At 71.7% G+C, this 57,671-nt stretch carries 47 protein-coding genes, 1 tRNA gene and 1 riboswitch (1 of these 49 running past the window's edge); of the genes, 28 read left to right on the forward strand and 20 right to left on the reverse strand.

Annotation, left to right across the window (positions count from 1 at the left end):
* Together ACWD11_RS30060 and ACWD11_RS30065 are read left to right on the forward strand one after the other, a co-directional pair.
* Positions 1-2,253 (forward strand): SUKH-4 family immunity protein (locus ACWD11_RS30060; protein ID WP_451286751.1); only part of this gene is annotated, 2,253 nt, incomplete at its 5' end.
* A gap of 207 nt (positions 2,254-2,460) precedes the next feature.
* The gene (locus ACWD11_RS30065; RefSeq protein ID WP_451286753.1) at positions 2,461-3,348 is read left to right on the forward strand and encodes a cellulose-binding protein; all 888 of its coding nucleotides are present in this window, start codon (positions 2,461-2,463) and stop codon (positions 3,346-3,348) included.
* A 38-nt stretch (positions 3,349-3,386) separates the two neighbouring features.
* Here the strand turns inward: ACWD11_RS30065 and ACWD11_RS30070 are convergent, their stop codons facing one another.
* The 4 genes from ACWD11_RS30070 to ACWD11_RS30085 all read right to left on the reverse strand — a co-directional run bounded on the left by ACWD11_RS30070 (position 3,387) and on the right by ACWD11_RS30085 (position 7,589).
* On the reverse strand, positions 3,387-5,000 hold the full coding sequence (locus ACWD11_RS30070; RefSeq protein ID WP_451117754.1) for a sodium/solute symporter: 1,614 nt from the start codon (positions 4,998-5,000) through the stop codon (positions 3,387-3,389).
* Positions 4,997-5,398, reverse strand: a complete 402-nt coding sequence (locus tag ACWD11_RS30075; protein ID WP_451286755.1) for a DUF485 domain-containing protein — start codon at positions 5,396-5,398, stop codon at positions 4,997-4,999. Before ACWD11_RS30075 ends, ACWD11_RS30070 begins: the two co-directional genes overlap by 4 nt.
* A 177-nt stretch (positions 5,399-5,575) precedes the next feature.
* Entirely contained in the window at positions 5,576-6,091 is a 516-nt protein-coding gene (locus tag ACWD11_RS30080; protein ID WP_451286757.1) for a GNAT family N-acetyltransferase, read from the reverse strand.
* 19 nt (positions 6,092-6,110) lie between these two features.
* Complete coding sequence (locus ACWD11_RS30085) at positions 6,111-7,589, reverse strand: MFS transporter (protein ID WP_451286759.1); 1,479 nt, start codon at positions 7,587-7,589, stop codon at positions 6,111-6,113.
* Between the two features lie 411 nt (positions 7,590-8,000).
* Between ACWD11_RS30085 and ACWD11_RS30090 the strand changes: the two genes are divergently transcribed.
* From ACWD11_RS30090 to mfd, 3 genes are all read left to right on the forward strand, one after another.
* Positions 8,001-8,789, forward strand: a complete 789-nt coding sequence (locus ACWD11_RS30090) for an ABC transporter ATP-binding protein (protein ID WP_389418334.1) — start codon at positions 8,001-8,003, stop codon at positions 8,787-8,789.
* Entirely contained in the window at positions 8,786-11,365 is a 2,580-nt protein-coding gene (locus ACWD11_RS30095) for an ABC transporter permease (RefSeq protein ID WP_451286761.1), read from the forward strand. The genes ACWD11_RS30090 and ACWD11_RS30095 overlap by 4 nt, the downstream gene beginning before the upstream one ends.
* Positions 11,366-11,578: 213 nt before the next feature.
* The gene (mfd, locus tag ACWD11_RS30100) at positions 11,579-15,112 is read left to right on the forward strand and encodes a transcription-repair coupling factor (RefSeq protein WP_451286763.1); all 3,534 of its coding nucleotides are present in this window, start codon (positions 11,579-11,581) and stop codon (positions 15,110-15,112) included.
* 119 nt (positions 15,113-15,231) lie between these two features.
* Here the strand turns inward: mfd and ACWD11_RS30105 are convergent, their stop codons facing one another.
* Positions 15,232-15,417, reverse strand: coding sequence for an Rv0909 family putative TA system antitoxin (locus tag ACWD11_RS30105; RefSeq protein ID WP_383309817.1), 186 nt, complete (start codon positions 15,415-15,417; stop codon positions 15,232-15,234).
* 141 nt (positions 15,418-15,558) lie between these two features.
* On the opposite strand from ACWD11_RS30105, the gene ACWD11_RS30110 reads away from it, so the two are divergent.
* Positions 15,559-16,323 carry an HNH endonuclease family protein gene (locus ACWD11_RS30110; RefSeq protein WP_389418337.1) on the forward strand — a complete coding sequence of 255 codons (765 nt, stop codon included), beginning with the start codon at positions 15,559-15,561 and terminating at the stop codon, positions 16,321-16,323.
* A 67-nt stretch (positions 16,324-16,390) separates the two neighbouring features.
* Here the strand turns inward: ACWD11_RS30110 and ACWD11_RS30115 are convergent, their stop codons facing one another.
* Together ACWD11_RS30115 and ACWD11_RS30120 are read right to left on the reverse strand one after the other, a co-directional pair.
* A complete protein-coding gene (locus ACWD11_RS30115) occupies positions 16,391-17,167 on the reverse strand; it encodes a hypothetical protein (protein ID WP_389418338.1) in 777 nt (258 codons plus the stop codon).
* Positions 17,168-17,279: 112 nt separating this feature from the next.
* Complete coding sequence (locus ACWD11_RS30120; RefSeq protein WP_389418339.1) at positions 17,280-17,978, reverse strand: hypothetical protein; 699 nt, start codon at positions 17,976-17,978, stop codon at positions 17,280-17,282.
* A gap of 220 nt (positions 17,979-18,198) precedes the next feature.
* Here ACWD11_RS30120 and ACWD11_RS30125 point away from each other — a divergent pair, with 220 nt between their 5' ends.
* The 14 genes from ACWD11_RS30125 to ACWD11_RS30190 all read left to right on the forward strand — a co-directional run bounded on the left by ACWD11_RS30125 (position 18,199) and on the right by ACWD11_RS30190 (position 36,213).
* Entirely contained in the window at positions 18,199-20,409 is a 2,211-nt protein-coding gene (locus ACWD11_RS30125; protein WP_451286766.1) for an N-6 DNA methylase, read from the forward strand.
* Positions 20,410-20,552: 143 nt separating this feature from the next.
* Positions 20,553-21,221, forward strand: coding sequence for a hypothetical protein (locus tag ACWD11_RS30130; protein WP_389418341.1), 669 nt, complete (start codon positions 20,553-20,555; stop codon positions 21,219-21,221).
* Between the two features lie 38 nt (positions 21,222-21,259).
* Positions 21,260-22,753, forward strand: coding sequence for a serine/threonine-protein kinase (locus ACWD11_RS30135; RefSeq protein WP_389418434.1), 1,494 nt, complete (start codon positions 21,260-21,262; stop codon positions 22,751-22,753).
* 146 nt (positions 22,754-22,899) lie between these two features.
* A complete protein-coding gene (locus ACWD11_RS30140; RefSeq protein ID WP_451286767.1) occupies positions 22,900-23,553 on the forward strand; it encodes a SurA N-terminal domain-containing protein in 654 nt (217 codons plus the stop codon).
* 152 nt (positions 23,554-23,705) lie between these two features.
* Positions 23,706-24,692 carry a nucleoside triphosphate pyrophosphohydrolase gene (locus ACWD11_RS30145; protein WP_451286768.1) on the forward strand — a complete coding sequence of 329 codons (987 nt, stop codon included), beginning with the start codon at positions 23,706-23,708 and terminating at the stop codon, positions 24,690-24,692.
* Between the two features lie 51 nt (positions 24,693-24,743).
* On the forward strand, positions 24,744-25,007 hold the full coding sequence (locus tag ACWD11_RS30150; RefSeq protein WP_451286770.1) for a hypothetical protein: 264 nt from the start codon (positions 24,744-24,746) through the stop codon (positions 25,005-25,007).
* 2,199 nt (positions 25,008-27,206) lie between these two features.
* Positions 27,207-28,478 (forward strand): cytochrome P450 family protein, encoded by a 1,272-nt coding sequence (locus ACWD11_RS30155; protein WP_389418435.1) that lies wholly within the window; start codon positions 27,207-27,209, stop codon positions 28,476-28,478.
* A 181-nt stretch (positions 28,479-28,659) separates the two neighbouring features.
* Positions 28,660-29,658, forward strand: a complete 999-nt coding sequence (locus ACWD11_RS30160; protein WP_451286772.1) for a transglycosylase family protein — start codon at positions 28,660-28,662, stop codon at positions 29,656-29,658.
* A 176-nt stretch (positions 29,659-29,834) separates the two neighbouring features.
* Positions 29,835-30,013: riboswitch (cyclic di-AMP (ydaO/yuaA leader) on the forward strand.
* Between the two features lie 3 nt (positions 30,014-30,016).
* A complete protein-coding gene (locus ACWD11_RS30165; protein ID WP_451286774.1) occupies positions 30,017-30,715 on the forward strand; it encodes a transglycosylase family protein in 699 nt (232 codons plus the stop codon).
* Between the two features lie 300 nt (positions 30,716-31,015).
* Positions 31,016-32,296, forward strand: a complete 1,281-nt coding sequence (eno, locus tag ACWD11_RS30170) for a phosphopyruvate hydratase (protein WP_389418349.1) — start codon at positions 31,016-31,018, stop codon at positions 32,294-32,296.
* Between the two features lie 95 nt (positions 32,297-32,391).
* Positions 32,392-32,868, forward strand: coding sequence for an FtsB family cell division protein (locus tag ACWD11_RS30175; RefSeq protein WP_389418350.1), 477 nt, complete (start codon positions 32,392-32,394; stop codon positions 32,866-32,868).
* Positions 32,869-32,891: 23 nt separating this feature from the next.
* A complete protein-coding gene (locus tag ACWD11_RS30180) occupies positions 32,892-33,422 on the forward strand; it encodes a DUF501 domain-containing protein (RefSeq protein ID WP_250079801.1) in 531 nt (176 codons plus the stop codon).
* Positions 33,419-34,360 (forward strand): Ppx/GppA phosphatase family protein, encoded by a 942-nt coding sequence (locus ACWD11_RS30185; protein ID WP_451286777.1) that lies wholly within the window; start codon positions 33,419-33,421, stop codon positions 34,358-34,360. The genes ACWD11_RS30180 and ACWD11_RS30185 overlap by 4 nt, the downstream gene beginning before the upstream one ends.
* A gap of 443 nt (positions 34,361-34,803) precedes the next feature.
* The gene (locus ACWD11_RS30190) at positions 34,804-36,213 is read left to right on the forward strand and encodes an NAD(P)/FAD-dependent oxidoreductase (protein ID WP_451286779.1); all 1,410 of its coding nucleotides are present in this window, start codon (positions 34,804-34,806) and stop codon (positions 36,211-36,213) included.
* Positions 36,214-36,294: 81 nt separating this feature from the next.
* On the opposite strand, the gene ACWD11_RS30195 is transcribed toward ACWD11_RS30190, so the two are convergent.
* Positions 36,295-38,823: an ABC transporter permease gene (locus ACWD11_RS30195; RefSeq protein ID WP_451286781.1), complete on the reverse strand. Its 2,529-nt coding sequence runs from the start codon at positions 38,821-38,823 to the stop codon at positions 36,295-36,297.
* On the reverse strand, positions 38,823-39,593 hold the full coding sequence (locus ACWD11_RS30200; RefSeq protein ID WP_389418354.1) for an ABC transporter ATP-binding protein: 771 nt from the start codon (positions 39,591-39,593) through the stop codon (positions 38,823-38,825). Before ACWD11_RS30200 ends, ACWD11_RS30195 begins: the two co-directional genes overlap by 1 nt.
* Positions 39,594-39,985: 392 nt before the next feature.
* Between ACWD11_RS30200 and ACWD11_RS30205 the strand changes: the two genes are divergently transcribed.
* The 3 genes from ACWD11_RS30205 to ACWD11_RS30215 all read left to right on the forward strand — a co-directional run bounded on the left by ACWD11_RS30205 (position 39,986) and on the right by ACWD11_RS30215 (position 42,525).
* Positions 39,986-40,068: transfer RNA gene (locus tag ACWD11_RS30205), tRNA-Leu, on the forward strand.
* A 168-nt stretch (positions 40,069-40,236) separates the two neighbouring features.
* A complete protein-coding gene (locus ACWD11_RS30210) occupies positions 40,237-41,412 on the forward strand; it encodes a 4-hydroxybenzoate 3-monooxygenase (RefSeq protein WP_451286783.1) in 1,176 nt (391 codons plus the stop codon).
* Between the two features lie 201 nt (positions 41,413-41,613).
* A complete protein-coding gene (locus ACWD11_RS30215) occupies positions 41,614-42,525 on the forward strand; it encodes a Bax inhibitor-1/YccA family protein (RefSeq protein ID WP_389418356.1) in 912 nt (303 codons plus the stop codon).
* A gap of 72 nt (positions 42,526-42,597) precedes the next feature.
* Here the strand turns inward: ACWD11_RS30215 and ACWD11_RS30220 are convergent, their stop codons facing one another.
* The gene (locus ACWD11_RS30220; RefSeq protein WP_389418357.1) at positions 42,598-42,828 is read right to left on the reverse strand and encodes a DUF4287 domain-containing protein; all 231 of its coding nucleotides are present in this window, start codon (positions 42,826-42,828) and stop codon (positions 42,598-42,600) included.
* Between the two features lie 102 nt (positions 42,829-42,930).
* Here ACWD11_RS30220 and ACWD11_RS30225 point away from each other — a divergent pair, with 102 nt between their 5' ends.
* Entirely contained in the window at positions 42,931-43,242 is a 312-nt protein-coding gene (locus tag ACWD11_RS30225; protein WP_389418358.1) for a hypothetical protein, read from the forward strand.
* 78 nt (positions 43,243-43,320) lie between these two features.
* Here ACWD11_RS30225 and ACWD11_RS30230 read toward each other — a convergent pair whose 3' ends face one another.
* From ACWD11_RS30230 to ACWD11_RS30245, 4 genes are all read right to left on the reverse strand, one after another.
* A complete protein-coding gene (locus ACWD11_RS30230; protein ID WP_451286786.1) occupies positions 43,321-44,103 on the reverse strand; it encodes a hypothetical protein in 783 nt (260 codons plus the stop codon).
* Positions 44,104-44,378: 275 nt separating this feature from the next.
* Entirely contained in the window at positions 44,379-45,599 is a 1,221-nt protein-coding gene (locus tag ACWD11_RS30235; RefSeq protein ID WP_389418360.1) for an acetyl-CoA C-acetyltransferase, read from the reverse strand.
* A 110-nt stretch (positions 45,600-45,709) separates the two neighbouring features.
* Positions 45,710-46,873 (reverse strand): acyltransferase family protein, encoded by a 1,164-nt coding sequence (locus tag ACWD11_RS30240; protein ID WP_451286788.1) that lies wholly within the window; start codon positions 46,871-46,873, stop codon positions 45,710-45,712.
* Positions 46,874-47,026: 153 nt separating this feature from the next.
* Positions 47,027-48,055, reverse strand: coding sequence for an SGNH/GDSL hydrolase family protein (locus tag ACWD11_RS30245; protein WP_389418362.1), 1,029 nt, complete (start codon positions 48,053-48,055; stop codon positions 47,027-47,029).
* 157 nt (positions 48,056-48,212) lie between these two features.
* Here ACWD11_RS30245 and ACWD11_RS30250 point away from each other — a divergent pair, with 157 nt between their 5' ends.
* Complete coding sequence (locus ACWD11_RS30250) at positions 48,213-49,601, forward strand: cystathionine beta-synthase (protein WP_389418363.1); 1,389 nt, start codon at positions 48,213-48,215, stop codon at positions 49,599-49,601.
* 319 nt (positions 49,602-49,920) lie between these two features.
* Here the strand turns inward: ACWD11_RS30250 and ACWD11_RS30255 are convergent, their stop codons facing one another.
* Positions 49,921-50,349, reverse strand: a complete 429-nt coding sequence (locus tag ACWD11_RS30255) for a hypothetical protein (protein WP_389418364.1) — start codon at positions 50,347-50,349, stop codon at positions 49,921-49,923.
* 165 nt (positions 50,350-50,514) lie between these two features.
* Here ACWD11_RS30255 and ACWD11_RS30260 point away from each other — a divergent pair, with 165 nt between their 5' ends.
* Both ACWD11_RS30260 and ACWD11_RS30265 read left to right on the forward strand, forming a co-directional pair.
* Positions 50,515-51,369 carry a MurR/RpiR family transcriptional regulator gene (locus tag ACWD11_RS30260; RefSeq protein WP_389418365.1) on the forward strand — a complete coding sequence of 285 codons (855 nt, stop codon included), beginning with the start codon at positions 50,515-50,517 and terminating at the stop codon, positions 51,367-51,369.
* Positions 51,370-51,461: 92 nt separating this feature from the next.
* A complete protein-coding gene (locus tag ACWD11_RS30265) occupies positions 51,462-52,043 on the forward strand; it encodes a hypothetical protein (RefSeq protein WP_451286791.1) in 582 nt (193 codons plus the stop codon).
* A gap of 14 nt (positions 52,044-52,057) precedes the next feature.
* On the opposite strand, the gene ACWD11_RS30270 is transcribed toward ACWD11_RS30265, so the two are convergent.
* The 5 genes from ACWD11_RS30270 to ACWD11_RS30290 all read right to left on the reverse strand — a co-directional run bounded on the left by ACWD11_RS30270 (position 52,058) and on the right by ACWD11_RS30290 (position 56,380).
* Entirely contained in the window at positions 52,058-52,432 is a 375-nt protein-coding gene (locus tag ACWD11_RS30270) for a beta/alpha barrel domain-containing protein (protein WP_389418367.1), read from the reverse strand.
* A 14-nt stretch (positions 52,433-52,446) separates the two neighbouring features.
* Complete coding sequence (locus ACWD11_RS30275; protein WP_389418368.1) at positions 52,447-52,926, reverse strand: roadblock/LC7 domain-containing protein; 480 nt, start codon at positions 52,924-52,926, stop codon at positions 52,447-52,449.
* Between the two features lie 19 nt (positions 52,927-52,945).
* Entirely contained in the window at positions 52,946-54,442 is a 1,497-nt protein-coding gene (locus ACWD11_RS30280) for a hypothetical protein (RefSeq protein WP_451286793.1), read from the reverse strand.
* Positions 54,439-54,831 carry a hypothetical protein gene (locus tag ACWD11_RS30285; RefSeq protein ID WP_451286795.1) on the reverse strand — a complete coding sequence of 131 codons (393 nt, stop codon included), beginning with the start codon at positions 54,829-54,831 and terminating at the stop codon, positions 54,439-54,441. The genes ACWD11_RS30280 and ACWD11_RS30285 overlap by 4 nt, the downstream gene beginning before the upstream one ends.
* Positions 54,832-55,000: 169 nt before the next feature.
* A complete protein-coding gene (locus tag ACWD11_RS30290) occupies positions 55,001-56,380 on the reverse strand; it encodes a diaminopimelate decarboxylase (RefSeq protein ID WP_451286851.1) in 1,380 nt (459 codons plus the stop codon).
* A 208-nt stretch (positions 56,381-56,588) separates the two neighbouring features.
* Between ACWD11_RS30290 and hutU the strand changes: the two genes are divergently transcribed.
* Positions 56,589-57,671 carry the 5' portion of a urocanate hydratase gene (hutU, locus tag ACWD11_RS30295; RefSeq protein WP_451286797.1) on the forward strand. The gene runs 582 nt beyond the window's last position, so only the first 1,083 of its 1,665 coding nucleotides appear in the window; the start codon lies at positions 56,589-56,591; its stop codon lies beyond the right edge, outside the window.

A 57,671-nucleotide genomic window follows, 5' to 3' on the forward strand; every position in this document is an offset into this window, starting at 1 on the left:
GCTGGTGGTGGGGTTTTGCCGGAGACGCAGGCCGGGGCGCCGGGGGCGGGTTCGGCTTGGCCGGATGCCGGGGTGGCCGATGCGCCGGGCGGGTCTGGTGCGGGCGCCGGGGCCGGGTCCGGTGCCGGGGCTGGTGCTGGTGGTGGGGTTTTGCCGGAGACGCAGGCCGGGGCGCCCGGAGCGGGGTCGGCCTGGCCCGATGCCGGGGTGGCCGGGGCGACTCCCTGGGCCGGTACGGACACCAACGCGGACGCCGGTGAGGACCGTTCCGTACCGCTGCCCGCGACCGTGTTCGCGCAACAGCTGAACGAGGTGGACGACCGCACGCCGCCGCCGGCCGTGCCGGACGCGAAGACGGCGTTGATGTCGGGGGGCAGCCAGCTGCCGCGCACCGCGCTGGCGCCGGCGCTCGACGACTCGGCCGCGCCCGGCGGTACGCCCGCTCCGGGCGCCCCCGCGCCGGGTGCCACGCCTCCGCCTCCCGCGGGCGCGCCTTCCTCCGGTTACCGGCAGGGCGGCCCGGGTGCCGCCCCCGACGCCGGGCCGGGCCGGCCGCTCGCGCCGAACGCCGGGGACATCGCCGACGCCGCGACGAGCAAGGCGGCGCCTCCGCAGCGTCGTGCGGCGACTCCGCCGCCTCCGCCGAGCGCCCCCGGAGTGCCGGGCGCGCGCCCCGGCGCCACGCCGCCGCCCGCGCCGTCCGGCCCTGGTGCGCCGGGGACGCCCGCGGGCGGGTACGTACCGACGCAGCTCGTGTCCGCGCTCGGACCCGAGGGCCCCGGCGGCCCGGCCGGTCCGGGCGTGCCGCACCCTCCCGGCGCTCCGGGTGCGCCCGGCGGGACGCCTCCGGGCGGTGTGCACCATGCTGCCACGATGCTGGCCGGCCCGAGCCAGATGGGCGGGGGCGCCGGCGTGCCGCAGCCTCCTGGCCCGCCCGGTGCGCCGAACGCCCCGGGGATGCCGAACCCGCCCGGAGCCCCGGGCGCCCCGCAGCCTCCGGGAGCCCCCGGCATGCCCGGCGCCCGCCGCGGTGCCGTGCACCACGCGGAGACCGTGCTGTCCGCGCCCCCCGTGGGCGGCCCCGGCGCGCCTCCGCCGCCGCACGCCCCTGGCGCTCCGGGCGCCCCCGGCATGGCACCGGGCGCCGTACATCCGCCGATGCCGCCCGGCGCGATGCCCCCCGGTGCGATGCCGCCGCCCGGTCAGCCGATGCCCGTGCCGATGCCCATGCCGGGTCAGCAGCCCCCGGCGTACGGCTACCCGCAGCAGCCCACCGGTCAGCCGACCGTGGGCCCGGGGTACCAGGCCGTGCTGCGCTACCGCGCGCAGGACGGTTCCGAGCAGCAGCTGATCCGGCGTTCGGCGCCGGGCACGCCGCACCCGGAGTGGCAGATCTTCCACGAGCTGCGCGCCATGAACGTGCCGCCGGACCAGGTGCTGGAGCTGCACACCGAGCTGGAGTCGTGCGAGCTGCCGGGCGCGTACTGCGCGCGGATGATCCGGGAGCAGTGGCCGCAGGCGCGGATCGCGAGCATCGCGCCGTACGGCAGGGATCACGCGAGCCGGCAGCAGGGGATGCGGCAGTTGCTGGCGCACCAGGGCGAGCTGCACCAGGTGGCGGACGGCCCCGCGCGGCCCGCGCCGGTGCGGGCGCCGCTGCCGCCGGTGCCGCCCGCGCCGCCGGTGCCGCCGGAGGCGATCGGGCAGGAGCTGGCCGCGGCGTTCGGGCCGGGGGTGTTCCGGTTCGAGCAGGCCGCCGTGTCCCGGCAGGGCGTGCCGCCGATCGTGGCGCACAGCCTGGTCGCGGCGGGGCTGCCGATGGACATGGGCCCCTTCTTCTGGGCCCAGGCCCAGCCGGGGCGGCCGGTGCCGACGCTGGCGGAGCTGGCGGTCGAGCGCGGCGTGCAGCCGGCCTCGGACGCGGGCTCGTACCTGGTGATGGGCAGCGACTTCGGCCGGGCGATCTGTGTCCAGTACGGGACGGCGAACATCGTCGCGGTGCCGGTGGAGGCTGGTCCGGGCGGGGCGCCCGTGCCGCCGCAGTTCGTGAACACCGGGCTGCCCGAGTTCCAGCGCTGTCTGGCGCTGCTGGGCCGGATGTGGCGGCTGCGGTTCGGGCTGAACCAGGAGCAGGCGGGCCGCTGGACCGTCGACTTCCAGGCGCAGCTGGCCGCGCTGGACCCGGCGGCGCTCGGTTCGCCGGAGAGCTGGTGGTCGGTCCTGCTGGAGCAGATGTGGGACGGCCTGCTGTGACGCACCGCCGCTGAGCGGCACGCACGCGTGGACGCCGGGCCCGGTCAGGACGACCGGGCCCGGCGTCTTCGTACCCCCGGACGGTGCATGACCCGGACGGCGCGTGACCCATGACCGGAGTGTCGCGTTATGTACCTTTCTTTCCCATACATGAAGATGGCCGCGAAATCATGATTGTGCGTCCGTCTGATGGAGAGGGGTTCCAGCATGAGCGGCACACCGGTCCCGCCCCACGGCTTCGTGGCCGTACGGGGGCGTGGGTACCGTCCCGAACAGGTCGACGCGTTCGCCGCCGCCCTCTCCCAGGACCGGGACGCCGCGTGGGAGCGCGCCGCCCGGCTGACCGTGCTCGCCAAGGAGATGCAGGCCGAGGCGGTACGGATGCGGGAGACCGTGGCCCGGCTCGCGCCCCAGACGTACGACGCCCTCGGGGAGCGCGCGCGGCGCCTCTTCGAACTGGGTGTGGAGGAGGCCGCGGCGGTGCGGGAGAACGCTCGGCAGGAGGCGCGGCGCCTCGCGGAAGAGGCGCGGGCGCACGCGGACAGCGTGCAGGGGGCGGCGCAGGAGCACGCCGACTCGGTGCGCGCCGAGGCGGAGGAGCGCGCGCGTCAGCGTCTGCTCGCGGCGCGCGCCGAGGCGGACGAGATCCGGATCACGGCCCGGCGCGAGGTCAAGGACTGCCGCGGGGAAGCGACGGCCGCCCTGCGCGAGGTGCGGCAGCGCACCACCGGCCTGCTCACCGAGCAGGCCAGGGAGTACGCCGAACGGCTGGCCGCGTTCGAGCGCGAGGCCGAGGAGCGGGCGGCCGCCGCCGAGGCCCGGCATGCCGAGCGGGTGGCCCGCGCGGAGGCCGCGCTCTCCGACGCGAAGCAGGCGCTCGCCGATGCCGAGGCGGCGGGGCGCCGGAGCCAGGAGGAGGCGCGGGCGCGGGCGGCCGAGATGATCGCGGAAGCACGGGTACGGGAGGAGCGCATCGCGAGCGAAACCGAGCGCGTGCTGCGCGAACACGGCGAACGCTGGGACGACGTACGCGCCCACATGGACCACGTACGCACCAGCCTCACCACCCTGACAGGCCGAGCCGCGGCGGAGTAACCACCCCCGGCGGCGCCCACCCTCGCGGCCCGGGTTCGTCAGTTCTGGTGGCGGGTGGCGCCTGCCAGGATCCAGCCCTCCACCGCCTCGTACTGGTGCCGTTGCTCCTCGGCCTTTCGGCGGCCCGAGGCCAGCGTGCCCAGCCAGCCGAACAGGAAGCCCGCGGGGATGGAGACGAGGCCGGTCGTGGTGAACGGGAACCAGTTGAAGTCGGCCTCCGGGAAGGCGGAGAAGGGTGATCCGGAGACCAGGTTGGTGCCCGGCATCATCAGCAGCACCACCAGGGAACCGCCGATGAGCGTGGCGAGCAGGCCGGTGCGGGTGTACCGGCGCCAGAAGAGGCTGTAGACCAGCGCGGGCGCGATGGCCGAGGCGCCGAGGCAGAACGACAGCGTCACCAGCGGCTGCAGACTGCGGTGCTGCACCATCGTGGCCAACAGGATCGCCGGCGCCCCCACCGCCAGCGCGGACAGCCGCGCCAGCGTCATCTCGCGGCGCCCCGACAACTCCCGCAGCCGGGTGGCGAACACGTCGTGGGCGAGGGTGTTGGCGCAGGCGAGGATCATCCCGGCGACCGAGGCGAGCACCGTCAGGAAGATCGCCGTGGTGACCGTGGTGAACAGGAAGGTCTCCGCCGTGGAGACCTCGGCCCCGAACGCGGCCTGGGAACCGAGCAGATAGGCGGTGTTGCCCTGCGGATCGGCCCCGGCGATCCCCGCCCGCCCGATCAGCGCGGTCGCGCCGAAGCCTACGACGGTGATGACCAGCACGAACAGCACGACCGTGGAGACCGCCCAGGACATCGAACGGCGGACCTGCCGGGCGCTGTCGGCGGTGTACATCCGCATGGTGACGTGCGGCAGACAGGCACCGCCGAGGACGACGGCCAGCTGGGAGCTGACCATGTCGAGGCCCGGATGCGGCCCGCCCGAGAACTGCAGCCCGGAGCTGAGGAAGGCGGATCCCACCCCGCTCCCCTCGGCGGCGGCGTCGAAGAGGGCGGCCGGGTTCCAGTCGAACTTGCTCAGCACCAGGACGGCGACCACGGCGCCGGAGCCCAGCAGCATCACCATCTTCAGGATCTGGATGAGCGCGGTGCCCTTCATCCCGCCGATCGCCGCGTAACTGATCATCAGCGCACCGAGACCGATGATGCAGCCCGTCTTCATCGAGTCACCGGAGAAGCCGAGGATGAACGCCATCAGCTGCCCGGTGCCGGCGAGTTGGACCACCATCAGCGGCACCAGCGCGGCGATCGTCACCACGCACGCCGTGATCCGCACGCTGCGCCCGGGCATCCGGCGGGCGAGCGCGTCCCCCATGGTGAACCGGCCCGCGTTGCGCAGCGGTTCGGCCAGCAGGAACATCAGCAGCATCAGCGACAGCGCCGTGCTGAGGGCGAGGACGATGCCGTCGTAGCCGTACAGGGCGATGACGCCGGTGGTGCCGAGCACGGTCGCGGCGGATATGTAGTCGCCGCCTATGGCCAGGCCGTTGCGCATCGCGGACAGGGAGCCGTAGCCGGTGTAGAACTCGTCGAGGTCGTCCCGGTCGGGGCCGGTCATCACGCACAGCAGCAGCGTGATGGTGGCGACGGCGGAGAACGCCACCAGGGACATCGCCTGTGCGTCACCGCTGAACTGGGTGGTCATCGCCGCGCCGCCTCCTCGCGCCGGGCGTCCACCGCGGCCTGCTTGCGGATGCGCTCCGCGAGCGGGTCGACGTGACGGCGCGCGGTGTGCTCGTACAGCGCGATCGCCAGCCAGGTGACGGGGAGCTGGACCAGGGCGAGCAGCAGTCCGGTGGGCAGACCGTCGGTGAAGGTGCTCGTCATGAAGGCCGGCGCGGTCGCCGACAGGATCAGGAACAGGACGAAGTAGCCGAGCGCGGTGAGGGTGGCGGTGCGCCGCTGCCAGCGGTAGGCGTTGCGCAGGATGCGCAGGTCGCTGTGGTGGCCGAGCGCGGGGTGGCGCGGGGCGCGGTGCCGTGGGGGTTCGGCATACGGCTGGGGAGGCCGGTGCGGGGACGGCGGATACGAGTCGGGGGACATCCCGTACTCCTTGCGTGGCGGCTCGGGTCCGGTACGGACCGCAGGGAGGTGGGGGGCGGTCGAGCGGGTGACGCACGTTACTCGCTGGTAGCAAGATCCGCGAGGCTTTCGGCAAACTGAGTGGTCGGTATGCGCTTGCTTGCGCTTCGCCGCCTCTGACCTCAGGTGTTACCCCCGTTAACTCCGACTTTTCGAGAGCGCCGACTGCCGCAGCGCGCGGTGATAGGCGATGCCGGGCCGCTCGTCGATCACGAGTTCGCCGGTGGGGGAGAAGGCGTTGCGCTCCAGCACCGCCCGGGACGCCAGGTTGTCGAGCGTCGTGACCGCGGTGAGCTCCGTGAGCCCGTACGCGGTGGCGGCCAGCTCGCACACGGCCCGGACCGCCGCCGTCGCCACCCCCCTGCCCGCGGCCCGCTCCCCGACGCGATAGCCGAGTTCGCCGCCACCGTGCTCGACGTCCATCAGGTTGATCCGGCCGATCAGCCGGTTCTCGTCGTCGAACAGGACATGGAAGTGGCTGATGCCGAGGGCCTGTTCGGTCAGCAGGGCCTGGTGGCGGGCGGCGAAACCTGCGGGTTCGAAGTAGGCGTCACCGCGGTCGGGGATCGTGCGCACGAAGTACGCGCGGTTCTCCCGCTCGAAGGCCAGCACCGCGTCCGCGTGATCGGCCCGCAGCCGCTCCAGCCTCACCATGCGGCCAGGGTAGGCCCGTTCAGTCCCCGATCACCGGGAATTTCCGCGGCGCCAGGAACAGCAGCACCAGGAACGCCAGCGCCGCGGCACAGGCTGCCCCCAGATACACGGCGTGCACCGCGTCCGCGACCGCGTGCCGCGTCGCCTCCGCCGCCGCCCCCGAGCCGACGGCGCCGGTGACCGGGTCCAGGTCGCTCGCGCCGCCGAGGCGGGCCGCGAGGACACCGTTGGCGATGGCGCCGAAGGCCGCCGCGCCCAGCGTCTGCCCGGTCTGCCGGCAGAACAGCACGGACGCCGTGGTGGTGCCCCGCTCCGACCAGCCCACCGTCGACTGGACGCCCACGATCAGCGGCAGCTGGAAGAGCCCGAGCGCGCCCCCGAGCAGCAGCATCAGCAGCGTCGGCTGCCAGGCCTGGCCCGGATACGGCAGTAACGGGAAGGCGAACAGGACCAGGGCCGCGGCCGCCATGCCGAGCAGCGCGGTGTCCCGGAAGCCGATCCTGCGGTACACGTGCTGGCTGAGGGCGGCCGACACCGGCCAGCTCAACGTCCATACGGACAGCACGAATCCGGCGGCCATGGGGCCGAGTCCGAGCACCGACTGGGCGTAGGTGGGCAGGAAGACGGTCGGGGCGACCATCAGCAGGCCCAGCGCGCCGAGCGCGAGGTTGACCGCGGCGATCGTACGGCGGCGCCAGACCCAGCCCGGGATGATCGGCTCCGCGGCCCGGCGCTCGACCAGGACGACGACCCCCACGAGCACGCCTCCCGTCGCCAGCAGGGCGATCGAGGGCGCCGACAGCCAGGGCCAAGCCACCCCGCCCTGCACCAGCGCGGTCAGCAGGACGCCGCCGCACGCGAACACCGCGACCGCGCCCGCCCAGTCGACACGCGCGCGCGTGGCGGGCGTTTTCCGCTCCGGCTCGTGCAGATGACGCACGATCAGCCACAACGCCACCGCCCCGACGGGCAGGTTGACCAGGAAGATCCACCGCCAGTCCGCGTACGCCGCCAGCAGGCCGCCCACACCCGGTCCGGCCACCGCGGACACCGCCCACACCGTGGACAGCTTGGACTGGATCCGGGGGCGCTCCTTGAGCGGGTACAGATCCGCGGCGAGCGTCTGGACCGTCCCCTGCAGCGCGCCGCCGCCGAGGCCCTGCAGGATCCGGAACGCGATCAGCGCCCCCATGTTCCAGGCCACCGCGCACAGCAGCGAGCCGAGCAGGAACACGGCGGCGCCCGCCACCAGCACCGGCTTGCGGCCGAAGGTGTCGGAGAGCTTGCCGTAGACGGGCAGGCTCACCGTCACGGCCAGCAGATAGCCGGAGAAGAGCCAGGAGAAGTAGGAGAAGCCGCCGAGGTCGCCGACGATCTGGGGGACGGCGGTGGAGACGATGGTGGAGTCCAGCGCGGCCAGCGCCATGGCCAGCATCAGGGCGGCCACCACGGCACCGCGCCGCTCGGTCCCGGTGCGCTGTGCGCAGTCTCGGGTCACAGGTCTCGTGTCGCCGCCCACAGGATACCTTCCCCTTGCACCTATCTGCCGCCCGACAGCATCCCACTTGAACCTCACGTCGCGGCAGGGATGAGGCTGAAGGAGGAGGCGACCCCGAGAACACCTCCGCCCAAAGGTGCACTGCCCCTAGGGGTACCTCCCCACCAGGGCTCGGGGAGGGTTCGTCCCGGCGGAGGACGAACGGGCTCCGGCCGGTCCTTAACCTGGCTTTATGCCGCTGGGGGGCGGCTGACCGGCCTCGCGGGGGTGGGGTTTTCCCCCGTACAAGACTGCGCTGGGCACCAGCGCGCCACGACCCCTCCCGGGACCAGACTCATCGTCGTACCGCTCAGCACCGCTTCGCATGACGCATCGCATGACGCACTTGTTGACCGACATAGGAGATTTGCCATGACATCGGCCGTAACCATTCCCAGGCACGGGGGCACTGGAGGGCGTACGGCCGTTGCCGCCCGGGCGCGCCAGGTCGTGAAGGCCTACGGGTCCGGGGAGACCCGGGTCGTGGCCCTGGACCATGTGGACGTGGACATCGCGCGGGGACAGTTCACCGCGATCATGGGCCCCTCGGGGTCCGGCAAGTCCACCCTGATGCACTGCCTCGCCGGTCTCGACACCGTGACCAGTGGTCAGATCTACCTGGACGAGACCGAGATCACCGGGCTGAAGGACAAGAAGCTCACTCAGCTGCGCCGGGACCGGATCGGCTTCATCTTCCAGGCGTACAACCTGCTGCCCACGCTGAACGCGCTCGAGAACATCACGCTGCCGATGGACATCGCCGGGCGCAAGCCCGACAAGCAGTGGCTCGACCGCGTGGTGGACACCGTGGGACTGTCCGACCGGCTCAAGCACCGGCCCACCCAGCTCTCCGGCGGCCAGCAGCAACGCGTCGCCGTGGCCCGGGCACTGGCCGCCCGCCCCGAGATCATCTTCGGTGACGAGCCGACCGGAAACCTCGACTCCCGCGCGGGCGCCGAGGTCCTGGGCTTCCTGCGCCGCTCGGTCGACGAACTCGGGCAGACCATCGTGATGGTCACGCACGACCCGGTCGCCGCCTCCTACGCGGACCGGGTGCTCTACCTCGCCGACGGCCGCATCGTCGACGAGATGTTCAAGCCGACCGCCGAGGCCGTCCTGGACCGCATGAAGGACTTCGACGCCCGGGGGCGTACGTCATGACCGTGCTGAAGACCTCGATGCGCAACTTCTTCGCGCACAAGGGCCGGATGGCCCTGTCGGCCGTGGCGGTCATGCTGTCGGTGGCCTTCGTCTGCGGAACCCTGGTGTTCACCGACACCATGAACACCACCTTCGACAAGCTGTTCGCCGCCACCTCCTCCGATGTGACGGTCAGCTCGAAGGACGCCTCGGACACCGGTGAGACCACCGCCGACAACGGCAAGCCGCCGGTCATGCCGGCCACCGTGGTGGAGCGGGTGCGCGGCGCCGAGGGCGTGAAGTCGGCGGAGGGCACCGTCTTCACCACCTCGGTGACCGTCGTCGACGGCGACAAGGACAGCCTCTCGCCCTCCAGCGGCGCCCCGACCATCGTCGGCAGCTGGAACGGCAACGACGCCCGCACCATGAAGATCACCTCCGGTACGGCGCCGAAGGGCCCCGACCAGGTCATGGTGGACGCGGACACCATCGACAAGCACGACCTGAAGCTCGGTGACGAGATCGGCGTGATCAGCGCCGTCGGCACGCACACCGCGAAGATCTCCGGCATCGCCGACTTCGAGGTCACCAACCCCGGCGCGGCGATCTTCTACCTGGACACCGCCACCGCGCAGCGGACGCTCGCCGGTGAGCCGGACGTCTACACCAACGTCAACGTCACGGCCGTGAGCGGGGTCAGCGACGCGCAGCTGAAGAGGAACGTGCTCGCCGCGACCGGCGGCGACTACAAGGTGCAGACGGCCAAGGAGACCGCCGACGCCAACCAGAAGGACGTCGAGGGCTTCATGAACGTCATGAAGTACGCGATGCTCGGCTTCGCCGGGATCGCCTTCCTCGTCGGCATCTTCCTGATCATCAACACCTTCTCGATGCTGGTCGCCCAGCGCACCCGGGAGATCGGCCTGATGCGGGCCATCGGCTCCAGCCGCAAGCAGGTCAACCGGTCCGTGCTGGTGGAGGCGCTGCTGCTGGGCACATTCGGCTCGCTGCTGGGCGTCGGCGCGGGCGTCGGGCTCGCGATCGGCCTGATGAAGCTCATGGGCTCCATGGGCATGGAGCTGTCCACCTCCGACCTGACGATCGTGTGGACCACCCCGGCCGTCGGCCTGGTCCTCGGCGTGGTCGTCACCGTCCTCGCCGCCTACCTGCCGGCCCGCCGTGCGGGCAAGGTCTCCCCGATGGCCGCCCTGCGGGACGCGGGCGCGCCGGCGGACGCCAAGGCGGGCCGGGTGCGGGCCGTCCTCGGCACGCTGCTCACCGCGGCCGGCTGCTACGGCCTCTACCTGGCCACCGCCGCCGACAAGGCCAAGGAGGGCTCGCTCTGGCTCGGCCTCGGCATCGTCCTGTCCCTGATCGGCTTCGTCGTCATCGGCCCGCTCCTGGCGAGCGGGGTGGTACGGGTCCTGGGCGCCCTCATCCTGCGGATGTTCGGCCCCGTCGGCCGCATGGCCGAGCGCAACGCCCTGCGCAACCCGCGCCGTACGGGAGCCACCGGCGCCGCCCTGATGATCGGCCTCGCGCTGGTCGCCTGCCTCTCGGTCGTCGGCTCCTCGATGGTCGCCTCGGCGACGGACCAGCTCGACAAGACCGTCGGCACGGACTTCATCATCCAGTCCGACAGCGGCCAGCTGGTCACCCCCGAGGCCGTGAAGGCGGCCAAGGCGACCCCGGGCCTCGAGCACGTCACCCAGTACAAGATCGCCGAGGCGGACTACACCACCCCCGACGGCAAGACGCTCAAGGACACCGACATCACCGCGGCCGACCCGACGTACGCCGAGGACCTGCGCACCAAGACGGTCGCCGGCAACCTCGCCGACGCGTACAAGCCCGACTCGATGTCCGTCCACGAGAAGTTCGCCGAGGCGCACGACATCGAGCTCGGCTCGAAGATCAAGGTCGCCTTCAAGGACGGCGCCACGGCCGAGCTGACGGTCCGGGCGATCACCAGCAGTGACGTGGTCATCGACGCCGGCTCCAAGTACATCTCGATCGCCACGCTCGCCAAGTACGTCCCGGCCGACAAGATGCCGCTCGACCAGCTGGTCTTCGCCTCGGCGAAGGACGGGCAGCAGGACGCCGCGTACAAGTCGCTGAAGGCGGCACTGCACGACTACCCGCAGTACACCGTGCGCGACCAGACCGACTACAAGGAAGCCCTGAAGGACCAGATCGGCCAGCTGCTGAACATGATCTACGGCCTGCTGGCCCTCGCGATCATCGTCGCGATCCTCGGAGTGGTGAACACCCTGGCCCTGTCGGTGGTGGAGCGGACCCGGGAGATCGGCCTGATGCGCGCCATCGGCCTCTCCCGCCGCCAGCTGCGCCGCATGATCCGCATGGAGTCGGTGGTCATCGCCCTCTTCGGCGCCCTGCTCGGCCTCGGCCTCGGCATGGGCTGGGGCGCGACGGCCCAGCAGCTGCTGGAGCTGGAGGGCCTGAAGATCCTGGAGATCCCCTGGGTCACCATCGGCGGCGTCTTCATCGGCTCGGCCTTCGTGGGCCTGTTCGCCGCCCTGATCCCGGCCTTCCGGGCGGGCCGGATGAACGTCCTGAACGCGATCGCGACCGAGTAGCGGGCGGGTCGGACAGCCACCGCACACGGGGGTTGCGGGGGAACCGGTGCCGGGAAGCCTTGGGGGGCTTCCCGGCACCGGGCATATGGGCAACCCGCTTGTCCGCAGCCCCGGCGCCTGTCAGTGCGGCGACGTACGCTGGAGACCCCCGGCCCGTACGACGAGTCGGGCCCTTTCGCGTTGCCCCACCCCTCGGACGGAAGCTCCCTCCACATGAGCCTGCACGGTCTGCTCGACGCCGTCGTCAAGGACACCGCCCTCGCGGAAGCGATCACCGCGGCCACCGACGGCACCCGCATGCACGTCGACCTCGTCGGCCCCCCGGCGGCCCGCCCCTTCGCGATCGCCGCGCTGGCCCGCGACGCCGGCCGCCCCGTGCTCGCGGTGACGGCGACGGGCCGGGAGGCCGAGGACCTGGCGGCCGCCCTGCGCTCCCTCCTCCCCCCGGAGGGCGTCGTGGAGTACCCCTCCTGGGAGACGCTGCCGCACGAGCGGCTCAGCCCCCGCAGCGACACCGTCGGCCGCCGCCTCGCCGTCCTGCGGCGCCTGACCCACCCCCGCCCCGACGACCCCGAGACCGGTCCGGTCTCCGTCGTCGTCGCGCCGGTCCGCTCGGTACTCCAGCCGCAGGTCAAGGGCCTCGGCGACCTGGAACCGGTGGCCCTGCGCACCGGCCAGACCGCGGACCTGAACGACATCGTCGAGGCCCTCGCCGACGCCGCCTACTCCCGGGTCGAGCTGGTCGAGAAGCGCGGCGAGTTCGCCGTACGGGGCGGCATCCTCGATGTGTTCCCGCCCACCGAGGAACACCCCCTGCGCATCGAGTTCTGGGGCGACGACGTCGAGGAGATCCGCTACTTCAAGGTCGCCGACCAGCGCTCCCTGGAGGTCGCCGAGCACGGCCTGTGGGCGCCGCCCTGCCGCGAGCTGCTGCTCACCGAGGACGTCCGCGCACGCGCGCGTGCCCTCGCCGAACAGCACCCGGAGCTCGGCGAGCTGCTCGGCAAGATCGCCGAGGGGATCGCCGTAGAGGGAATGGAGTCCCTGGCTCCGGTCCTGGTGGACGACATGGAGCTGTTGCTGGACGTGCTGCCCAAGGGCGCGATGGCCCTGGTGTGCGATCCGGAGCGGGTACGCACGCGTGCCGCCGACCTCGTGGCGACCTCGCAGGAGTTCCTCCAGGCGTCCTGGGCGGCCACGGCGGGCGGTGGCGAGGCACCCATCGACGTCGGCGCGGCCTCCTTGTGGTCCATCGCGGACGTCCGCGACCACGCGCGCGAGCTGGACATGATGTGGTGGTCGGTGTCGCCGTTCGCCGCGGACGACGCCCTCGAAGAGGCCGACACCCTCAAGCTCGGCATGCACGCGCCCGAGACCTACCGCGGCGACACCGCCAAGGCGCTCGCCGACACCAAGGGCTGGCTCGCCGACGGCTGGCGCGCCGTCTACGTCACCGAGGCCCACGGCCCCGCGGCCCGCACGGTCGAGGTGCTCGGCGGCGAGGGCATCGCCGCCCGCCTGGACGCCGACCTGACCGCGCTGAGCCCGTCCGTCGTGCACGTGGCGTGCGGCTCGATCGACTACGGCTTCGTCGACCCGGCGCTGAAGCTCGCCGTCCTCACCGAGACCGACCTGTCCGGCCAGAAGGCGGCCGGCAAGGACGGCGCGCGCATGCCCGCCCGCCGCCGCAAGACCATCGACCCGCTGACCCTGGAGGCCGGCGACTACATCGTCCACGAGCAGCACGGCGTCGGCCGCTACATCGAGATGGTCCAGCGGACCGTGCAGGGCGCCACGCGCGAGTACCTCGTCGTGGAGTACGCCCCCGCCAAGCGCGGCCAGCCCGGCGACCGGCTCTACATCCCCACCGACCAGCTGGAGCAGATCACGAAGTACGTCGGCGGCGAGGCGCCCACGCTGCACCGCCTGGGCGGCGCCGACTGGACGAAGACCAAGGCGCGCGCCAAGAAGGCCGTCAAGGAGATCGCGGCCGACCTGATCAAGCTGTACAGCGCGCGCATGGCGGCCCCCGGCCACGCCTTCGGGTCCGACACGCCCTGGCAGCGCGAGCTGGAGGACGCCTTCCCCTACGCCGAGACTCCCGACCAGCTGACCACCATCGCCGAGGTCAAGGAGGACATGGAGAAGTCGATCCCCATGGACCGCCTGGTCTGCGGCGACGTCGGCTACGGCAAGACGGAGATCGCGGTCCGGGCCGCCTTCAAGGCCGTCCAGGACGGCAAGCAGGTGGCGGTGCTGGTGCCGACGACGCTGCTGGTGCAGCAGCACTTCGGGACGTTCTCCGAGCGGTACTCGCAGTTCCCGGTCAATGTGCGCGCACTCAGCCGCTTCCAGACGGACACCGAGGCGAAGGCGGTCCTGGAAGGGCTGAAGGACGGCTCCGTGGACGTCGTCATCGGCACCCACCGGCTGTTCTCGTCGGAGACGAAGTTCAAGGACCTCGGCCTGGTCATCGTCGACGAGGAGCAGCGCTTCGGCGTCGAGCACAAGGAGCAGCTGAAGAAGCTGCGCGCGAACGTGGACGTCCTGACCATGTCCGCGACACCGATCCCCAGAACCCTGGAAATGGCCGTGACGGGCATCCGCGAGATGTCCACGATCACCACCCCGCCGGAGGAGCGGCACCCGGTGCTGACCTTCGTCGGGCCGTACGAGGAGAAGCAGATCGGCGCCGCGATCCGCCGTGAACTCCTGCGCGAGGGCCAGGTCTTCTACATCCACAACCGGGTGGAGTCGATCGACCGCGCGGCGGCCCGCCTCCGGGACATCGTCCCCGAGGCGCGCATCGCGATCGCCCACGGCCAGATGTCGGAGACGGCCCTGGAACAGGTGGTGGTGGACTTCTGGGAGAAGAAGTTCGACGTGCTCGTGTCGACGACGATCGTCGAGTCGGGCATCGACATCTCCAACGCCAACACCCTGATCGTCGAGCGCGGCGACAACTTCGGCCTCTCCCAGCTGCACCAGCTGCGCGGCCGGGTCGGCCGCGGCCGGGAGCGCGGGTACGCCTACTTCCTGTACCCGCCGGAGAAGCCGCTGACGGAGACGGCCCACGAGCGGCTGGCGACGATCGCCCAGCACACGGAGATGGGCGCGGGCATGTACGTGGCGATGAAGGACCTGGAGATCCGCGGCGCGGGCAACCTGCTCGGCGGCGAGCAGTCCGGGCACATCGCGGGCGTCGGCTTCGACCTGTACGTCCGGATGGTCGGCGAGGCGGTGGCGGACTACCGCGCCTCCCTCGAAGGCGGCGTGGAGGAGGAACCGCCGCTGGAGGTCAAGATCGAGCTCCCGGTCGACGCGCACGTCCCGCACGACTACGCCCCCGGCGAGCGCCTGCGCCTGCAGGCCTACCGCGCGATCGCCTCCGCCAACACGGAGGAGGACGTCAAGGCCGTACGCGAGGAACTCGTCGACCGCTACGGCAAGTTGCCCGAGCCGGTGGAGAACCTGCTGCTGGTGGCGGGCCTGCGCATGCTCGCCCGCGCGTGCGGCGTCGGCGAGATCGTCCTCCAGGGCACCAACATCCGTTTCGCGCCGGTGGAGTTGCGGGAGTCGCAGGAACTGCGGCTGAAGCGCCTCTACCCGGGCAGCGTGATCAAGCCGGCGGCGCACCAGGTGCTGGTGCCGCGCCCGAAGACGGCGAAGGTGGGCGGGAAGCCGCTGGTCGGGCGGGAACTGCTGGGATGGGTCGGGGAGTTCCTGGCGACGATCCTGGGGTCGTAGCGGTGCCCGTGGTGCGGTCGTAGCCGTGCTGGTGGGTGCGGTCGCCGACGGGAGTCGGAAAGGCGAAGCCGTCCGCGGGGTGGTGGGTCTCCACGGACGGCTTCTCTTTCGGGCCGGCCTTACGGCTGGTCGGGCCTGTCGCGGTCCATGCCGAGCGCGCCCTCGCCTCTGCGCTGCGCGTCGTCGACGTGGCTCTCGTACTTGTTGCCCGTCTTGTCGTTGACCTTCTTCTCCGCGGTGTCGGACATGCCCTTGGCTTTGTCCTGCGCGCCGCGGTTGCCCTTGAATCTGTCGAGGATGCCCATCCAGAGCTCCTTCCGAGGTGACTCAGAACCGACGATACGCCGGTGATGCGACGGATGCGCATTTTCGGCCCATATGGTCTGGACCTCTCGGCGGCTACGGTGGGAACAGGTAATCGGCATGCAGGGGAGGGGCGCACAGTGATGCGGCGTAGGGGCGGGGCGGCACTGCCGGCCGCGGTGCTCGGCATGGTGCTCGTACTCACGGGCTGCGACGACCTGGAGGAGCTGCCCCTGGACGACGCCGCCTCCGGTCCGGCCCAGGGCGCGGGCCGTTCGGTCAACCCCCTGGACAACCCCGACGGTACGGAACCGGGCCTGGCGGCCATCACCTCCGACGCCGACCGGGCCGAGGCACGGGCCCTGATCGAGAAGGTGGCGACCAAGGGCCGCGGCCCGAAGACGGGGTACGACCGGGACGAGTTCGGTTACGCCTGGATGGACTCGGCGCCGGGCGGCATCCCGTTCGCCCGCAACGGCTGCGACACCCGCAACGACCTCCTCCAGCGCGACGGCGAGGATCTGCGCTTCCGGTCCGGCTCGGACTGCGTGGTGATGTCGATGCGGCTGGACGACCCGTACACGGGCCGGACGATCGACTGGACCAAGGCCCGTGCCTCGGAGGTCCAGATCGACCACGTCATGCCGCTCTCCTACGACTGGCAGATGGGCGCCGCCCGCTGGACCGAGGGCAAGCGGCAGGACATCGCCAACGACCCGCTCAACCTGATGCCCGTCGACGGCCGCACCAACAGCTCCAAGGGCGACTCGGGCCCCGCCGCCTGGCTCCCCCCGAACAAGCAGATCCGCTGCTCCTACGCGGTGCGCTTCGCCCAGGTCTCGCTGAAGTACGAGCTGCCCGTGACCCCGCCCGACAAGCAGATGATGCTGCGGCAGTGCGGAGGCTGACGGGGGAGACGCCCGCGTCCCGGCTCCGGGCGTCGCTCCCGGCGTTGCTCCCCGCGTCGCTCGCGGCTCAGGCGCCGAGTGCGTCCAGGTCGATGATGTCGCCGGTGGGCTTGTCCGTCGGGACCGGCTTGCCGTAGTCGCTGAACGTGAGCGAGCCGGGGTCCGAGGGGCTGGTGCTGACGAGCTTGAGCACGTACGGCTCGCCCTCGGTGGCGACGTAGAGCGTGTTCCGCTCCTTGCCGTCCTTCTCGTGCAGGGTGATCGCGGGCGCGCCGTCGACCGTGGTGGTCTCGCCGCGTGTCGCGTCCGACGTGCCGCCGGTGGCGTCACCGAGGAGCGTGTTCAGGTCGCAGAAGGCGTCGAAGTCCTCGGCCCCCTCGCCCGTCGCCGACATCTTGGTCCACTTGCCCGCCAGCATGGCGACCGCGGCGTCGGTATCCGCCTCGGGCTCGCCCTCGCTCTGGCTGCGCAGGAAGGCCTCGTCGTACTTCATGTAGACGGTGTTGCCGTCCTTGATCAGATCGGCCCGGCCCTCGCCGTCCATGCTCATGTGACCGGCGCAGTCGCCCTTCTGGTTCAGGGCCATGTCCATCCCGATGGTGCCGCCGCTCTCCTCGTCGGGGATGTCGCCCGTGATCCGCAACGAGTCGGCACCGCGGGTCGCCTTCACCGCCCGGTCGGCTATCTGCCCGCCGGTCAGACCGGCGAACGCTTCCTTCGGCTTGCTGGAACTGGCGGCCTTGTCCCTGGCCTTGCCCTCCGACTTGTCCTCGCCCTGGCAGCCGGTGACGGCCACGGTGGCGACGGCGGTGAGGCAGAGGGCGGCGAGTGCGGTGCGACGCATGAGGGTTCCTCGGTGAAGACGTAGCGCGCGGGGCGCTGGATGAGCTGGTGACTGTGTGAGTTGGGGGTGGGACGTTGGTGTGCCTCTGTGGGCCGCGCCCCGCTGGAGAGGGTCAGGCGGACTTCTTCCAGTCCTGGCAGCCGGACGTCTTGAAGTAGGCGTCCGAGGCGCTGATGGTGACGACGGCCGTGCCGGTCACGTTGTTGTTGGCGATGATCGAGTCGATCGAGTGGTCGGCGTCCTTGGCGCGCTCCCAGTAGCAGGAGTCGTCGGTGTTGCCGGTGGACTTGTAGGTGCCGGGGGCGATGTCGACGCCGACTCTGAGCATGCCCGCGTCGCCGGTCATCTTCGACGCAGGGGAGCCCTTCGCCTTCTCGTCGACGGCCTCCCAGTCGCCGCAGTCACTGGACGAGAAGAGCTTGTCGGTGGCCTTGACGGTGACGTAACCGGTGCCGGTCACATTGTCGTTGGCCAGCAGCGAGTCCATCTCGCCGGACGAGTCCTTGGCTCGCTCCCAGTAGCACAGGCCGTCGGTGTTGCCGGTCGTGCGATACGTGCCCGGCTTGATGTCGGAACCGACCTCGAAGTCGCCGTCTCCCCCGAACGCGACCTTCTTCTCGGCGACTTCCTCCGTGTCCGTCTTCTTCTTGTCCCCGCCGGTGCTGCCGTCCGCGGACGCCGAAGAGCCCTTGTCGCCGGAGCCGCTGGAACCGCCGGAGCCGCTGCTGTCGCCGCCGGCGTTCGCCGATACGGCGCCGATGACGACGATCCCCACGACGGCGCCCAGCGCGACCTTGCCCTTCATGCCCATGGCTGTTCCCCTCCCCTGAGCGGCGACCGCCTCCACCGGAGGTCGCTCGTTCGATGGGTCAATAAGAGCAGAGGCTGTGAACCGAGTCAACACGATTCACGGAATGTTATGTGTACACGACCGTGAACCCTCAGATCTTGCGTGCGTCGGTATGCTCGGGCGTCACAGAGCGCGTCACCGAGTGGACGCGAGCGATCGGGCGGGTGAGGGGAGCCGGGCGGTGCAGGACAATGCGACAGAGGTGACCGCGGCCGGGATCGCCCGGCTGGCGGGCGTCGGCAGGGCCGCCGTGAGCAACTGGCGGCGCCGGCACGCCGACTTCCCCAAGCCGGTGGGCGGCACCGAGACCAGCCCGTCCTTCGCGCTCGCCGAGGTGGAGGCCTGGCTCCGCCGTCAGGGCAAACTCGCCGAGGTACCGCTGCGCGAGCGGGTCTGGCAGCAGCTCGCCGGGCATCCCGAGGGTCCGGTGACCGCGCTGACGCACGCGGGGTGCGTGCTCCTGCTCATCCACGACCGGCCCACGCTCTGGCTGGAGGTGAGCGCCGGGTCCGACGAACGGCTCGCGGCGATGCTGCCGGGGGCACTGGAGCAGGTGCTCACGCCGCGGTTCGGGGGGATGTCGGCGCGCCGGGGGGCGGCGGCTGTGAACCCGCCGGGGGCTGTGAACTCGCCTGGCCTTGTGAACCCGCCCGGCCCTGTGAACTCCCGCGACCGATCGAACCCCGGCGCCGCTGTGAACGGACCGGCCGCTGTGAACCCCCGCAGTCCCACACGCCCCACTCCCGCCTCCACCGCCCCCACCCCCGCCGTACACACCCCCACCGGCCCCCAAATCCTCCCCTCCGCCCCCCTCCTCCGCGGCGCCGCCGAGCTCGCCGCCGAGATGGGCGGCGCCCGCCCCGCCTTCGAGTTCCTGCTCGGCCGGCACCTCGACGCCAACCCGCGCCAGTACACGCTCACGCCCGCCGAACTCGCCGCTCTGATGGCCGACCTGGCCGGCCCCGCCCGTACCGTCCTCGACCCGGCCTGCGGCACCGGTGCCCTCCTGCGTGCCGTCGCCCCCCGCCCCGAGCAGCAGCTGTACGCCCAGGACAGCGCCCCCGACCTCGCCGCCGTCACCGCGCTCCGGCTCGCTCTGCGCACCGGGGCCACCGTGTGCGCCGCCGTCGGTGACACCCTGCGCGCCGACGCGCATCCCGAGCTGCGCGCCGACGCCGTCCTGTGCCACCCGCCGTTCAACGAGCGGAACTGGGGCCATGACGAACTCGCCTACGACCCCCGCTGGGAGTACGGCTTCCCGGCCCGTACGGAGTCGGAGCTGGCCTGGGTGCAGCACGCGCTCGCGCGGCTGAGGGACGGCGGCACCGCCGTGCTGCTCATGCCGCCCGCCGCCGCCTCCCGCCGCTCCGGCCGCCGGATCCGCGCCGACCTGCTGCGGCGCGGTGCGCTGCGCGCCGTCGTCGCGCTGCCGGTCGGCGCGGCACCGCCGTACAACCTCCCGCTCCACCTGTGGGTGCTGCGCAGGCCCGACAAGGCGCCGGCGCAGCCCGAGGTGCTGCTCGCGGACGCGGGGCAGTTCGCCACCGAGGGGCGCGGCGGGCCGGACTGGCGGGCCGTACGGGACGCCGTGCTCGACGCCTGGCACGCCTTCGACCGGGCCGGCACGCTCGACGAGCGGCCCGGTCTGGCCCGCGCGCTGCCCGTGATCGAACTCCTCGACGACGACGTCGACCTCGCCCCCGCCCGCCATCTGCCGCCCCCCACCGAGGCCGACGGCGCCGAGGCGCTCACGGCCGTGCGCGAGCGCCTGGGCCAGACCCTGGGGCTCGCCGCCGAACTCACCCCGCCGCCCGCCGCGGGCGCCCGCCCGGTGCGCTGGCCGCTCACCACCGTCGGGGAACTCGCGCGCGGGGGCGCCCTGGTGATGCGAACCGGCGGAAGCGGCGGCCACGCGCGTGTGCCCGTGCTCACCGACCATGACGTCCTCGCTGGGACGGCCCCCTCGGGCACGCTCCCCGAGAGCGACGAGGAGGCGGCGCTGACGGAGCCGGGCGATGTCGTCGTCCCGGTGCTCGGCGGCGGCTCGATGGCGCGCGTGATCGACGACACCACGGGGGGCGCCGCCCTGGGGCGCAACCTCGTCCTCCTGCGCCCCGACCGCACGGCGCTCGACGCGTGGTTCCTCGCCGGATTCCTGCGCGGCACCGCCAACAACCGCCAGGCCAGCAGTTACGCGTCCACCGCCACGCGCCTGGACGTGCGCCGGCTCCAGCTGCCCCGGCTCCCGCTCGACGAGCAGCGGCGCTACGGCGCGCGGTTCCGCGCGCTGGACGAGTTCGAGCGGGCGCTGCGGCACGCGAACCGGCTCGGGGACCAGCTGGTGCGCGGGATGTACGACGGTCTCACCGACGGGACGGTGGCTCCCGACTGAGGCACCGGGGGAGGGCGGGAAGCCGGGGAAGTGATCAGTACAACAACGGTTCGGTACAACCCGGGACCGGTTGTCCGTGTCGGCCTATACGCTCGAACTCTGTCGTTCGTTCGTCCCCATCGGCCAACCGTCCAGGAGCAGTCATGTACGGCCACGGCGCGGCGCCGCCCACCCGCAGCGAGGCAACGGTCATCTCCCTGCGGGTGCTGTTCGCCGCCGCCGGTCTGCTCTCCTGCGGGATCCTCGCGTGCGTGCCGCTGTTCCGGGTGGCCATCCTGCGCGGCCGCTGGCCGGACTGGGTGCTGGCGTGGGTGAGCCTGCCGGTGTCCATCGCGTGTTTCGCCGTGGTCGGCTCGGTGCCGGAGACGGACCCCAAGTCGGACGTCGCGCTGGCCGCGGTGCTGCTGCTCGGCGCGTTCAGCTCCGTGTACTTCCTGGTGATGGACATCCGCGTGCACAACCGACTCCGGCTGCGGCACGGCGGTTACGCGCGGCCGGGGGCCACGACGATCCACGCTCCGAACGGCCCCGCCGGTTACGGCTATCCGCAGCAGGTGGCGTCGCCGTACACGACCGCGCCGGTCCAGCAGCCCCTGCCGCAGCAGCACCGGCCGCCCGCGCCCGTACCGCACCCGGCGACCCCGGTCCCCACCCCGCCGCTGCCCCAGGACGCCCCGCCCGCCGGCCCCGTACCGGCGCCGCCGCAGCGGCCCGCGCCCGCCCGGATCGACCAGGTGCGCGCCGAGCTGGACGAGCTCAGTGACTATCTGCGCAACCACGACGGCCGCGGCGACCACGAGGGCGGAAGGTGACCGTGACGACCGGGCGCGTCGTCGCCGCCCGCTACGAACTGTCCACGCTCATCGGGCAAGGCGGCATGGGCCAGGTCTGGACGGCGTACGACCAGCGGCTCGACCGGCGCGTGGCGGTGAAGCTGCTGCGCCCCGACAAGGTGGCGGGGCAGGAGGCGGACGAACTGCGCCGCCGGTTCGTGCGCGAGTGCCGGGTGACCGCGCAGGTCGACCACCCTGGCCTGGTCACCGTGCACGACGCGGGCAGCGAGGGCGAGGAGCTGTTCCTCGTCATGCAGTACATCGACGGCGCGGACCTCTCCGACCATCTCGCCGAGCACGACCCGTACCCGTGGCAGTGGGCGGTGGCGGTCGCCGCGCAACTGTGCGCCGTGCTGAGCGCCGTGCACGCCGTGCCGATCGTCCACCGCGATCTCAAGCCGCGCAATGTGATGGTGAAGCAGGACGGCACGGTCACCGTCCTCGACCTCGGCGTCGCCTCCGTCATGGACGCCGACACCACCCGCCTCACCCACACCGGCACGCCCATCGGCTCGCCCGCCTACATGGCGCCCGAGCAGGCCATGGGCGGCGCGGTCGGCCCGTACACCGACCTGTACGCGCTCGGTGTGCTGCTGCACGAACTCCTCAGCGGCGACGTCCCGTTCTCCGGCTCGACCGCGCTCGGCGTGCTGCACCGGCACCTCTACGAGCCCCCGGTGCCCGTGCGCCGGATGCGCCCCGAGGTGCCCGAGGCCCTGGAAGCGCTGGTCCTGCGGCTGCTCGCCAAGGACCCGCAGCACCGCCCCGGCTCCGCGCAGGAGGTGTACGAGGACCTGGCGCTGCTGCTGCCCGCGCGCGGGACGCCCACCGGGGCGCCCCTGGACCCCACGCGCCCGTTCCTGCGCCCGCACGCCCCCTGGCCGGACCGCGCCCGCACCCCCGCGCCCCAGCCCGCCCCCGCCGCCCCGGTCGCTCCGGCCGCCGGGAAGCCGGACGTGGCCCGCGCGGTGGACGAGGTCAAGCGCCTCCTCGGCGAGGGCCGCATCACCCAGGCCGTCGACATCCTCGGCGCGATCCTCCCGGTCGCCGCCGAGCGGCACGGCGAGAAATCCCCGGTCGTGCGCACCCTGCGCAAGCAGTACGCGGCCACGCTCATGGACGACGGCCAGTACCGGCGCGCGCTTCCCGTCCTGCGCGCCCTCGCCACCGAGCGCGCCGCCGAGGCCGGCCACGCCGACCCCCAGTCACTGCGCTTCCGCTACGAAGCGGCCCAGTGCCTGGAGCAGCTCGGCGACCCGGCGGCAGCGCTGGCGGAGTACCGGTCGCTGCTGCCGTACTACGAGAACCAGTACGTGGCCGGAGACCCGGAGCTCGCCCACGACGTCCGCCGCCGCATCGGCCACCTGCTGCTCGCGCTCGGCGACCGCCCCGCCGCCCACGACACCCTGGTCCGTCTCCTGCACGACGTGGAACGCCTGCACGGTCCCGGCCACCCGCTGGCCACCGACATCCGGCGCACGCTCCAGTGGCTGGGTCAGGTGCGCGGCTAGCGAGGACGGCCGCCCGAGCCCGCGAGCCGGTGCCCGAAGTCGCGGTGAATCGTTGGTCGAATGGGTTGGCCAGAGCTTGGCCACTGCCTACCATCGATCATCGCAAGACTTTGTGCACCGTCGCACAATCTCCTCGGGAGGTCTCCTTGCACCGCCGCTACCGCCGCCGTCGCACCGCGCTCCTCCTCACTGCCGCCCTCGCGGCGGCGCCTCTCCTCACCGCCTGCGGAAACGACGCGCACCCGGGTGCCGCGGCCGTGGTCGGGGATCAGCGGATCACCGTCTCCCAGCTGGAGAACAGGGTGAACGAGGTGCGCGCGGCCCAGCGCGCGGTCGTCTCCGACGAGGCGCAGTACGCCCAGGCCGTGTCCCGGACCGGCAGCCTCACCCGGGACACCCTGCACGGCATGGTCCTGGACCGGGTGCTGCATCAGGCCGCCCAGGACGCGGGCATCACCGTCAGCCGCAAGGAGATCCAGGAGATGCGCAACGGCCTGGAACAGCAGGCCGGCGGTGCCAAGGCACTGGAGACGACCTGGCTCCAGGAGTACGGCGTGGCCCCGGCGCGCCTGGAGGAGAACCTCCGCCTGCAGCTGGAGGCCCAGAAGCTCGCCGCCAAGCTCGGCATCGACACCACGCAGCCGGAGTTCTGGAAGGCCCTGTCGGAGGCTTCCGAGAAGCTCGACATCGACCTGAACCCGCGCTACGGCAGCTGGGACGTCCAGAAGAGCGGCCGCGTGGACGCCAAGACGCCGTGGGTGCGTGAGGTGACGGCGGCGGACCCGCAGCAGCCGGCGTAGCGGGCACAGCGGCGGGGAGACAGCGAGGCGGAACGGTACGGCGCCTCCGGGGGCCGTACCGGTACACCCTCTGCGGTCATACGATCACACCCCGGCCTCTGCCTGTGGACAACGCGATCCGGTCCGTCCCCGCCGTGCGTTAGCTTCGAACCGTGAACACCACCAGCCCCGAAACCGCCCCCGCCGCCCCCGGCCGTATCGTCCTGCTCACCACCAGCCACCGCGTCGCCCCCGGCCTGCTGTCCTGGCCCGCCTGGCAGGCGCTGCGCTCCGCCGACAGCGTGCTGTGCGCGGACGGCGCCCACCCGCAGCTGCCGTATCTGCGGGAGGCGGGCATACGGGTGACCGAGGCGGCCCCCACCGCCGAGGCGCTGGTCGGCACCTGCGCCGGCGGCCGCACCGTGGTGGTCGTGGCCACCGGCGAGGGCGAACCGGCGCTGACCGACGGCCTCGCCCGCCTCGCCGGATCCGGCCGCGTGAGCATGCCGGAGCTGGAACTGCTCCCCGCCTCCTACGACCTGCCCGGCGCCCGCCTGCTCGACCTCGTCCAGGTCATGGACCGGATCCGCGCCGAGTGCCCCTGGTCCTCCCAGCAGACCCACAAGGGCCTCGCCAAGTACGGCATCGAGGAGGCCTACGAACTCGTCGAGGCCATTGAGGAAGGGGACCGGGACGAACTGCGCGAGGAACTGGGGGACGTCCTCCTCCAGGTCGTCTTCCACGCGCGCATCGCCGAGGAGGACCCCGAGGCGCCCTTCTCCCTCGACGATGTCGCCGGGACCATCGTCGCCAAGCTGATCCATCGCCACCCGCACGTCTTCGGGGACGAGACCGCCACCACCCCCGAGGAGGTCAAGGAGCACTGGCTGCGGACCAAGGCCACGGAGAAGCGCCGCGAGTCCGTCACCGACGGCATCCCCCTCGGCCAGCCCGGCCTCGCCCTCGCGGCGAAGCTGGCGTCCCGGGTCAGAACGGCCGGGCTCGACGTGCCCCTGCCCAGGACCGAGGGCGTCGGTTACGAGCTCCTCGCTCTCGCGGTGCGCGCCGAGGCCGAGGGCGTGGATCCGGAGGCGGCGCTGCGGGCGGCGGGGCGGGCGTACCGGGATGCGGTGCGGGCTGCCGAGGGCCTGGAAGGTTAGTACGGTTGCCTCCTGAGCCGGCTCTGGGGCACGGGGGCTTGTATGTCAGGCGTGTTGGACGAATTGGCGGCTGCGGCGGCCGGGGTTCTGGTGTCCTCGATGGGCTCCGACGACTGGGAGGAAAGGGCCAGGCCTGCATTCGTCCACATCTACGCGCTGGCCATGAGCGAGGACGTGGGACCGGTTCTGGAGGGCCACCGGAGCGAGCTGAGCAGCGGGGAGCTGTCGGCGCGGGACGCGGCGCGGATCTGGCGGAGCAAGATCCGGGAGGCGTTCAAGAAGGGGTCATCGCCAATGAGGTGCACAAGTTCATAGCGGACTTCCGGCCGACCGGTCACCTGGCCTGTCCGTCCTGCGCGACCTCGGTGGACCGAGACGACATCTACTGCGGGGGATGCGGCGATGTGCTGGGCGCTCCGGCCGCCGTACCGGTGAGCGTCACCTCCCGCGACGCTCCGGGCCCCCTCGCCCAGGGCGAACGGCCCGGGGACCACGTCGACTTCCGGCGGTCCAGCTTCCATGCCCCGGTCATCGGCGTGCAGCACAACTACGGCCAGCCGGGGCCCGCGTCCGCCGACAGCTGGCCCCGGCTCGGTGACTTACGGGGCCGCGCGCTGGGTGTACGGCCCGTCAGTTCCTTCTGGGGCGAGCCCGATCTGCCGCCCTACGTCCCGCGCGACCGGGACGCCGAACTCGACCGGCTGGTCGCGCGGGGGCTGCGGGAGGGCGGACTGGTGGTCGTCACCGGGGAGCCGCTGTCCGGCAAGTCGGCGACCGCCTGGGCCGCCCTGAGGCGGAACGCCGACGCCGGTGCCCGGCTGTTCAACGCTCACCCCGGGACCGAGCCGCGCGAGCTGCCCGCCGCGCTGCGCGGGCGTGATCCCGCCGGTACGCATGTGGTGTGGCTGGACGATCTGGAGAGCCACATCGACGAACGGGGGCTGGTGGCGGGGCCGTTGGCGCAGCTCGCGCACGAGGGTGTGCTGGTGCTCGCCACGATGCGGGACACCGCGTACGAGGCGCACCGCTTCGGTGACCTGCCGATGGCCCGTGCCCTGCGCGGGGCCCGCACGGTGGATCTGACCTGCGACTGGAGCGAGACGGAACTCGCACGGCTCGCGCAGGCGGAGGACCCGCGGCTCAGGGACGCGGTGCGCCGGCGCGGTGAGCTGGGCGTCACGCAGTTCCTGGCGGCGGGACCGGAGTTGTGGGAGGAGTGGCGCCGGGCGAGCCGTCCCGACGGGCGGGCCGACGGTCACCTGCTGGTGCGGGCGGCCATCGACGCGGCCCGTTGCGGAGTCACCAGTGGCCTGTCGCCCCGGACCTGGGAATTCCTGATCAACGTACGGCAGATGTACGGGAGCGGGTGCGCGCTGGCGACCCCCGTCTCGCAGGAGGACCTGGACTGGGCGGCCAAGCCGCGGCTGGGAGTCTCGGGGCTGCTGGTGCCGGGTCCCGAGAAGGACACCTGGCAGGCGTGCGGGACGCTGGTCGCCGACGCGATCCGCTGTCCCGACCTGCCGCCGCTGACTCCTCATCTGTGGGGGTCGATGGCCTGGATGGCGGCGAGGTACGACCTGCCCGAGCGCGACGAGGTGTTCCGGGCGGCTCGCGAGGCGGTGCGGATCCCGGCCGAGGCGGGGGACTCCGTCGCCCCGACGATCCTCGCCTTCCTGTCGACGTGGGCCGGCGACGCCCCCGAGGCGCTGCGCTGGTGGGGCGAGGTCGCGGAGCAGGACGAGCGAGAGGCGTACATGCCCGGGCGGTACCTGCTGCTGGAGCAGGGCAAGCTGACCGAAGCCCTTCCCCATATCCAGAGGGCGGCCGAGGCGGGCAGCCGGGAGCCGGCCCAGGAACTCGGGTTCCTGCTCCTCGCGCGCGCCCTGCACTGGCTAGGCGTCGCGGCCGAGCACGGCAACCCCGCCGCGGCCGAGGCCCTCCCCGCACTCCGCGCGGCCCTCACGGACCAGCGACTCCTGTCGGCCCTGGCCCACCACACCCCCGACCCCACGCCCCCGTCCCCCGGCCCCCACTCTCAGCCGGACGCGCCATCACCCACGCCCTGGACGAAATCCGCGCCCGAAACCCCACCACGCAGTAACCCCGCCAGGGCCCAACACCGCCACACGCGCAGAGAGGCAGAGAGTAGGGGGACGGACTCTCCTCAGCAGAGCCGCCAAGACCCACCCCGGCCCACCGGGCCGCCTCCGCCGGGCCCACCCATCCACCCGCCGCCGGCTCCCGCCCTCCAGCTCGCGCAGAGAAGGGGTGGCTCTCCCCGGCGGGCCCCGACAAGAAGCCGAGCACGGCCTCACGGCGCCTTGGCCCGCCCAGCCACCCACCCCCTCGCCCCGCCCAGCGAAGCCCCCGCCCCCCGCCGGATACCGTCAAGGAGTGACCGACCACCCCACCCCCGCCCCCAATCCAGACCGCGCCGCAACCCCCGCAGCCACCCCCACCCCCGCCTCGGCCTGCCCCGTCACCCCCACCCCAGACGGTGCCGCAACCCCCGCAGTGCCCCCTCCTCCCGCCCCCGACCTCTTCACCTGGGAGTTCGCTGCCGATCCCTACCCCGCATACGCCTGGCTGCGGGAGTACGCCCCCGTGCGTCGGACTACGTTGCCCAGTGGGGTGGAGGCGTGGCTGGTCACGCGGTATGCCGATGCCAAGCAGGCGTTGGCCGATCCGCGGCTCAGCAAGAACCCCGCGCATCACGACGAGCCCGCGCACGCCAAGGGCAAGACCGGTATCCCCGGTGAGCGCAAGGCCGAGCTGATGACGCATCTGCTCAACATCGACCCCCCGGACCACACCCGGCTGCGACGGCTCGTCAGCAAGGCGTTCACGCCACGCCGGGTCGCCGAGTTCGCCCCGCGCGTGCAGGAGCTGACCGACCACCTCATCGACCAGTTCGCCGACCGGGGATCCGCCGACCTCATCCACGAGTTCGCCTTCCCGCTCCCCATCTACGCCATCTGCGACCTGCTCGGCGTCCCGCGTGAGGACCAGGACGACTTCCGGGACTGGGCGGGCATGATGATCCGCCACCAGGGCGGCCCCAGGGGCGGAGTCGCGCGGTCCGTGAAGAGGATGCGCGGCTACCTCGCCGACCTCATCCACCGCAAGCGCGCGGCCCTGCCCGACACCCCCGCGCCCGGCGAGGACCTCATCTCCGGTCTCATCCGCACCTCCGACCACGGCGAGCACCTCACCGAGAACGAGGCCGCCGCCATGGCCTTCATCCTTCTCTTCGCGGGCTTCGAGACCACGGTCAACCTGATCGGCAACGGCACCTTCGCCCTGCTGACCCACCCCGACCAGCGGGCCCGCCTCCAGCAGTCCCTCGCCGCACAGGAGACGGCCCTCCTCGAAACCGGCGTGGAGGAACTCCTCCGCTACGACGGCCCCGTAGAACTCGCCACCTGGCGCTTCGCCACGCAGCCGCTCACCGTCGGGGGCCAGCACATCGCCCCGGGCGACCCGGTCCTCGTCGTGCTCGCCGCCGCCGACCGGGACCCCGAGCGGTTCGCCGACCCCGACACGCTCGACCTCTCCCGCCGCGACAACCAGCACCTCGGCTACGGCCACGGCATCCACTACTGCCTCGGCGCCCCGCTCGCCCGCCTGGAGGGCCAGACCGCACTGGCCACCCTCCTGCGCCGCCTCCCGGACCTCCGGCTCGCGGTGGAACCGGACGAGCTGCGCTGGCGCGGCGGCCTCATCATGCGCGGACTGCGCACCCTCCCGGTCGAGTTCACCCCGGTCGAGTTCACCCCGAGCGACTGAGCCGGCCGCCTCGACGGACCGTCAGGTCAAACCTGACACACCCTCAAGTCTGTGATCTTCACGTGATCTGCGCGGCATTAACTTGTGACAAGTGATCGTCTGCCGATACGTTCACTCGTCAGCGCGGCGCCTCGCGTCAACGGCGCCGCGCCGGTCCCCGCTGTCTTCGAAAGGCCCTCGCATGCTCTCCGGGAACGGTCGTCACCGTCGCCCCCGCCAGGCCCCGGCTCTCCTCGTCGCGGCCGGAGTGACCGGCTCCGCCATCGCCATCCCGCTCCTCGGCGCCTCGGGCGCCAGCGCGGCCGAGGGCACCACCTGGGACCGGGTCGCGGAGTGCGAGAGCGGTGCCTCCTGGAGCGAGGACAGCGGCAACGGCTACTACGGCGGCCTCCAGATCACCCAGGAGAACTGGGAGCGGTACGGCGGCACGCGGTACGCCGCCTCCGCGGACCAGGCCAGCCGCTCCCAGCAGATAGCCGTCGCCGAGCGCATCCTCGCCGACCAGGGCCTCGCCGCCTGGCCGACCTGCGGCCCGCTCTCCGGTCTCGACACCGAGTCGGGTTCGGTCGACATCGACACCGGCGTCGCGGAGGATGAGTCCGCTTCGCCCGAATCGTCGGAGTCCGCCAACTCCTCCGGCTCATCTGATTCGTCCGGTCTGCTGGACCCGCTCGACGGCGATTCCGCGGATTCGGAGCCCAGCTCCTCCCCGTCGACCGAGGCCACGGACAACTCGAACAACTCAACCAAGTCGGACAAGTCCTCCGAATCCACGGAGTCCGCCGAGTCGGTCGAGTCGTCACAATCCTCCGATACTGCCCCCTCCGTGGAGGCCGACAGTGAGTCCTCGGCCACTCCCGGGCGGGACAACCCGGACAACTCCGGCCGGATCGAGGGTGATTCCGCCCTCACCGACACCGGCTCCAGCGGCACCGGGCGCCACCGCGGCGAACCCGCCGACGAGAGCGCCGGCCGCAGCGGCGAGGAAGGCGCGTCGGACGGCTCGTACGTCGTCCGGGCCGGCGACAGTCTCGTCGGCATCGCCGACTCCCTTGACGTGAACGGCGGATGGCGCGGGCTCTACGCCGCCAACCAGGAGACCGTCGGCACCGATCCGGACCTCATCATCCCCGGTCAGACCCTTGAAGTAGGGGTCGAACCGGGCGAAAAGCAGCGGTAGTTCACGTCACGCTTCGCGCTGAATGTCCGGTTTGGCGAAAGTGTGGGATGAGTCTCAGAAGCCCTGATCGTCTTTGAAATTCGGCGGATCGCGTGTCTACCGTCGGGACCGCTCGTCAACACGAGCCCCGGCTGCCGCAACGCCGAATCCTGCCAGCGGCCGTACGGGAACAGTCGTCGCGTCATGCGCCGCAGGCAGGAGCGGGGGACCCAAGGTAGGCGCCGGGTCCGGCAGTCGAGGCGACTCGACACCGGAACCGGCTTGGGGTGAAGCCGCGCACCGCGAGGTGCACGGCCGGGCAACTCAACCGGCCCGAACCCGACAGCTCACCTCGCAGGCGTCGGTGAGGGGATCCACCATGCTGTTTTCCGGCAAGGGCAAGCACCGTCGTCCGTCCAAGGCCACTCGCGCCATCGCCATCGCCGGTGTCACCGGCGCCGCCGTCGCCGCTCCGCTGATGGCGGCCGGCAACGCCTCCGCCGCCACCGCCGCCGAGTGGGACGCCGTCGCCCAGTGCGAGTCCGGCGGCAACTGGTCCATCAACACCGGCAACGGCTACTACGGCGGCCTGCAGTTCTCGGCCTCCACCTGGGCCGCGTACGGCGGCACCCAGTACGCCTCCACCGCCGACCAGGCCAGCAAGGCCCAGCAGATCGAGATCGCCGAGAAGGTGCTCGCCGGTCAGGGCAAGGGCGCCTGGCCGCACTGCGGCACCGGCCTGTCGAGCGCCGCCTACACGGGCGGCTCCGGCACCGGCTCCAGCACCGGCTCCTCCTCCGAGAGCGGCACCGAGACCTCCACCCGCTCGACCGAGGAGCAGTCCGCCTCGCGTTCGACCGAGCGTCCGGCGCAGAAGCAGAAGACCGTCACCACCCCGACCGGCAAGAAGGTCAAGAAGGGCGACGGCGAGTACAAGGTCGCCACGGGTGACACCCTCAGCACCATCGCCGAGGAGAACGACGTCAAGGGCGGCTGGGAGAAGCTCTTCAAGCTGAACAAGGACATCGTGGCGGATGCCGACCTGATCTACCCCGGTCAGCAGCTGCACCTCAAGTAGTCCCGTAGCCGAACCACAGCGCGCTCATAGACGCCTGGTTCACACTGAAGACCTCGTGCGGGCCACCCCCGTCCCCACGAGCACCCCGCTCCGGTGCGTGTTCCCCCGTACGCACCGGAGCGGGGTTTTCTTTTCCGGTATGTCACCGTCCCTTTGTTCCGCTGCCGAACAATGGGTACCGTCTGTCCTTGTCCACGGGACGGTCGGTCGGCTGGCCTACGTCCCGCAGGCGGATAGGCTCTAGTCGCAAGGCTCACGTGCCCCGCACTTCCAGCGTCACATCCCAAGAAGGAGATGCTCGTGCCGTCCATCGACGTCGTCGTAGCCCGGGAAATCCTGGACTCCCGAGGCAACCCCACGGTCGAGGTCGAGGTCGGCCTCGACGACGGCAGCACGGGTCGTGCCGCCGTTCCGTCCGGCGCTTCCACCGGCGCCTTCGAGGCCATCGAGCTCCGCGACGGTGACCCCAACCGCTACCACGGCAAGGGTGTCGAGAAGGCCGTCCTCGCCGTCATCGAGCAGATCGGCCCCGAGCTGGTCGGCTACGACGCCACCGAGCAGCGCCTGATCGACCAGGCGATGTTCGACCTGGACGCCACCGACAACAAGGGCTCCCTCGGCGCCAACGCCATCCTCGGCGTCTCGCTCGCCGTCGCCCACGCCGCCTCCGAGGCCAGCGACCTGCCGCTGTTCCGCTACCTGGGCGGCCCGAACGCGCACCTGCTGCCGGTGCCGATGATGAACATCCTGAACGGCGGCTCGCACGCCGACTCCAACGTGGACATCCAGGAGTTCATGATCGCCCCGATCGGCGCGGAGTCCTTCTCCGAGGCGCTGCGCTGGGGCACCGAGGTCTACCACACCCTCAAGAAGGTGCTGAAGAGCAAGGGCCTGGCCACCGGCCTCGGCGACGAGGGCGGCTTCGCCCCGAACCTCGGCTCCAACCGCGAGGCCCTCGACCTCATCCTCGAGGCGGTCAAGGAAGCCGGTTACACCCCCGGCGAGCAGATCGCCCTCGCGCTCGACGTCGCCGCCTCCGAGTTCTACAAGGACGGCGTCTACACCTTCGAGGGCAAGGCGCGCTCCGCCGCCGAGATGACCGAGTACTACGCCGAGCTGGTCGAGGCGTACCCGCTGGTCTCCATCGAGGACCCGCTGTTCGAGGACGACTGGCAGGGCTGGCAGACCATCACCGAGAAGCTCGGCGACAAGGTCCAGCTCGTCGGCGACGACCTGTTCGTTACCAACCCGGAGCGCCTGGCCCGCGGCATCGAGGAAGGCGCCGCCAACGCGCTGCTCGTGAAGGTGAACCAGATCGGTTCGCTGACCGAGACCCTGGACGCCGTGGAGCTCGCCCAGCGCAGCGGCTTCAAGTGCATGATGTCCCACCGCTCCGGCGAGACCGAGGACGTCACCATCGCCGACCTCGCCGTCGCCACCAACTGCGGCCAGATCAAGACCGGCGCCCCGGCCCGCTCCGAGCGCGTCGCCAAGTACAACCAGCTGCTGCGCATCGAGGAGATCCTCGACGACGCCGCGGTGTACGCCGGTCGCTCGGCGTTCCCCCGCTTCAAGGGCTGAGCCTGCTGAAGGCATAGCCAGTCGTACGTACGTCCCCGTACTCGGTCCCGTACCGTGTGCGGGGACGTACGCGCGTGTGTGAACGGGAGTGAGAGATGGCCGTCAAGGACCGGGACCGTTTCTCCACCACGACCAGGATCCGGTTGCTCGGGGAGCAGACGGCGGCCCGTGTCTACCGCTCGCAGACCAAGCGGCAGGCCCGCCGCTCCCGGCTCACCGGCCGGGCGGCCCTGCTCGCCCTCGTCGTCTGCTCCCTGGTCGTCGCCCTCGCCTACCCGATAAGGCAGTACGTCGCCCAGCGCGCCGAGATCGCCGATCTGGAACAGCAGAAGCAGCAGGCCCGGCAACGGGTGGAGGAGCTGCGCGATCTCAAGGCCCGCTGGCAGGACGACGCCTACGCCGAGCAGCGGATCCGCGAGCGGCTGCACTATGTGATGCCGGGTGAGACCGGCTTCGTCGTGATCGACCCGGACGCGGCGAAGCAGGCGCGCACCGACCTGGGCACGGCGGACCGGCCCTGGTACGCGAACGTCTGGGACGGGGTCGACAAGTCCGACGCCGCCGACCGATAGATAGATAGAGACGAAAGACTGTGATGGAAACGCCCCCGCCCACCACTCCGCGGACCGAGCCGACCGACGCGGATGTCGAGGCCTTCAAGCAGCAGCTCGGCCGGCCGCCGCGCGGGCTGCGGGCCATCGCGCACCGGTGCCCGTGCGGGCAGCCGGACGTGGTGGAGACGGCGCCCCGGCTGCCGGACGGCACGCCCTTCCCGACGCTGTACTACCTGACGTGCCCGAAGGCGAACTCCGCGATCGGCACGCTGGAGGCGAACGGCGTGATGAAGGAGATGACCGAGCGTCTGGAGCGGGACCCCGAGCTGGCCGCCGCCTATCGCGCCGCGCACGAGGACTACATCCGGCGCCGGGACGAGATCGAGGAGCTGACGGGCTTCCCGAGCGCGGGCGGCATGCCGGACCGGGTGAAGTGCCTGCATGTCCTGGTGGCCCACTCGCTGGCGGCCGGCCCCGGGGTCAACCCGCTCGGCGACGAGGCCCTCGCGATGCTGCCGCAGTGGTGGCGCAAGGGGACGTGCGTGACCCAGGGTCAGGAGGCGGCCGGATGACCCGCGTCGCCGCCATCGACTGCGGTACCAACTCCATCCGGCTCCTCGTCGCCGACTGCGACCCGGAGACGGGCGAACTGGTCGATCTGGACCGCCGTATGACCATCGTGCGGCTCGGGCAGGGCGTGGACCGCACCGGGCGGCTCGCCCCCGAGGCGCTGGAGCGGACCTTCGCCGCCTGCCGCGAGTACGCGGCGGTCATCAAGGAGCACGGCGCCGAGCGCGTCCGCTTCGTGGCGACCTCCGCCTCCCGGGACGCCGAGAACCGCGAGGACTTCGTGCGCGGGGTCGTCGGCATCCTCGGGGTGGAGCCCGAGGTGATCAGCGGGGACCAGGAGGCCGAGTTCTCCTTCACCGGCGCCACCAGGGAGCTGGCCGGACAGGATCACCTGCCCAAGCCCTACCTCGTGGTGGACATCGGCGGCGGGTCGACCGAGTTCGTCGTCGGGGAGGAGCACGTGCGCGCCGCCCGCTCCGTCGACATCGGGTGCGTGCGGATGACCGAGCGGCACCTGGTGCGGGACGGCGTCGTCTGCGACCCGCCCTCCGAGGAGCAGATCACCGCCGTACGGGCCGACATCGAGGCCGCTCTCGACCTCGCCGAGCGGACCGTGCCGCTGCGGGAGGCGCACACCCTGATGGGGCTCGCCGGGTCCGTCACCACGGTGTCCGCCATCGCGCAGGAGCTGCCCGCGTACGACTCGGCGGCCATCCACCACTCCCGGGTCTCCCACGACCGCGTCCGCGAGATCACCGAGTGGCTGCTGCACTCCACCCACGCCGAGCGCGCCGCGATTCCCGCCATGCACCCCGGACGCGTGGACGTCATCGCGGCGGGGGCCCTGGTCCTGCTGGCGATCATGGAGCGGATCGGTGCCGAGGAGGTCGTCGTCAGCGAGCACGACATCCTCGACGGCATCGCCTGGTCGGTGGCGTAGCTCTCCTTTGTTACTGATCGGTAGCCTCGGCTGAGCAGGTCAGGTAGCGTCTGAGCGCGTTCGAGGGGTCCTTGAGGGCCCCTCGGCGACGGTCCGTCGGGAAAGTTCGTGAAGTTCTTCACAAGGAATTGGGCCCGGTCGGGGTGCGGAAGGGGGCCGGTTGGCCCTTCCGGGGGTCCAACGCCCGCTTGAACGTGTTCAGAAGGGGTCCCGGAGGGTCCCGCGAGAAGGGCCCGTGAGAGATCGTTTCGGGGGCCTCACTCCGGCCCCGAACGCTCAGAGAGGCAGCTCACGCGGCATTGACAACGGTCCGCGGCACGCCGCGGTTCCCCCTCGCCGCCATGACGTGGATCACGCGAGCGGCGGAGGATAGCACACCCCCTGAGGATGCTTGTGAAGGGGCGCACGAGCGACCCCCCTGAGGCGGGTGGATACTCGATGGCATGAGCACCACGGAGCGTCCCAGGATCCTCGTAGTAGGCGGTGGGTACGTAGGCCTGTACGCAGCTCGGCGCATTCTCAAGAAGATGCGCTACGGCGAGGCGACCGTCACGGTCGTCGACCCCCGGTCGTACATGACCTACCAGCCCTTCCTCCCCGAAACCGCCGCCGGCAGCATCTCCCCGCGCCACGTCGTCGTCCCGCTGCGACGCGTGCTGCCCAAGGCGGAGGTGCTCACCGGCCGGGTCACCACCATCGACCAGGACCGCAAGGTCGCCACGATCGCCCCCCTCGTGGGCGAGGCGTACGAGCTGCCGTTCGACTACCTGGTCATCGCGATGGGCGCGGTCTCCCGCACCTTCCCGATCCCCGGCCTCGCCGAGCAGGGCATCGGCATGAAGGGCATCGAGGAGGCCATCGGCCTGCGCAACCACGTGCTGGAGCAGCTGGACAAGGCCGACTCCACCACCGACGAGGAGATCCGCCGCAAGGCGCTCACCTTCGTCTTCATCGGCGGTGGCTTCGCGGGCGCGGAGACCATCGGCGAGGTCGAGGACATGGCCCGCGACGCGGCCAAGTACTACACCAACGTCTCCCGCGAGGACATGCGGTTCATCCTCGTCGACGCCGCGGACAAGATCCTCCCCGAGGTCGGCCCCAAGCTCGGCCAGTACGGCAAGGAGCACCTGGAGGCCCGCGGGGTCGAGGTCTACCTCTCCACCTCCATGGACTCCTGCGTCGACGGCCACGTGGTGCTCAAGAACGGCCTCGAGGTCGACTCCAACACCATCGTCTGGACGGCGGGCGTCAAGCCCAACCCCGTCCTGAGCCGCTTCGGCCTGCCGCTCGGCCCCCGCGGTCACGTCGACTGCCGGCCGACCCTCCAGGTCACCGGCACCGACTACATCTGGGCCGCGGGCGACAACGCCCAGGTCCCGGACCTCGCCGGCCGCAAGGCCGGCAACCCGAACGCCTGGTGCCCGCCCAACGCGCAGCACGCGCTGCGGCAGGCCAAGGTCCTCGGCGACAACGTGGTGTCCGGTATGCGGGGCTTCCCGCAGAAGGACTACAGCCACGCCAACAAGGGTGCGGTGGCGGGCCTCGGCCTCCACAAGGGCGTCGCGATGATCGTCATGGGCAAGATGAAGATCAAGCTCAAGGGCCGGCTGGCGTGGTACATGCACCGCGGCTACCACGGCCTGGCGATGCCGACGTGGAACCGCAAGATCCGCGTCTTCGCCGACTGGACGCTCGGCATGTTCCTCAAGCGCGAGGTCGTCGCCCTGGGCGCTCTGGAGTCCCCGCGCGAGGAGTTCTACGAGGCCGCCAAGCCGGCGCCCGCGGCTCCCGCGGCGAAGACGGAGAAGAGCGAGAAGACCGAGAAGACCGAGGAGAAGGCCAAGGCCTCCTGACCTCCGGTCACTGATCCATCCGAAGGGCCTCCCGCCATCCGTGGTGCGGGAGGCCCTTCGGCCGTGCATGGGGTGGTGCCGCTACTGCGACTTGATCGCCGTCAGCATGTTCAGCCGCGCCGCCCGCCGGGCCGGCCACAGCGCCGCCAGCACGCCCACGGTCGCCGCCAGCAGCAGGAAGACACCCATCCGGGTCCAGGGCAGGACCAGTTCGTACGTCGCCATCCGCGACGCCACCAGCTCACCGGCCGCCCAGCCGAAGAACACGCCAAGGCCGATGCCCAGCACCCCGCCGAACAGCGAGATCACCAGGGACTCCAGACGGACCATCCGCTTGATGCCCTTGCGGTCCAGGCCGATCGCGCGGAGCATGCCGATCTCCTGGGAGCGCTCGAACACCGACATCGCGAGGGTGTTGATGACACCGAGCACCGCCACGATCACCGCCATGGCGAGCAGTCCGTAGACCATGTTCAGGATCAGCGTGAACATCTGCGCGATCTCGTTGGAGAGGTCCTTCTTGTCCTGGACCTTGATCGCCGGGTTGGCGCCCAGCGCCTTCTCCAGCGCGTCCTTCGTCGCGTCCGAGGCGCCGGCGGCCGTCTTCACCATGACCTGCATGTCGGTCGGGTCGGTGAGATGGGGGGTGAGGGTGCGGTTGTCGAGCATGATCCCGCGGATCATCTCGTTGCCCACGTACACCCCGGCGACCGTCAGACGCTCGGCCTTGCCGTCCTCGTAGTGCGCGGTGAAGGTCGAACCGGTGCGCCAGCCGTGGGAGGTGGCGGTGTCGTCGTCGACGACCACCCGGGTGCCGCCGACCTCGAAGGCGCCGCTGTCCATGGGCAGCTCGGTCAGGTCGGCGATCGAGGAGCCGTTGACGCCGGTCAGGTACTCGGTCTCGCCGTCGATCCGGGAGGGCGCGTTGCGCAGCGGGCTGGTGGCCGTGACGCCGTCCAGCTCGCGCAGCGTGCCGTCGACGTCGGGGGAGAGGCCGTTGCCGTTCGCCATGGAGACCACGTAGTCCGCGCGCAGCGCCGAACTGGCCATCTTGTCGATCGCCTGCTGCAGGCTGCCCGCCATCACCGTCATCCCGGTGATCAGGGTGAGCCCGATCATCAGCGCGGAGGCGGTGGCGGCCGTACGGCGCGGATTGCGCACCGAGTTCTGCCGGGCGAGCTTGCCCGAGACCCCGAAGATCCGCAGCACCGGAGAGGCCGCCGCGATCAGCGGACGGGACAGCAGCGGCGTCAGGATGAAGACACCGATGATCAGCAGGACCGCGCCGAGCCCCATGGGGGCCTGACCGTCCGAGCCCTCCATCGACGTCGCCGCCAGGACGACCGCGACACCGCCGCCGGCGAAGAGCGCGCCGAGCGTGTTGCGCAGTACCAGCGACTTGGTCGTGGCCTGGGCGTGCAGGCTGCTCATCGCCGCGACCGGCGGGATCTTCGCCGCCCGGCGGCCCGGCAGCCAGGCGGCCAGCATGGTGATCACCACGCCGACCGCGAGCGCGGTCACGACCGTGCCGGGCGAGATGACCAGCGGCCCGTCGGGGACGGTCGCGCCGAGCGAGCCCATGAGCGAGCGCAGGCCCACCCCGATGCCGATGCCCGCGACCAGACCGGCCACTCCGGCCACCGCGCCGACCACGAACGCCTCGATCAGCACCGACCGCGTGACCTGCCGGCGCGAGGCGCCGACCGCCCGCAGCAGCGCGAGCTCCCGGGTGCGCTGGGCGACCAGCATGGTGAAGGTGTTGGCGATGATGAAGGTGCCGACGAAGAGCGCGATGCCCGCGAAGACGAGCAGCATCTGCCGGAAGCTGCCCATCTCGGAGGAGATCATCTCGGCCTGGTCGTCGGCCAGTTGGCTGCCGGTGGTCGTCTCGACGAGGTCGCCGGGCAGCACCTTGTCCAGCTCGGCCTTGAGCGCGGCCTGGCTGACGCCCGCCTTCGCCCGGACGTCGATCTCGACGTACGTCCCGGTCTTGCCGAACAGCCGCTGGGCGGTCGCCGTGTCGAACAGGGCCAGGCTGCCGCCCGCGGCGACATTGCCGTCGTCGGTGGTGAAGATGCCGGTGACGGTCGGCTTCAGCACCGGTCCGTCGATCGAGATCCGTACGGTGTCGCCGACCCGGTATCCGGCCCGCTCGGCGGTCTTGGCGTCGAGCAGCACCTCGTTCCTGCCGCTCGGGGCGTGCCCGCTGACCAGCGGGTAGCGGGGGTCCTCGGCGCCGGAGTAGTTGCTGCCCTCCGACTGCCAGCCCTGGCCGATGAGGTCGCCGTCCTTGTCGGCGATGGCGGTGAAGCCGTTGACGACACCGGTGGCGGAGGCGGCACCCGGCACCTTCGCGCTCTCGTCGAGCAGCGCCTCGGTCAGTTCGGGGGTCTTGCCGACCGAATTGCCCTTGCTCTCCTGGTGGTTGGGCTGAACGGCCACGTCGAGATGGTCGAAGCCCTTGGCGGAGCTGTTGCGGTAGGCGTCGGAGATGGTGTTGGTGAAGACCAGCGTGCCGGAGACGAAGGCCACGCCGAGCATCACGGCGAGCACGGTCATCAGCAGGCGGGTCTTGTGCGCGAGGACGTTGCGCAGGGCGGTGCGGAACATCAGCTGGTGCGGCCCTTCGCGTCGAACTGCTTCATGAAGTCCAGGACTCCCTCGGCGGTGGGCCGGTACATCTCATCCACGATCCGGCCGTCGGCGAGGAAGACCACCCGGTCCGCGTAGGCGGCGGCCACCGGGTCATGGGTCACCATCACCACGGTCTGCCCCAACTCCCGTACGGAGTTGCGCAGAAAGCCCAGCACCTCGGCACCGGAGCGGGAGTCGAGGTTTCCGGTCGGCTCGTCACCGAAGATGATGTCCGGCCGGGAGGCGAGCGCGCGGGCCACGGCGACGCGCTGCTGCTGGCCGCCGGAGAGCTGGGAGGGGCGGTGGGAGAGCCGGTCGGCCAGCCCCACCATCCGGATGACCGAGTCCAGCCACTCCTTGTCGGGCTTCCGCCCCGCGATGTCCATCGGCAGGGTGATGTTCTCCAGCGCGGTCAGCGTCGGCAGCAGGTTGAACGCCTGGAAGATGAAGCCGATCTTGTCCCGGCGCAACTTGGTGAGCTGCTTGTCCTTCAGCGCGCCCAGCTCGGTCTCGCCGATGCGCACCGAGCCGGAGGAGAAGGTGTCGAGGCCCGCCACGCAGTGCATCAGCGTGGACTTGCCGGAGCCGGAGGGGCCCATGATCGCGGTGAACTCGGCCTGCCGGAAGTCGACGGAGACCCGGTCCAGGGCGACCACCTGGGTTTCGCCCTGTCCGTAGATCTTCGACAGATCCGTGGCGCGCGCGGCCACGGCGGTGGCCCGGTCGGCGATAGATGCGGTGGTCACGAGTAGGTGCTCCTCGACAGAAGACGAAGTGTTCGGGGGACGTCTTCCATCGTCCTGGTCGCCTACGTCCGTGGAGTCAGCCGCTGTTCCGGTTCCGAAGGCAGACTCGGGTCGGACCGAGGGCAGCGGAGTCATACCTGGGGATGACGGCGTCCCCTGACAAGGTCCCTGTCGAGAACAGGTGGAGCGTCCTTGTTCGGGCGGTGAAATTCCGTCATTCCGCGTACGTGGCCGGGCACCGCGCGCAAGGCTATTGGCAAGTGCGGATGGCTCGTTCCGTGGTCTGATGCACCCTCAGACGTCAATAAAATAAGACAACATCGGTCCGTCTCCCCGCTGTTCGGGGGATGCGTCCCGATAGGCTCGGAATCTCGACGCGGAGCCCATGGCCTGCCCGGATGGTGGAATGCAGACACGGCGAGCTTAAACCTCGCTGCCCCTCGCGGGCGTACCGGTTCAAGTCCGGTTCCGGGCACCTCCGACCCACGCGCGGCCGCCGGTACGCGGCCCCGTTCCGTGCACCCTTCATCGAGAACTTCACCGCACGGACCGTTGACAGCGGCCGATTGCGATCGGACACTCATGCCATCCACTTCGTGAAACAAACTTCACCAGACGAACATCGTGCGGAAGGGAACGACCGATGCGCACCACCGTCGGCATCATCGGAGCCGGCCCCGCGGGCCTCCTCCTCGCCCGGCTGCTCAGCAACGCCGGCATCGAGTCGGTCGTCCTGGAGAGCCGCGACCGCCCCTATGTCGAGCAGCGCCAGCGAGCCGGAATCCTGGAGCAGGGCACCGTCGACGTCCTGCGCGCGGCCGGGGCCGGCGAGCGCATGGACCGCGAGGGCCTGCGCCACGACGGCATAGAGCTCCGCTACGACCGCACCCGCCACCGCGTCGACTTCCCCGCCCTCACCGGCGGCCGGTCGGTGATGGTCTACGCCCAGACCGAGGTCTGCAAGGATTTCATCGCCCTCCAGCTGAAGGACGGCGGCCCGCTCCTCTTCGAGGCCGAGGCCCTGGCCGTGGAGGACCCCGACACCGACCGCCCGCGCATCCGCTTCCGCCACGAGGGCCGCGAGGACACCCTGGAGTGCGACTACGTCGTCGGCTGCGACGGCTTCTGGGGGGTGGCGAGGAAGGCGGTCCCCGCCGGGCTGAGCCGGACCTTCGAGCGGACCTACCCCTTCGCCTGGCTCGGCATCCTGGCCGACGTACCGCCCTCCCACGACGAGCTGGTCTACGCCCGGCACGACCGCGGCTTCGCCCTGCTGTCCATGCGCTCCCCGTCCGTCTCCCGCCTCTACCTCCAGGTGCCGGAGGGCACGGCGCCCGAGTCCTGGGCCGACGACGAGATCTGGGCCGAGCTGGAGCGCCGCTTCGAGACGGACGACGACTGGCTGCTCGCCCGCGGCCCGATCACCCAGAAGTCGGTCACCCCCATGCGCTCCTACGTCCACGAGCCCATGCGCCACGGCCGGCTCTTCCTCGCCGGCGACGCGGCCCACATCGTGCCGCCGACCGGGGCCAAGGGCCTGAACCTGGCCGTGGGGGACGTGGTGACCTTCGCGCGGGCCCTGACCCATCAGCGGCAGACCGGTTCGGCCGAGCTGCTCGACTCCTATTCGGAGACCTGTCTGCGGCGGGTGTGGCAGGCCGAGCGGTTCTCCTACGACATGACGACGCTGCTGCACCGCGCCCCCGACGCCACCCCCTTCGAGGACCGGCTCCAGCTCGCCCGGCTCGCGCGGATCACGTCCTCGCGGGCCGCAGAGACCGAGCTAGCCGAGGCGTACACGGGCTTCCCGGTCGACTGATCGGCCGACTGATCACCGATGGGTTCCGGCCATGTCCCGGGTTGGTCATGAATGGGGCCCTCCGGTACCGGGAATCACGGATCCGCGTAGCGTGTTGCGCAGCACAGCGAGGGAAAGATCCTCCCCAGGCACTAGAGTCTTTCTTTTGCCTTTCCATTACTCTTGAGCCAAGGCTACGCAGGGTGGCCATGGAGGAGTGAAATGAGGAGCAGCAACCCGGTCTTCTCGCGACGGGGGTTCAGCCGCGACAACGGCCACGCGGGCTTCAGCGCCCAGCCGCAGGCCGGGGGCGCCGCTGTGGGCACGCAGGGCAACCCCTACGCCCAGCCGCAGGGGGCCAACCCCTACGCCCAGAACCCGTACGCGCAGAACCCTTACGCCCAGCAGGACCTTCAGCACGGCGCGCCCCCGCAGGCACCGGTCACCACTGGCCGGATGACGCTGGACGACGTCGTCATGCGCACCGGCACGACCCTCGGTGTCCTGATGGTCACCGCCGCGCTCGCCTGGGCGCTGCTGCCGGTCGACGACGCCAACATCGGCAAGTCCTACGGCATCGCCATCGGCGCCGGCCTGATCGGCATGGTCCTGGCGCTGGTGCAGTCCTTCAAGCGCAAGGCCTCGCCCGCGCTGATCCTGGCGTACGCCGCGTTCGAGGGTGTCTTCCTCGGCGTCGTCTCCAGTGTCGTGGACAACCGCATCGCCGACGGCGCGGCCATGCAGGCCGTGCTCGGCACGATGGCGGTCTTCGTCAGCGTGCTGGTGGCGTACAAGGCGGGCTGGATCCGCGTGAACCGCCGCTTCGTCGGCTTCGTGATGGCGGCCGCGCTCGGCTTCATCGTGCTGATGGCGGTCAACCTGCTGTTCGCGGTGTTCGGCGGCGGTGACGGCCTCGGCTTCCGCAGCGGCCCGCTCGGCATCATCATGGGCGTCGTCGGCATCCTGCTCGGCGCGTGCTTCCTGGCCCTGGACTTCAAGCAGGTCGAGGACGGCATCGCCTACGGTGCCCCGCGCGAGGAGGCCTGGCTCGCCGCCTTCGGCCTCACGCTGACGCTGGTCTGGATCTACATGGAGTTCCTGAGGATCATCGCGATCCTCAACAGCAGCGACTGATCGCTCGCCGCTTCGGAAGGGCCCCGGGTTGCACGACCCGGGGCCCTTCGGCGTCTGCGAAGCAGTGCGCGGCTAGAAGAACTTGCGCGCGGCCCTCCTCAGGTCGTACTCGTGGACGATCGCCTTCGCGTGGCCGTACGCGAGGTCGTATTCGTGGCGAAGCCAGCTGACCTTCTCCTCGAAGCGGGCGAGGGACGGGCCTTCTTCAACGGTGCGCAGCCAGTCGGAGACTTCACGACCGGTGCAATGCGGGATGCGGGAAAGCATGTTGCGGTGGGTCTCTTCGGAGAGGACATGGGACATCGGCGCCTCCGGACGCAGGGGATGTAAGCCGGTCCTTCAGGTCACCGTGCCTGAGCGTTCGCGTGTTGGCAACAGTGCGGGTGCTGCGCGTACGGTTGCGGCGTGGTGGATACGACGCGTCTGACCCGGGCTGTTGATCACTTCGCCGACCGTTTGCGGGCGGCGCCGCAGTCCCGGTTGCAACGGGGGGCGGCGGCGGAGGCGCTGGCGCTCGCTCGGGAGTTGGCCCGGCGGGCGCAGGTTCTGGAGGCGCCGGGGGTTGAGCCCCGGGTGATGCCGGATGCGGGGATGTTCGCGGCGGCTGATCAAATGACGGTTGCCGTGCATGACTTGGGCCTCGTGCTGTCGGACGAGGCCCAGGTGGATGAGGCGATGGAGTTGGTGGCGGAGGCGCAGAAGAGGGCGGGGGTCTAGGGCTCTTTGCGTCTGCGGCGGGGGTGGGGGCCGGTCGCGCAGTTCCCCGCGTCCCTGCGGAGTCCCAGGACCCCGCGCCTACAGGCTCGCTATGACCCTGTCGGCCAGGATGTACACGTTTTCCTCGCCGCAGGCGAAGGTCAGGGTGTACGCGCCTGAGATGCCCGAGCCGCCCAGCAGGACCGGGGTCTGGCCGGTGCGCAGGGCCTGGGACAGGCGTTCCGCTGTTTCGCGGTGGCCCGGGGTCATGCACAGGGTGGTGCCATCGGCGAAGACGTAGACGTCGAGGGTGCCGAGCGGGCCCGGGCGGACGTCGGTCAGTTCGGTGGCCGAGGCGGCCAGGTCCTCCAGGGCGGCGACCGTACGCTCATGGTCGTTCACTGCCGGTGACTGCACCGGCACGAAGTCCGGGTGCGAGGGGTGCCGGCGGCGGGCCGCGGCCAGTTCCGGGGAGTCCCCGGCGAACTCGTCGGCGTCCGCGGACGCCTCGGCCACCGGCTCCAGGGGCTCCAGGCCCACGAAGTCGGCCTGCCGGGGCAGGAACAGCTCGCTGTCGGTCAGGCCCAGCAGCGTGGGGGCGTCGGAGGTGTCGCGCGCCTCCTGGGCCGCCCAGAACGCACGCGCCTCCGCGAGCTCGCGCTCACGCTCCTCGGCCAGGGCCTCGGCCACCGCGGCGCGTATCTCGTCGGTGTCCGCGGACAGACGGGCGGCGGGCACCCGGCCCCGGGCCGCCGCCGCGTTGCTCGCGGCGAGCTCGGTGTGCAGGGCCGCGACCTGCCGGCGCAGCACCAAGAGCGTGCGCAGGACGGCGACGCCCACGGCGCCGGTGGCTGCCGTGGTGAGCAGGAGGGCAATCGGCATGGCGCTCACTGACGTACTCCCGGTTCAAAGTCGACCCCCGACTTCCTACATCAGCTTGAAGGGCGGACTAACCAGCTGTCAGTGCGTAACGTCACGAATCGGACAGGACTTTGGGCCTGGCGGGGGTCGTGAAAGCGCGTCTGACCTGCGTAGATCCCTCAACGGAGGGAGATAGGTCACATCCTGGGGGAGATTGGATCACAAATAGGCCCAGAACCGGGGTGATTGCCGGGTTCTGGGCCTATGGGTCACTCAGGGTCCCGCGACGGCTACGGTCAGCTCAGGCGCTCGATGACCATGGCCATGCCCTGGCCGCCGCCGACGCACATCGTCTCCAGACCGAACTGCTTGTCGTGGAACTGGAGGGAGTTGATCAGCGTGCCGGTGATGCGGGCGCCGGTCATGCCGAAGGGGTGGCCGACGGCGATGGCGCCGCCGTTGACGTTCAGCTTCTCCAGCGGGATGCCCAGGTCGCGGTAGGAGGGGATCACCTGCGCGGCGAACGCCTCGTTGATCTCGACCAGGTCGATGTCGTCGATGGACAGACCGGCCCGGCGCAGCGCCTGCTGCGAGGCCTCGACCGGGCCGAGGCCCATGATCTCGGGGGACAGGCCCGAGACGCCGGTCGACACGATGCGGGCGAGCGGGGTGAGGCCGAGCCGGCGGGCCTTGGTGTCGCTCATGATGACGAGCGCGGCGGCACCGTCGTTCAGCGGGCAGCAGTTGGCGGCGGTGACCATGCCGTCGGGGCGGAAGACGGGCTTGAGGCCCTGGACGCCCTCCAGGGTGACTCCGGCGCGCGGACCGTCGTCCTTCGCGACGACCGTGCCGTCGGGGAGGGTCACCGGGGTGATCTCGCGCTCCCAGAAGCCGTTCTTGATGGCTTCCTCGGCGAGGTTCTGCGAGCGGACGCCGAACTCATCCATGTCCTGGCGGGTGACGCCCTTCCAGCGGGCGAGGTTCTCGGCGGTCTGGCCCATCGCGATGTAGGCGTCCGGGACGAGACCGTCCTCACGCGGGTCGTGCCAGGTCGTGCCCTCCTGCTGGGCGACGGCCTCGGTACGGGCCTCGGCCTCGGCGAAGAAGGGGTTGTGCGTGTCGGGCAGCGAGTCGGAGTTGCCCTTGGTGAAGCGGGAGACCATCTCGACACCGGCCGAGATGAAGACGTCGCCCTCGCCGGCCTTGATGGCGTGCAGGGCCATGCGGGAGGTCTGGAGCGAGGAGGAGCAGTACCGGGTGACGGTGCAGCCGGGGAGGTGGTCCATCCCCATCTGTACGGCCACGATCCGGCCGAGGTTGTTGCCCTGCTCGCCGCCGGGCAGCCCGCAGCCGAGCATCAGGTCGTCGATGTCCCGCGGGTCGAGCTCCGGGACCTTGGCGAGGGCGGCCTGGATGATCGTGGCGGTGAGATCGTCCGGGCGCAGGTCCTTGAGGGAGCCCTTGAAGGCGCGGCCGATGGGGGAGCGGGCGGTCGAGACGATCACGGCTTCGGGCATCACGGCTCCATTGGCGTCCGGGGCAGAGGGCTGGTTGGGAAGTTACCTGTACGTAAGCCATCGGTCACGGCCATCAGGGTGTGATGCGGAACTCTTTTCCAAGCGCTTGCTTAGGGTGTACGGCGGGGGCCGAGTACGGAGGCGGGCGGCGGGGTGGAGCCCCGGTCGGCAACGGGCTCGACCGCGGGAGCCGGTGTGGGCGCGGGCCCCGGGGTGGGGGTCGGTGTTGATGTGGTCGGTCGGGTCGGGGTGGGGGTCAGGAGCCATGTCGCTGTCGGGCGGGTGAGGGGGCGGGCCAGGCGGCGGACGAAGGGGGAGGCGAGGAGGGCTGTGAGCAGGACCCCGCACAGGACCAGCGCCACCAGCTCCACCGGGGTGTTCGCGCGGGCGATCAGGCCCTTCTCGCGCAGCGGGAGGATGACCAGGGGGTGCAGCAGATAGACGGTGAACCCGCCCGCCCCGAGCGCCGACACGAAGGGCACCTTCCGCCTCGGCATCAGCCGCAGCAGGCACAGCACCAGCGCCGCCGCCGAGACCAGTACCGCGAGGCGGATCAGCCAGGCGCCCTCCATGCCCAGCGGGGTGTCCGCCTGGTAGGCGTGCCGCATCGACAGCCAGTGCCCCTGGATGTCCCGGTGCCACAGCACCGCCACGGTGATCGAGCCGAGCACTCCGGCGACCGCGGCCGGCAGGCTCCACCGGCTCTCGAACCAGTCCCGGAGCATGCCCTGGCCCAGGCGCCAGCCGAAGTAGAAGAGCGGCAGGTAGACCAGGGTCCGGCTGGCGGAGAACTGGAGCCCGAACTCCTCGACGTACCCGAGCGCGAGCGCCACCGCGGTGGTGACCAGCAGCGGATGGCGCAACTGGACCACCAGCGGCAGCAGCAGCCGCCAGCAGAACAGCGACATCAGGAACCACAGCGTCCACGGCAACTGCGCCACATGCAGATCGAGCGGCCCGCCCAGCGCCTTCGTCTCCAGCGAGAACAGCACGCTGAAGATCAGCGCGGGCAGCACGATGCTGGTCAGCAGGGTGCGCAGCCGGCGCGGCCCGAGCGGCCCCGCACTGCTGAAGACACCGGCCAGCACCACGAACGCGGGAACCCGGAAGGCCCAGGCCGCCACATGGAAGACATGCAGCGAGTCGTGCCGGTCCATGATGCTGCCCACGGTGTGCAGGACCACGATCAGTGCGGCGGAGACGAACCGGGCGTTGTCCCACCAGGGGTCACGGGTCCGGTCCTGGCCGGTGGACCTCGGAAACGGCTTTTCCATCGCGGGGGCGTGCTCCTGACAGCGGCATGACAGCGAAAGCACACCTTCGCGAAAGCCGGGGGTGATCCGGTGACGCCGGACCGCTCGGGGGGTGAACGGTACGTGTACGGAAGGCGGCCCCCGGAGTAGGGCCTGAGAAGGACCGCCTCCGCTTCACACCCCGGACGCGCTGGTGGGCGACGGTTCCGCCTCCCCGACCCGCCGCCGGCGCCTGCGCTTGAGCAGCGCCCACGGGCCCCGGGGACCGCTCGGCATCGCCGCCGCGACCTCCGTACCCGCCTCGGACGCCGCCTCCGCCGCGGCCCGGGCCACCGGCAGGAAGCCCTCGCGGCGGGAGACGTCCGGGCGCTCCTCGTCCGCCGGCCACAGGCCGAGGGCCGCGCAGACCGTGGGCAGGACCGCCATCGCCGCCGTGGCGTACCCCTCCGCCGAGGGGTGGTAGCTGTCCGGGCCGAACAGCTCGCGCGGGTTGGCCGCGAACTCCGGACCCAGCAGGTCGCCCAGCGAGACCGTACGGCCGCCCTGCTCGACGACGCCGATCGTCTGCGCGGCCGCGAGCTGACGGGAGACCCGCCGGGCCAGCCAGCGCAACGGCTGCTGGACCGGCTCGATGGTGCCGAGGTCGGGACAGGTGCCCACGACCACCTCGGCGCCGGCCGTGCGCAGCCGCCGTACCGCCGTGGCCAGACAGCGCACCGACCGGGTCGGTGGCATGCGGTGGGTGACGTCATTGGCGCCGACCATGATCACGCAGATGTCGGGCACCCGGCGAGGATCCGCCAGCGCCAGCGCCACCTGCCGTTCCAGGTCGTCGGAGGTGGCCCCGGGCAGCGCGACATTGCGCAGCTCCACCGGCCGTTCCGCCACCGCCGCCAGTCCCGACGCCAGCAGCGCGCCCGGCGTCTGTCCGGCCCGCCGTACGCCCTGCCCCGCCGCCGTGGAGTCACCCAGCAGCATCAAACGCAGCGGAGGCTCGCCCACGGCGGCGTACCCGCTGCCGTACACACCCTCCGCGCTCGGCGCGTGCGGGGCCGTGCCGTTGCCCACCGCCCGCTTGGCCAGCTGGACCTCGGCCAGCATCAGACCCACGGCGGCCGCGCCGGCCAGACCGATCCCGCCACCGCCGTATGCGGCACCGGCCGCGATCCGCCGGGCCACCCTCGCCCTCGACATGCTCGTCATGCCTCGCCGCCACCTCCTCGAACCCGTACATCCACTCCTTGCCCCGCACGGACCGTGGCCCAATCCCAACGGGGAGTGAACGACCGTCATGGCGGGCGTGCAGCCCCTAGGCTGGCGATATCACTGACGACATCTTTTGCAGCATCCGGAGACAACGGTGCAATTCCACGACTCGATGATCAGCCTCGTCGGCAACACCCCGCTGGTGAGGCTCAACAGCGTGACCAAGGGCATCAAGGCGACCGTCCTGGCCAAGGTGGAGTACTTCAACCCGGGCGGTTCGGTGAAGGACCGGATCGCCCTGCGCATGATCGAGGCCGCCGAGGAGAGCGGCGCGCTCAAGCCCGGCGGCACCATCGTCGAGCCGACCAGCGGCAACACCGGGGTCGGGCTCGCCATCGTGGCCCAGCAGAAGGGCTACAAGTGCATCTTCGTGTGCCCCGACAAGGTGAGCACCGACAAGATCAATGTGCTGCGGGCCTACGGGGCGGAGGTCGTCGTCTGCCCGACCGCCGTCGACCCCGAGCACCCGGACTCCTACTACAACGTCTCCGACCGGCTGGTCCGGGAGACGCCGGGCGCGTGGAAGCCGGACCAGTACTCCAACCCCCACAATCCGGCCTCGCACTACCACTCCACCGGTCCCGAGCTGTGGGAGCAGACCGAGGGCCGGATCACCCACTTCGTGACGGGCGTCGGCACCGGCGGCACCATCTCCGGCACCGGCCGCTATCTGAAGGACGCCAGCGACGGCAAGGTCAAGGTCATCGGCGCCGACCCGGAGGGCTCGGTCTACTCCGGCGGCTCGGGACGGCCGTACCTCGTCGAAGGCGTCGGTGAGGACTTCTGGCCGACCGCCTACGACCGCACGGTCGCCGACGAGATCGTGGCGGTCTCCGACAAGGACTCCTTCCAGATGACCCGCCGCCTCGCGAAGGAGGAGGGCCTGCTGGTCGGCGGCTCCTGCGGGATGGCCGTGGTGGCCGCGCTGCGCGTCGCCGAGCGGCTCGGGGAGGACGACGTGGTCGTCGTCCTGCTGCCGGACAGCGGCCGCGGCTACCTCAGCAAGATCTTCAACGACGAGTGGATGGCCGACTACGGCTTCCTGGAGGACGAGGGCCCCAGCGCCCGCGTCGCCGACGTGCTGAACGACAAGGAGCACGGCGCCATCCCGTCCCTCGTCCACATGCATCCCGACGAGACCGTCGGCCAGGCCATCGAGGTGCTGCGCGAGTACGGCGTCTCGCAGATGCCGATCGTCAAGCCGGGCGCGGGCCACCCGGACGTGATGGCCGCCGAGGTCGTCGGCTCGGTCGTGGAACGCGAGCTGCTCGGTGCCCTGTTCAGCAAGGCGGCCTCGCTGGAGGACCCGCTGGAGAAGCACATGTCGGCCCCGCTGCCGCAGGTCGGTTCCGGTGAGCCGGTGGGCGACCTGATGTCGGTGCTCGGCACGGCGGACGCGGCGATCGTCCTCGTCGAGGGCAAGCCCACCGGAGTGATCAGCCGTCAGGACCTGCTGGCCTTCCTCGCCAAGGGCGGGAAGTAGCGGCGAACGTCCGGTGAACTGCGCGTGTCGGCGGCGAACTTGCGGTGATCAGCAGCCTTCGCGCCTTCGTGGAAGTGGTACGAGCGCGTCACGTCCGCGCAGCACCCGCTTAACACGCGTACGGCACATTGGTGGATGTCGGCAGGGCGGGAGCGGCTCCCCGCCCCGGCCGGCGCCGAACGTCCAAGGACCTCCGGAGCGGCTCCCGGACCTCCATGGACGCCGGACGTGAGACCTGGCCCGACCCGGTCGACGTCCTTCGCGGGGACCGCCGTCGTCCCGCCCCCCGGCAACGGGGGTGCGGCGGTCCCCGCGCATATCACTCCCAGTCGCTGTCCTTGCGCGCCTTGCGGCGGCGGAACAGGTCCGGATGAGTGCGGGCCGCCTGGACCACGTTCACCCCGACGATGCCCGCCCACGCGACCAGCAGGCCGGGCAGGTGGGCCACCCCGCCGCCGATGCCGGACAGCGGGATCGCCAGGACCAGCGAGACGATGCCGAAGCCGAAGCGCTCGCCCCAGGAGTCCGTCGGCTTCGGTGACCGGGAACCCCGGGCCACCACCATCTGCTGCTCGGCGAGCTGCCGGCGCACCCTGCGCTCGACCGCCCCGTCGATGCGCTGGTCGACCTTCTCCAGGAACGAGTCGACCAGCGCGGACTCGTACTCCTCACCCAGCTCCCTGCGTGCTTGCAGGGTGGCGTCGAGTTCCTTCTTCAGCTCGGGGTCCCGCATGTCCATTCCGGTCATGGGATCCACGGTAGAAAGCCGCGACGCGGGCCGCACTGGGGTTAGCCCCCCTGTTCGCCCGGGGGCGGCCCCGCGTGTGCGTCGCTTGCCCAGCTGTATGACGTCATGCAGAGTTCTCACTGTCTGAATAGGTGGGCGCGCTGAGATCTGGAGGGGGAGCGCGGCATGAGCGAGGACAGGAACACGGGGGACACCCCGGCGGCACGGCTGCAAGCGCTCTTCGAGGGGCACCGGCTGACGCCGACCCAGCGGCGCATCGCGCACAGCATGGTGCGCCGGGCCGCCGAGGTGCCCTTCCTCTCCAGTGTCGAACTGGCCGAACTCGCCGGTGTCAGCCAGCCGTCGGTGACCCGTTTCGCCGTCGCCCTCGGCTTCGACGGCTACCCCGCCCTGCGCAGGCATCTGCGCGAGGTCGCGCCCGCCGAACCGGCCACCGCCCCGGGCGCGTTCAACGAGTACCAGCAGGCCGTCGAGGCCGAGATCGAGAACCTGCGGCATCTCGCGGAGCTGCTCGCCGACCCGCGTCCGGTGCGGCGGGCGGGCCGGCTGCTGGCCGCCTCCCGGCCCCTGCCGGTGCTCGGACTGCGCGCGGCGGCCTCCCAGGCGTACGGCTTCGCCTACTTCGCCGCCAAGGTCCATCCGGACGTCCGGCTGCTGCACGAGGGCGGCACGATGGTCCACGACCGGATCGACGCCTGCGTGCGGGCGGGCGCCACGGCGCTGCTCTGCTTCGCGCTGCCCCGGCACCCGCGCGAGGTCCTGGACACCCTCGGCTACGCCAAGGAGGCCGGGCTGACCGTGGTGACGGTCGCCGACTCCGCCTTCGCGCCGGTCGCCAAGGCCTCCGACCTGCTGCTGCCCGCGGCGGTAGGCACCGGGCTCGCCTTCGACACCGCCTGCGCCCCGATGCTGCTCGGCCGGGTCCTGCTGGAGGCCATGTGCGACGACCTGCCGGACGCCCAGGCACGTCTGGAGGAGTTCGACGCGCGGGCCGCGGCGCGGGGGCTGTTCGTGGAGTGAGATTTTCCCGCGTCTTCTAAGACAGGTCTCACGTAAGCCCGTTACCCTCCCGCCACTGCGAGTTCGACTTCGAGGCGATTGGGAGGCGGAACGTGGCACGCGGAGGTCAGGGGCTGGCTCGGGTGGCCGTCGTCGTACGGGCCGGAGCGGCACCGATGTGGTGGCTCGGGGTGTGCGCGGCCGGGATCGGCGTACTGCTGCCGGGTCTGACCGGACGCCGGATCGGGGTGCTGGCGGGCGCGGCGCTGTTCCTCGTCACGACGGCGGTCGTGGCGTACCGGCGGCGCGGGCGGTACGGCGCCCTCATGCGCGGGGCGGCCCGCGCGGGCAAGCACGATGTGCTCCAGGACCGCGCGGTGACCGTACGGAACTGGCGCCGGGGCCATCGCTGGTGGCTGCTGCTGGCCTTCGTGGCCGCACTCGGCAGCGCGTTCGCGGTGCCCGTGGCGGGCGGGATGCTGCTCGCCGGGGCGGGCGCCGGGCTCTGGCTGAAGTCCGCCTGGATCGGCCGGTGCGAGCGGGCCGAGGACACGCTGCTGTGGGTGCGGGTGGACTGGCTCGTCGCCGGCGGGCGGCCCGCCGGGAAGGCCGTCAAGTCCTACCGCGACACCGGCATCGCGGCGGGCGACGCGGCCCCGGGTGGGGCCCGCCGCCGCGCCGACGCGCTGGTGTAGGCCGGGGGCCGGGGTCAGACCTCCAGGTCCTGCTCGATCCTGCGCAACTGGTGGCGTGCCATCGCCAGGTTGGCGCGTTTGGCGTCGAGCACCAGGTACATGAACAGGCCGTTGCCGCTGCGGCCGCTGAGCAGCCGGATCAGGTGGTACTGGTCGGACAGGGTGATCAGGATGTCCTCGATCTCGGCCTTGAGACCCAGGTGTTCCATGGTGCGCATCTTGGCGCGCACGACGTCGGTGTTGCCGGCGGCGGCGACGTTCAGGTCGAAGCTCTTGCCGCCGCCCATGGTGCCCAGGGCCATGCCGGTGGTGTAGTCGACGAGCGCGACGCCGGTGGCGCCCTCGATGGAGGTCAGCGCCTCTTTGAGCGAGGTCTCGGTGTTGGCCATGACGGAACTTCCTCTCAACTCTCGGTGGTGGTGCGCGGTGGGGTGGTGGACGGGGTGCGCCGGTCGCGCGGGACCTTGGCCCGCGCGGGCGCCCTGGTGGGGGTACGGGGTCTGCTGTCGGCCGTGAGTCCGTCGACGAGCTCCCCGATCCGGGTGGCGGCGCGGCGGCCCTCCAGATGGAGACGGCCGACGCTGACGTCGTCCCGGGCGAGCAGGGTCAGTACGGCGCCCTCGCCCGCCGCGTACGTCGCCACATAGCCGTCCCGGCCGCGGAAGAGCAGTTCGCGCAGCTCGCCGCGGCCGGTGGCGTCGGTCAGCCGCACGGCCACGCCCAGCGCGGCGGCGGTGAGCGCGGCCACGCCCTCCGGTTCCACGCCGGGGGTGTCCTCGGCGACGACCAGACCGTCCACGCTGGCCGCGAGGGAGCCGGTCAGCTGGGGGATGCGGGCTCGGAGCCGGTGCAGCTCGTCGAGTATGGGCGCCTCGGCGGCCATCAGATTTCTCCTCTGTCGGTCAAAGGGCCTCCAGCGCATCCCGGACTCTCTTCAGCAGGGCGACGTCGGGGTCATCGGGCGCCAGCCGCTCGGCGGGAGCCGGGGGGCGGGGACGAACGGGGAGCGACGGGGGATCGGCGGGGTGCGAGCCCGCCTGCTGCGGCGCCGGTCCCGGGTCGGGGCGGTCGGGGCGCGTGCGTGCGGGTGCTGGTCTGCGGTCGGAGGGCTCGGGGCGGGCCCGTTGCGGTGCCGGTCCCGGGTCGGGGCGGTCGGGGCGCGTGCGTGCGGGTGCTGGTCTCCGGTCGGAGGGCTCGGGGTAGGCCCGTTGCGGTGTCGATCCCCAGTCCGGGGGATCGGGGCGGGGTCGGTCTGCTGTCGGTCCCCAGTCCGAGGGCGCGGGGCGGGCCTGGTCCGGTGTCGGCTCCCGGCCCGGGGGCTGGGGGAGTGTCCGTTGCGGTGCCGGTCCCCAGCCCAAGGGCTCGGGGCGGGCCGCCGGTCCATCGTCCGGGGGTTGGGGGCGTGTCCGTGTCGGTGCTGGTCTCCGGTCGGAGGGCTCGGGGTGGGCCGGTGCTGGTCCCCAGTCCGAGGGTTCGGGGTGGACCCGTTGCGGTGCTGGTCTCCGGTCGGAGGGCTCGGGGTGGGCCGGTGCTGGTCTCCGGTCGGGGGGTTCGGGGTGGACCCGTTGCGGTGCCGGTGCCCGGTCCGGGGGCTCGGGGCGGGGCCGGTCTGCTGCCGGTCCCCGGTTCGGGGGCTCGGGGTGGGTCGGTGTGGGGCTCCGGTCCGAGGGGGCGGGGTGGGGGGTCAGGACGCCTGCTGCTGCCAGGCGGCGTATGTCCACCAGGGTGTGGAAGGCCGGGCGGCCCAGGGCGCGGGCGATGTCCGTCGCCGTACGCGCGCCGTCCAGCAGGGCCACGACCGCGCGCTGGCGAGCGGTGAGCGGAGTGCGGGGCGGGTCGGCACGGGTGAGGGGCGCGCTGTCGGTGCCGGGGTCGGGCCAGATGCGGTGCAGCAGGTCACGGCGGCGCAGGGTCTCGCGCTCCACGGCGGCCACCGGCACCGGGCGCACCGGGCCGAGCCAGTGCCCGGCGCCGTAGCGGAAGCGGCCCGGGGTGCTGCTGGGCGCGAGGGCGAAGTAGGCGGCGTCGTAGAGCGCGCCCAGGTGGCACAGCTCCAGCGTGCCGGGGGTGAGCCGACCGCTGTCGACGAGGAGGCGGGCGGCGCCGTGCAGGTCGTCGGCGCGGGCGACGGCGTCCTGCCAGACGGCGGTGTCGAGGGTGCCGTGCGCGGTCAGCAGGACGTCCAGGCCGGGGGCGGCGGGGCTCTCGGCGTGCACCACCCGGCCCTCCGCGAGATACAGCGTGCCGCACTCGCGGAGCAGGACGCCGGTGGCCCGCTCGGCGGCGAGCCGGCTCAGCATCGGCGACAGTCCGCGCGGCGCCCGCTCCCCGGCCGTGCTCCGGTCCCGGGACGGCAGCCGGGGCGGCAGGTCCGCCGGGGTGGCCCTCAGCGCGGTCATCCCCGCACCAGCCGTCCGGCCAGCTCACCGAGCCGGATCCGGGCCAGGGCGAGATTGCCCTCCTCGCGGCCCAGCCACAGATGCAGGAACACACTGCTGTCGAAGGACGTCCACACGAACCGCAGCACGTGATAGCTGTCCCGGTTGGAAAGGATCAGATCCTCGACCGGCGGTTCGGTCTCCGCGCCGGCGTCGGCCGGTGCGAACGCCCGGTGCTCGGCGGCCAGCCGGGCCAGCTCCGCCGCCTCCGCCGCGCTCGCCTCCGGGTCACCGCCCGGCGACTCGCCCACCGTGCCCAGGGCCAGGCCACTGGTCCAGTCGACCAGCGCCGCCCCCCGTGCTCCGGGCAGCTCCATGGCCTCCAGCAGACACTCGTCGATTCCGGGCACCGTGGCTCCCCTCCTGCCTGCGGTTCGGCTGAGTAACGCCGAAACTACGCAACGTGTGAGCGACAGGTGAGGCTTCTGGCATTTTCCAGTGGAACATGCGTGGGAGGACTAAGGTGGGTCAACTGACCCTGTATCCAGACCTGTTGAACCGCAGCTCCGCCGGAGTGCGTCAAGGGCGCCCGGGTGTGCCCAGGGTGGTGAGGGCGGCGGCGTGCGCCCCTCCGGATTCGGCCACGATCGCGTCGATGCTCTGCGGCTCCCGCACCGTCGCGAAGGCCACGCCCCCGGCCCCGTCCGGCGCGAAGCCGTACACCCCGGGCCGGGCCAGGGAGTTGTAGGCGTAGTGGTGCGCGAAGTAGTACGCGCCCGTGTCCAGCGCCGCCACCAGGTCCCCCTGCTCCAGCCGCGGCAGCGCCCGCGCCTCGGCCAGTAGATCCCCGGCGAAGCAGGCGGGACCGGCCACGTCCTGGATCACCTCGGCGCCCGCCTTCGGCCGCCCCTTCGCGTCGTACCCGGCGATCCTGAGCGGCCACGCCCCCGGCGCGTACACCGTCCGCGTCGCCACCTGCACGCCCGCGTGCGTCACGGCGACCGGCCGCCCGCCCGCGCTCTTGGTGTACTCCACCCGCGCCAGCACCGTCCCGTGCTTGGCCAGCAGCGACCGCCCGAACTCGGTCACCAGCCCGTACCGCCCGTCGAACAGCCCCGGCACCGCCTCGCTCAGCAGCCGCGCGTACTGCGCGTACGTCGGAGTCGTCAGGTCCGAGGCGAAGTTCACCGGCAGCCCGCCGCCGATGTCGATCGTGTCGATCTGCCGCCGCCCGATCCGGTCGTTGATCTCCTCGGCCAGCTGGTACGTCTCCGCCACTCCCCGCGCCATCAGCGACAGCGGCACGCCCTGGGACCCGGTGTGCGCGTGCAGCCGGGTCAGCCACGGGCGTTCCCGATACGCCCGCACCACCCACTCCCGCGCCCCCTCGTCGCGCAGCGCCACCCCGAACTTCGAGGTCGCGGTCGCCGTCGACAGCGCCTCGATGGCCCCGGCGCCCACCTGCGGATTGACCCGGATCCCGAGCGGGGAACTGCTCGGCGCGGACCTCATCAGGGCGTCGATACGGTCCAGCTCCTGCGGATTGTCGGCGTTGACGGCGATCCCGAGCGCCAGCGCCTCCCGCAGCTCGGCCGGTGTCTTCGCGGGCGAGTCCAGCACCGTGCGCTCCGGTGGCAGCCCGGCCGCGCGCGCCAGCGCCAGCTCGCCCGGACTCGCCACCTCGGCGCCGATTCCGGCCTCGTGCAGCAGCCGCAGCACCGGCACCAGCGGGGTCGCCTTGACCGCGAAGGCGTGCAGCACCGGGGTGCCGGGCGCGGTGACCGCGTCGAACGCCGCCCGCAGCCCGGCCGCCGCCTCCCGGATGCCGGTGACGTCCAGCAGGCCCACGATGGGGGCGTCCGGCCCCAGCAGCCCCTGCTCCACGGCGGCCCGCACCGCCTCGTCCCGGCGCGCCGCCCGCTCGTCGTCGCCCGTGCGCTCGTCCCTGACCTCGTCCACCGCGTCCCCCGTCGTGTCGTTCCCCGTGACCACGTATCCAGACAAACATCCGCGGCGCGGCCGCGCTGGCGCACGGACGTATTGACTAGCTCTATTCATGACGCCAGGATGTGAATAGCGAACCAAAATCAGGCACCGACAATCCGGCGCCGCCAATCCGGCATCCGGCACCGACAATCCGCCGGCACCACCCGCTAGGAGGCAGACCATGTCAGGACCCCGCCCCGTACGAGCGCCGCGCGGTACGGAACTGAGCGCCCTGGGATGGCAGCAGGAAGCCGCCCTGCGGATGCTGCGGAACAACCTCGACCCCGAGGTCGCCGAGCACCCCGACAAGCTCGTCGTCTACGGCGGCACCGGCAAGGCGGCCCGCGACTGGCGCTCCTTCGACGCGATGGTGCGCACGCTGCGGGGGCTGAAGCAGGACGAGACGATGCTCGTGCAGTCCGGCCGCCCGGTCGGCGTGATGCAGACCCACGAGTGGGCCCCGCGCGTCCTCATCGCCAACTCCAACCTGGTCGGCGACTGGGCCAACTGGGAGGAGTTCCGCCGCCTGGAGCAGCTCGGCCTGACCATGTACGGCCAGATGACCGCCGGCTCCTGGATCTACATCGGCACCCAGGGCATCCTCCAGGGCACCTACGAGACCTTCGCCGCCGTCGCCGCGAAGAAGTTCGGCGGCACCCTCGCCGGGACGATCACCCTCACCGCGGGACTCGGCGGCATGGGCGGCGCCCAGCCGCTCGCCGTCACCATGAACGACGGCGTCGCGATCTGCGTCGACTGCGACCCGCGCGCCATCGAGCGCCGCATCGTGCACCGCTACCTCGACGTCCGCGCCGACTCCCTGGAGCACGCCCTCCAGCTCGCCGTCGAGGCCCGGGACGCCCGCCGCCCGCTCTCCATCGGCCTGCTCGGCAACGCCGCGGAGCTGCTGCCGCGCATGCTCGCCGAGGGCGCCCCCGTCGACATCGTCACCGACCAGACCTCGGCCCACGACCCGCTGGCCTACCTGCCCGCCGGTGTCGACTTCGACGACATGGCCTCCTACGCCGCCAAGGACCCGGCCGGTTTCACCACCCGCGCGCGGGAGTCCATGGCACGGCACGTCGAGGCGATGGTCGGCTTCATGGACGCCGGCGCGGAGGTCTTCGACTACGGCAACTCCATCCGCGGCGAGGCCCGGCTCGCCGGGTACGACCGGGCGTTCGCCTTCCCCGGCTTCGTACCCGCCTACATCCGGCCGCTGTTCTGCGAGGGCAAGGGCCCCTTCCGCTGGGCCGCGCTCTCC

The organism is Streptomyces sp. NPDC002776 (assembly GCF_053592195.1).

Excerpts from the sequence above, each read along its gene's own strand:
- ACWD11_RS30065 (WP_451286753.1), top strand. The coding sequence starts at position 2,461 with ATGAGCGGCACACCGGTCCCGCCCCACGGCTTCGTGGCCGTACGGGGG.
- ACWD11_RS30070 (WP_451117754.1), bottom strand. The coding sequence starts at position 5,000 with ATGACCACCCAGTTCAGCGGTGACGCACAGGCGATGTCCCTGGTGGCG.
- ACWD11_RS30075 (WP_451286755.1), bottom strand. The coding sequence starts at position 5,398 with ATGTCCCCCGACTCGTATCCGCCGTCCCCGCACCGGCCTCCCCAGCCG.
- ACWD11_RS30080 (WP_451286757.1), bottom strand. The coding sequence starts at position 6,091 with ATGGTGAGGCTGGAGCGGCTGCGGGCCGATCACGCGGACGCGGTGCTG.
- ACWD11_RS30090 (WP_389418334.1), top strand. The coding sequence starts at position 8,001 with ATGACATCGGCCGTAACCATTCCCAGGCACGGGGGCACTGGAGGGCGT.
- ACWD11_RS30095 (WP_451286761.1), top strand. The coding sequence starts at position 8,786 with ATGACCGTGCTGAAGACCTCGATGCGCAACTTCTTCGCGCACAAGGGC.
- mfd (WP_451286763.1), top strand. The coding sequence starts at position 11,579 with ATGAGCCTGCACGGTCTGCTCGACGCCGTCGTCAAGGACACCGCCCTC.
- ACWD11_RS30105 (WP_383309817.1), bottom strand. The coding sequence starts at position 15,417 with ATGGGCATCCTCGACAGATTCAAGGGCAACCGCGGCGCGCAGGACAAA.
- ACWD11_RS30110 (WP_389418337.1), top strand. The coding sequence starts at position 15,559 with ATGCGGCGTAGGGGCGGGGCGGCACTGCCGGCCGCGGTGCTCGGCATG.
- ACWD11_RS30115 (WP_389418338.1), bottom strand. The coding sequence starts at position 17,167 with ATGCGTCGCACCGCACTCGCCGCCCTCTGCCTCACCGCCGTCGCCACC.
- ACWD11_RS30120 (WP_389418339.1), bottom strand. The coding sequence starts at position 17,978 with ATGGGCATGAAGGGCAAGGTCGCGCTGGGCGCCGTCGTGGGGATCGTC.
- ACWD11_RS30130 (WP_389418341.1), top strand. The coding sequence starts at position 20,553 with ATGTACGGCCACGGCGCGGCGCCGCCCACCCGCAGCGAGGCAACGGTC.
- ACWD11_RS30160 (WP_451286772.1), top strand. The coding sequence starts at position 28,660 with ATGCTCTCCGGGAACGGTCGTCACCGTCGCCCCCGCCAGGCCCCGGCT.
- ACWD11_RS30165 (WP_451286774.1), top strand. The coding sequence starts at position 30,017 with ATGCTGTTTTCCGGCAAGGGCAAGCACCGTCGTCCGTCCAAGGCCACT.
- ACWD11_RS30175 (WP_389418350.1), top strand. The coding sequence starts at position 32,392 with ATGGCCGTCAAGGACCGGGACCGTTTCTCCACCACGACCAGGATCCGG.
- ACWD11_RS30180 (WP_250079801.1), top strand. The coding sequence starts at position 32,892 with ATGGAAACGCCCCCGCCCACCACTCCGCGGACCGAGCCGACCGACGCG.
- ACWD11_RS30185 (WP_451286777.1), top strand. The coding sequence starts at position 33,419 with ATGACCCGCGTCGCCGCCATCGACTGCGGTACCAACTCCATCCGGCTC.
- ACWD11_RS30190 (WP_451286779.1), top strand. The coding sequence starts at position 34,804 with ATGAGCACCACGGAGCGTCCCAGGATCCTCGTAGTAGGCGGTGGGTAC.
- ACWD11_RS30195 (WP_451286781.1), bottom strand. The coding sequence starts at position 38,823 with ATGTTCCGCACCGCCCTGCGCAACGTCCTCGCGCACAAGACCCGCCTG.
- ACWD11_RS30210 (WP_451286783.1), top strand. The coding sequence starts at position 40,237 with ATGCGCACCACCGTCGGCATCATCGGAGCCGGCCCCGCGGGCCTCCTC.
- ACWD11_RS30215 (WP_389418356.1), top strand. The coding sequence starts at position 41,614 with ATGAGGAGCAGCAACCCGGTCTTCTCGCGACGGGGGTTCAGCCGCGAC.
- ACWD11_RS30220 (WP_389418357.1), bottom strand. The coding sequence starts at position 42,828 with ATGTCCCATGTCCTCTCCGAAGAGACCCACCGCAACATGCTTTCCCGC.
- ACWD11_RS30230 (WP_451286786.1), bottom strand. The coding sequence starts at position 44,103 with ATGCCGATTGCCCTCCTGCTCACCACGGCAGCCACCGGCGCCGTGGGC.
- ACWD11_RS30235 (WP_389418360.1), bottom strand. The coding sequence starts at position 45,599 with ATGCCCGAAGCCGTGATCGTCTCGACCGCCCGCTCCCCCATCGGCCGC.
- ACWD11_RS30240 (WP_451286788.1), bottom strand. The coding sequence starts at position 46,873 with ATGGAAAAGCCGTTTCCGAGGTCCACCGGCCAGGACCGGACCCGTGAC.
- ACWD11_RS30245 (WP_389418362.1), bottom strand. The coding sequence starts at position 48,055 with ATGACGAGCATGTCGAGGGCGAGGGTGGCCCGGCGGATCGCGGCCGGT.
- ACWD11_RS30255 (WP_389418364.1), bottom strand. The coding sequence starts at position 50,349 with ATGACCGGAATGGACATGCGGGACCCCGAGCTGAAGAAGGAACTCGAC.
- ACWD11_RS30260 (WP_389418365.1), top strand. The coding sequence starts at position 50,515 with ATGAGCGAGGACAGGAACACGGGGGACACCCCGGCGGCACGGCTGCAA.
- ACWD11_RS30270 (WP_389418367.1), bottom strand. The coding sequence starts at position 52,432 with ATGGCCAACACCGAGACCTCGCTCAAAGAGGCGCTGACCTCCATCGAG.
- ACWD11_RS30275 (WP_389418368.1), bottom strand. The coding sequence starts at position 52,926 with ATGGCCGCCGAGGCGCCCATACTCGACGAGCTGCACCGGCTCCGAGCC.
- ACWD11_RS30280 (WP_451286793.1), bottom strand. The coding sequence starts at position 54,442 with ATGACCGCGCTGAGGGCCACCCCGGCGGACCTGCCGCCCCGGCTGCCG.